This window comes from Actinoplanes auranticolor (assembly GCF_018332655.1).
GTDB classification, from domain to species: domain Bacteria; phylum Actinomycetota; class Actinomycetes; order Mycobacteriales; family Micromonosporaceae; genus Actinoplanes; species Actinoplanes auranticolor.
Genome location: NZ_BOQL01000005.1, coordinates 1 through 55,940, shown reverse-complemented (window position 1 = coordinate 55,940; position 55,940 = coordinate 1). Strand labels below are relative to the sequence as shown.

Sequence of the window (55,940 nt, the reverse complement as noted above, 5' to 3'; positions counted from 1 at the left end):
GGTCATCTCGGGTGACGAGGAGGCCCGGCTGTCGTTTGCCGGGGCGGTCACCGGGCTGACGGCCGAGCAGCCGTACCTGGTGGTCGACATCGGCGGCGGCTCGACCGAGTTCGTGGTGGGCGACGACGAGGTCCGGCACGCGATCTCGATGGACATCGGCTGCGTCCGGATGACCGAGCGGCACCTGCGCAGCGACCCGCCGACCCCGGCGGAGGTCGCGGCGGCGGAGCAGGACATCACCAAGGCCGTCGACACCGCCCTGCGGACGGTGTCCGGCCACGGCACGGCGACGCTGGTCGGGCTGGCCGGTTCGGTCACCACGGTGACGGCCCTCGCCCTGCACCTGCCCCGGTACGAGGCGGAGCGGATCCATCACACCCGGGTCCCGTACGACGACGTGGCGAAGGTGACGCAGGACCTGCTCGGCTCGACGGTGGCCGACCGCCGGGACCTGCCGGTGATGCACCCGGGCCGTGCCGACGTGATCGGTGCCGGCGCGCTGATCCTGCGCATCATCATGGAACGCGCCGGGAAGACCTCGGTGGTCGCCAGCGAGCACGACATCCTCGACGGCATCGCGTTCTCCCTGGTGGATCCGGCGGCCGAGGAGGACGCGAAGCCGGCTGCCCACCCGGCGGCCCGGCACGCCGACCAGCCCGCCCTCAAGAAGTTCTTCTCCACCCTGCGCGCCGCGGCCCATCGCGACTGAGCCCGCCCGCCGGGCTTGACCGGCGGTGCGATCGTGGTGCGGCAGGGCGGCAACAACGGTCGATCCTTCAGCGCCGGTATCTTGCCTTTGACACTACTTCGCATCGCGAAGTAGTGTGCATCGCGTGGATACCACCCAGCTCCTCAAGGGCGTGCTGGATCTCGCCTGTCTCGCCGCGTTGCGCGACGAGGACGGCTATGGCTACGACATCCTGCGCCGTCTGCGGACGGCCGGGCTGACCGAGGTCGGCGACGCCTCCGTCTACGGCACCCTGCGCCGGCTCTTCAACGCCGGCCTGCTCACCACCTACGTCGTGCCCAGCGACGAAGGTCCGCACCGCAAGTACTACGCGCTCAACCCCGCCGGCCGGGCCGAGTTGCAGCGTTCCGGCAAGGTCTGGCACGGTTTCGCATCCACGATGGACGATCTGCTTCGCGAGCGGGAGACGGCGTGATCACCACAGCTCAGGACGAGATCAATCTCTACGTGTTCGCGGTCCGGGCGGCCCTCGGTGACCTGCCCGAGTCGCTGCGCGACGAGCTGCTCGAGGACCTGCCCGAGCATCTCGCCGAGGTGGCGGCCGACGGTGAGGGTTCGCTGACCGACCGCCTGGGCAGCCCGGAGGCGTACGCCGCGGATCTGCGCATGAGCGCCGGCTTCGTCGGCGGCTTCCCCGACCCGCCCGGGCGCACCGACCAGTTCAAGGAGATGCGCGACGTGGCCCTGGCCCGGCTGCGCGTCGCCGACGTGCGGCTCGGCCCGCTCTTCGGGGCCGAACGGGCCAGCGAGTTCCTGGTGCAGCTGCGCCCGGCGTGGTGGGTGCTGCGCGGCTATCTGGCCGCCATGGTGCTCGCCTGGATGCTCGACGACAGCGGCCAGCCGATCGGTCTGCTGCCCCGCATCGGCGGCAGCGAGGCCGTCGCCCTGCTGCTGCTCGCGGCCGGGGTCCTCGGCTCGATCTGGCTCGGCCGCCGCTCGGTGCGACTTGCCCACTGGCCGCAGATGGCGCTCTACGCGGGCTCGGTGGTGCTGGTGCTGGTCGCGCTCGGCGGCTTCCTCAGCGCCGACAGCAGCAGCCGCGGCGCCCCCTACGCGGACGTCAACTACGACAACAGCAACCCCTACGGCAACGTCGAGGACCTCTTCGTGTACGACGAACAGGGCCGGCTGGTGAACAACGCACGCATCTTCGACCAGAACGGCTCGCCGCTGCGGCTGGGCAACTCCTACTGCTACGACGAGTCGGGCAACTACACCGAGGTCGAGACGCTCACGTATCCGTACTGCGCCGAGCGGGATCCGTTCCGGGTCCCGGGCGCTTCGGCCGGCACCGAGGCGGGGGAGCGGTCCGGTGCACCGGGAACGAACGGGCCCGGACCGGTGCCGCCGCTGACCGACAGGTCCGGGGTCAGCCCGTCGGTCAGCCCTTCGGCCAGTGCCTCGCCCAGCCCTTCGGCCACTTCGCCGAGCGTCTCGCCGTCGACGAGGTAAAGGGCTGGTAACGGGGTCGCGGCGGCGCTACCCGGGTCGCTACCTTGTGCTCCGACCGGCCGACCCCCTCGGCTGGAGCCCGAGAGGAATCATCGTGAGCAACCCGGTCACGCCGCCGCCTTCTGCCGGTGACGGCTTCCCGCCGCCGGCCAACCAGGGCTTCGGCAGTGCCCCGGCGCCGGGCCAGCCCTACGGCGCGCCGCCCGCTCAGGGTCAGCCCTACGGTGCCCCGCCCGCCGGTCAGCCCGGCCAGCCCTACCCCGGCCAGCCGGGCCAGCCGGGCCAGCCCGGTCAGCCGTACGGTGACCCCGCGCAGCAGGGCTTCGGCGGCCCGGCGGCCTTCCCGCCGGAGCCCAAGAAGAAGAGCGCGGCGGGCCGGATCCTGCTGCGGGTCCTCGGCGCCGTCGTCGTCTTCGTCATCATCTTCGTGGTCCGCGACGCCTTCTTCGGCGACAAGGCCAAGGACGCCGCCGTCGGTGACTGCGTCGCCAGCTCCGAGGACGTGAAGGTCGACGAGGAGACCGAGGCCGACGCCAAGGTCGTCGACTGCGGCGCGGCCGACGCCGCGTTCACCGTGGTCGGCCGGGTCGACGGCGAGAGCAACACCAGCAGCAAGTCCTGCGAGAAGTTCTTCAAGGAGAACGAGGAGTACTTCGTCTACGGCAGCACCGCCGGCAAGGGCTACCTGCTCTGCCTGCGCCCGAAGGCCTGATCACCCCGGTACGGCGGGAGCACCCACCCCGGCTGCTCCCGCCGTCGGTCGCAGTGCTGTGCTGGAGCCGTGCCCAGCCGTACCCCTGAAGACGTCGCCCAGCACGCGGCCGCCGCGCCCGGCCTGCCGGTCCTCGACGCCGGCGTCGCCGATTGTTTCGCCTGCCCCCGCCTGGTCGCCTGGCGCGAGGAGGCCGCCCGGGTCAAGCGGGCCTCGTTCCGCGACCAGACCTACTGGGCCCGCCCGATCCCGGGTTTCGGGCCCGGTGACGCGAGCATCGCCGTCCTCGGTCTCGCCCCGGCCGCCCACGGTGGCAACCGCACCGGCCGCATCTTCACCGGTGACCGCTCCGGCGACGTCCTCTTCGCCGCCCTGCACCGCGCCGGCCTGGCCAATCAGCCGACCAGCGTCGCCGCCGACGACGGCCTGGCGGTCCGGCACACCCGGATCTTCGCCGCCGTCCGCTGCGCCCCGCCGGACAACAAGCCGCTGCCGGTCGAGCGGGACACCTGCGCGCCCTGGCTGCACCGTGAGCTGAGCCTGATCCGGCCCACCCTGCGCGTCGTGATCGCGCTCGGCGCCTTCGCCTGGGCGGCGTGGTGGCCCGCGATGACCGCCGTCTATGGCGTCCGGCCGCCCGTCCCGCGCCCCGCCTTCGGCCACGGTGCCCAGGTCAGCCAGCCCGGCGTGCCGGAGTTGCTGGGCTGTTACCACGTTTCGCAGCAGAACACGTTCACCGGCCGGCTCACCCCGGCGATGCTCGACGACGTCCTCGGCCGTGCCAAAGACCTGGCGGGCCTGGCATGATGCGGGCTCTGCCGATTTTCCGCCGTGCACGGACGACCTAAGGCCGGGAGTGTTGGATCTCGCCGCACTGCGTCGCTGGTGGCCGCTGGCCGCCGTCGTCGCGCTGCTCTTTCTCGCCTCGCTGGCGGCCACCCGTTCGGCCCCGCAGCTGGACCGGTTCGAGCCCGACGCCGAGCCCAGCATCGAGGCCGCGCCGCTGCTCCCGCCCTCGCTCGAAGCACGCGTCGAGCCGTCGCAGGAGCCGTCGAAGGCCGGCGGTGACCTGCCCGACTGGACCGGCACCGTGGCCCTGGTGGTCCTCGGCGTCGTCAGCGCCGTCGTGATCGGCCTGGTCGTCTGGGCGTTGCTGCGCCAGACGCTGAGCCGCCGCGGCAGCCGCAAGGGCCGGCGGGACCCGCGCCGGCCGGAGGTGCGCACGGCCGAGGACCTGGTCGCCGCCCTGGACGCCGGTCTGCAGGAGCTCTCCGACACCGACCGGGACCCGCGCCGGGCGGTGATCGCCTGCTGGGTCCGCCTGGAGCAGGCCGCCGCCGCGGCCGGCACCCCCCGGCACGCCGGTGACAGCCCGACCGACCTGGTCGCCCGCCTGCTCGCCGAGCAGCGCCTCGACGCCGGCGTGCTGACCCCGTTCGCCGCGGTCTACCGCCAGGCCCGGTACGCGACCCACACCGTCGACGACCAGATGCGCCAGCAGGCCCGCACCGCCCTCGAGCGGCTGCGGGTCGACCTCGGCGCCGGGGTCGGCTCATGAGCCGCGAGCAGGACGGCGGGCTCGAGGACCTCTTCGGCAGCCGGCCGGCCGAGGTCATGCTCCCGGACGCGCCGGAGGACGACGCCGAGAAACCACGGTCCCGGATCGGCTGGGCGGTGCGCAACGTGCTGCTCGTCGCGGTGGCCACCGTCGTCACGGTCGCGGCGCTGCGGTCCCGCGGCATCAACGTCTCCGTCCTGCTGATCGTGGCCGCGTTCGTCGCGCTGCGGCTGCTGATGCTGGCCGTGTCCGAAGTGGCGCCGCCACCGTTGCCCCGGCCGGCGGCCCGGCGCGGCGAGGACGAGGGTGACTACCGATGGGCCGGCACCGATACCCTGCGGGCGGCGGTACGGCGCTGGGAGCAACGGCTGGAGTGGTCGCAGCAGGACTTCGAGAGGTTCTCGCGTAACGTCCTGCCCGTGTTCGCCGAGCTCGCCGACGAACGCCTGCGGCTCAAGCACGGGTTCACCCGCGCATCGGACCCGCGGCGGGCCCGGGAGCTGCTCGGCGAGCCGTTGTGGGAGTTCCTGGACGAGCCGGGCCGGCGCTCGCCGAAGCCCCGCGACCTGTCCACGTACGTCGAGGCACTAGAGAAGATCTGAGAAGGGTGGTTCGGTGACGGACGCGAGCGTGGAGGCCCTGCCGCCGTACGAGGTCGGCAGGCTGGCCGGCGCTGTCCTGGACTCGGTCGGCAGCGTGGTGGTCGGCAAGCGCGAGTCCCTCGAGCTGGTGCTGGCCGGCATTCTGGCCGGCGGTCACGTGCTGCTGGAGGACCTGCCCGGGCTGGGCAAGACGCTGACCGCCCGCTGCTTCGCCCAGTCGCTCGGGCTGGACTTCCGCCGCCTGCAGTTCACCCCCGACCTACTGCCCGCGGACGTCACCGGCTCTTTCCTCTACGACCAGCGCAAGGGCGACTTCGCGTTCCGGGCCGGGCCGGTCTTCACCAACATGCTGCTGGCCGACGAGATCAACCGGACGCCGCCGAAGACCCAGGCCGCCCTGCTGGAGGCCATGCAGGAGAAGCAGGTCTCGGTCGAGGGCGTCACCTACCGGCTGGACCCGCCGTTCCACGTGCTGGCCACGGCCAACCCGATCGAGTACGAGGGCACGTACCCGCTGCCCGAGGCCCAGCTCGACCGGTTCATGCTGCGCGTCTCGTTCGGCTACCCCACCGAGGACGAGGAGTGGGAGGTGCTGCGCCGCCGCATGTCCCGCCGCCAGGAGGAGTCGCAGCTGACGCCGGTGGTCGACGCGCGCCGGCTGATGGCCATGCAGGCCGCGCTGGAGCAGGTCGTGGTCGAGGACTCGATCGGCCGTTACATCGTCGCGCTCACCTCGGCCACCCGCGAGCACGCCTCCGTGCTGGTCGGCTCGTCGCCGCGCGGGTCGCTGGCGCTGCTGCTGCTGGCCCGGGCGCGGGCGGTCATGGCCGGCCGCGACTTCGTGGTGCCGGAGGACGTCAAGGACGTGGCGGTGCCCGCCCTGGCCCACCGGATCACCCTGCGGCCGGAGATGTGGCTGCGCCGGGTCGACCCGGCGTTCGTGGTCCAGGAGGTGCTGCAGGCGGTGCCGGCGCCGGCCAGCGGTGCCCTGCCGACGTACGCGGGCGGGTACACCGGCCAGTGACAGCCTTGGAGCCGCCGTCGTTGCGGACCGCCGTACCGCTTCAGGCGCCGGCGGCCGACGAGGGGTGGGCGGCGCCCGCCTGGGTGCCCACCCGGGCACTGGGCCGCACGGTCCTGCTCACCGGTCTGCTGCTGGTCCTCGGCGTGGCACTGGGCCGCGTCGACCTGGTCCTGCTGGCGGCGCCGTTCGCCATCGGCGCGGCGATCGGGCTGCGCCGGATGCCGCGTTCCGCGCCCGAGCTGACCGTGGACGCGGCGGAGGAGCACATCGTCGAGGGCGGCAGCGTCGGCGCCGGGCTCACCGTGGCCAACCCCGACGTCATCTCCTACGACCTGGTGGTCGTGCGGACCCGGACCTCGCCGTGGCTGGAGCTGCGCGACGCCGACCGGCCGTTCGCGATCACCGTCGCGACCGACGGCTGGACCGCTGTCGAGCTGCCCGGCCAGGCCACCCGCTGGGGCCGGCACGACGTCGGCCCGGCCGCGGCCCGCGTCGCCGCCTGCGGTGGGCTGCTGGCCTGCCGCCCGGTCGTCACGCCGGCCCGGCAGGTGCGGGTCTACCCGGAGACCGAGCCGTTCGCGGCCACCGAGGCGATGCCCGCGGCGGCCGGCCTGGTCGGCAACCACCGGTCGCGGCGCCCGGGCGAGGGCGGCGAGCTGGCCGGGGTACGGCCGTTCGCCCCCGGTGACCGGTTGCGCCGCATCGACTGGCGCGTCTCCCTGCGCACCCGCGACCTGCACGTGGCCTCCACCCTGTCCGACCGGGACGCCGAGGTGCTGCTGCTGCTCGACGTCCTCGGCGAGGCCGGCGCGTCCGGCGGCGTCAAGGGCCGGGCGTCGGTGCTCGACACGACGGTCCGCGCGGCCGCCGCCATCGCCGAGCACTACCTGCAGCGCGGCGACCGGGTCTCGCTCATGGAGTACGGCTCCTCGGCCCGCCGGCTGCGCGCGGCCACCGGACGCCGGCAGTACCTGACCGTTCTCGAGTGGCTGCTGGACGTCCGGGCCGACACCGGTGACCAGGGCCCGCACGAGCACGTGTTCGGCGCCCACCACGTCTCGTCGGACGCGCTGGTCATGGTGCTGACCCCGCTGGTCGACCCCCGCTCGGCCGACATGCTGGCCGGCCTCAGCCAGTCCGGCCGCTTCACCGTCGCGGTCGACACGTTGCCCGCCGGGGTCACGCCGCCCAACCGCAGTCCGTGGACACCGATCGCCACCAAGCTGTGGCGGATGGAGCGCGAGAACGTCCTCGGCCGGCTGCGTGAGCACGGCGTGCCGGTGGTGACCTGGGCCGGGGCCGGCAGCCTGGACCTGGTGCTGCGCGACGTGTCCCGGCTCGCGTCCGCACCGCGGGGGCGCTGACATGCTCGACGGCATCACCCGGCGGATCGAACGCACCCGGACGACGGTGGCCCGGGCGACGGTGCTGCCGCTGCTGGTCCGCGGCGGCATCGCGCTGGCCTTCGTGCTCGCGCTGATGGTGGCCTGGCCCACGGCGCTGACCGCGAGCCGCTACGTCGTCCTGCTCGGCCTGGCCGGCGTGTATCCGGCGATCGCCCCGCGCGGACGTGGCGTCACCGCGGCCGTGCTGGTGGTGGTGGGCGGCTGGATCCTCGACACCACCTGGTTCGACGCCCGGGTCGCGCTGTGGCGGGTGCTGAGCATCGCGGCGCTGTTGTATCTCGGGCACACGCTGGCCGCGCTGGCGGCTATGCTGCCGTACGACGCGATCGTCAACGTGGACGTGGTCGGCGGCTGGCTGGCCCGGGCTCTGCTGGTCGTGCTGATCTCGGCCGTGCTCACCGTGATCACCCTGGGCCTGACCGCCGAGCTGGCCGGGGGCGCGTTCGTGATCGCGACGCTGGTCGGACTGGCTGCGGCGGTCGGCATCACCATGCTGCTGGGCCGGCTGCTACGCCGCCCGTAGCGGTGAGCACACACTGAGTTTCCAGCGAAATGGAACCGAAACGTGTGCGTTACGGCACTTGACTTACGGGGTTGTGCTTGGTCACAGAAGCGCGCACGGCGGCCCCCGGATCCGGATGATGGAAGGGTGAAACCGCAGCGGATCGTTGTCGTAGGGGCAGGTCACGTCGGGCTGTACGCCGCTCTGCGCCTGTCCAGGAAGCTCAACTCGGTGCAGGCTGAGGTGATCGTCATCGATCCGCAGCCGCACATGACGTACCAGCCGTTCCTGCCGGAGGCCGCGGCCGGGAACATCTCGCCGCGCCACTCGGTCGTGCCGCTGCGCCGCGAGCTCAAGCGGTGCCACATCGTCTCGGGTGAGGTCACCAAGGTCGAGCACGCCCGCAAGACGGTCACCGTGCGGCCCATCGACGGCCCGGCCAAGGAGATCGGCTACGACCACATCATCGTGGCTCCCGGCTCCGTCTCGCGCACCCTGCCGATCCCCGGCCTGCGTGAGCGCGGCATCGGCTTCAAGACCATCGGCGAGGCCATCTACCTGCGCAACCACATCCTGGACCGGCTGGACATCGCGGCTACCACCCCGGACCCGGAAATGCGCAAGGCGTCGCTCACCTTCGTCTTCGTCGGCGGCGGCTACGCCGGCGTCGAGGCGCTGGCCGAGATGGAGGACGTCGTCCGCGACGGCCTCAAGTACTACCCCGAGCTCCAGCAGGACGAGGTCCGCTTCGTCCTGGTCGAGGCGTCGAACCGGATCCTGCCCGAGGTCGGCCCGGAGATGGGCGCCTACGCGGCCCGCCAGCTGCAGAAGCGCGGCATCGACATCCGGCTCGAGACCCGGATGGAGTCGTGCGTCGACGGCGCGGTGCGGCTCTCCGACGGTGAGACCTTCCGGGCCGAGACCATCGTCTGGACGGCGGGCGTCAAGCCGTCGCCCATGCTCGACCACACCGACCTGCCCCGCGGCCCGCGCGGTCACCTCACCTGCAACACGATGCTGCAGGTGGTCGACGGCGACAAGGTGCTCGACGGCGCCTGGTCGGCCGGCGACTGCGCCCAGGTGCCCGACCTGACCAACCCGGGCGCCTGGTGCTCGCCGAGCGCCCAGCACGCGGTCCGGCAGGCCTCCCGGCTGGCCGACAACATCCGCGCGGTGATCATCGGCGCCCAGCCCAAGGACTACCAGCACAAGTACGCGGGCAGCGTCGCCAGCCTCGGCCTGTACAAGGGTGTGGCCAAGATCTACGGCGTCAAGCTGAAGGGCTTCCCCGCCTGGATGATGCACCGCACGTACCACATGAGCCGCATCCCGTCGTTCAACCGCAAGGTCCGCGTGCTGGCGGACTGGACGCTGGCGTTCGTGCTCAAGCGCGAGGTCGTCTCGCTGGGCCAGCTGCACGCCCCGCGCGAGGAGTTCACGCACGTGACGCCGCCGCTGGGCGACGACCGCAGCCCCGAGCCGGTGGGCGCCGGGTCCCGCTGAGCGTGGTTTGTGCCCGTCCCGGCGTTCTGCCGGGCGGGCTGGACCAGCTACGGTGAGCAGCAACACATCGGCCCGGGTGGTGGAACGGCAGACACGGCCGCCTTAAAAGCGGCTGCCCAAAAGGCGTGCGGGTTCGAGACCCGCCCCGGGCACGTTTTCAGCCTGCTCACAGCTTGGCCGGGCGACATCCAGCTGATATTGCGCTTACCCTTGAACAGCACGCCCCTACGTGCCTCAACCTCAAAGGGAGGCTGGACACAGTGAAGACTTCCAACCCGGTGCTCTCGCGCCTCGGCCGTGCGGCCGAGCGGGAGCGGACCGCCGGGTATAACCCGGCCGGACCGTACGGCCCGGCCGCCGGTCAGCCGGGTTACGGTCAGCCGTACCCCAGCGCACCGGGATATCCGGCCTCGCCGCCGGCTGTACAACCCATGACGATCGACGACGTCGTCGTCAAGACCGTCACGCTGCTCGGCATCACCGGTGTCTCCGCCGTCGCGGCGTGGAACCTGATCCCGGACTCGCTGCTCGGCCCGAGCCTGATCGGCGCCGCGGTGGTCGGACTGGTGATCGGCCTGGTCGTCTCGTTCTCTCGGATGGCCAACCCCGCGCTGGTCGTGGCGTACGCGGTCATCGAGGGTGCGTTCGTCGGCCTGGTCAGCAAGTTCTATCAGGAGATCGCCGGCTTCCAGGGCATCGTCCTGCAGGCGGTGGTGGCCACTTTCGGCGTCTTCTTCCTGATGGCCTTCCTGTACAGGGCGAAGGTCATCCGGGCGACACCGAAGTTCCAGCGCGGCATGATCGCGGTCATGGCGGGCCTGTTCGCCGTCATCCTGATCAACTTCGTGCTCTCGCTGTTCGGCTTCAGCACCGGCCTCCGGGACAACGGTGCCCTCGGCATCGGCTTCAGCCTGATCTGCATCGTCGTCGCGTCGCTGAGCTTCATCCTCAGCTTCAACGAGGTCGAGGAAGGCGTGCGGATGGGTCTGCCGCAGCGCTACTCGTGGACGGCGGCGTTCGGCATCCTGGTCAGCCTCATCTGGCTGTACCTGGAGATCCTGCGCCTGCTGAGCTTCCTGCAAGGCGACGATTAGCCGCCCGTACGGCAACGCGTCATCCCGGCAGCGCCCGGTCCGCCTCCCCGCGGACCGGGCGCTGCCCCGTTTGCCGATAGGGTCGCCGGGTGGGCGCAGCAGACTTCGAGACCGCGGTGCAACGGCTCATCACGCAGGTCGGTCACTGGGAGGCCGCCCGCTGGAACGCCCCGGCGGCCGGCGGCGCCAGCACCCGGGCCGAGGCCGTCCGCACGCTGGTCCAGCACCTGGCCGACCAGAGCGCCGACGCCGAGCAGCGCCGGCACCGTCCGGTCCCGCGCCTGGCCGAGACTGTCCTGCCCGATCAGCTCCGCGTCATGGCCGACGACCTGCTCGCCGCCAACCCGCCCGAGGACGTCCTCAGTCGCGCGACCGCAGCCGTGACGGACGCACGCGACGCCCTCTGAAAGGGTTCATCCCGTGCACGGACCTGGCAGGGTGAGGGTGGCCGCTCATGAGCCGCCAAGCGAATGGTTACCCTCGCCCGGTCTCGGCGTGAGCGACGGTCGGTGCCATGCAACCAGGCACGACATGGCCTTGATCTTAATTTGATCTTCGTCTCGGAAACTGAACCGCCGAGCCCGACCGCCCCCTACGGCAGCCGGACCCGGCGGAAAATCGGGAAACGCGCTCAGCTGAGGCGCTCGAGCACCATCGCCATGCCCTGACCGCCGCCGACGCACATCGTCTCCAGGCCGATGCTCTTGTCGTGCCAGTCCAGGGAGTTCAGCAACGTGCCGGTGATCCGGGCGCCGGTCATGCCGAACGGGTGGCCCACCGCGATCGCGCCGCCGTTGACGTTGAGCTTCTCCAGCGGGATGCCCAGCTCGCGGTACGAGGGGATGACCTGGGCCGCGAAGGCCTCGTTGATCTCCACCAGGTCGACGTCGTCGATGGTCATCCCGGCCCGCTGGAGCGCCTGCCGGGACGCCTCGACCGGGCCCAGGCCCATGATCTCCGGCGACAGGGCCGTGACGCCGGTCGACACGATCCGGGCCAGCGGGGTGATGCCCAGCTCGCGCGCCTTGGTGTCGCTCATGATCACTACGGCGGCCGCGCCGTCGTTGAGCGGGCAGCAGTTGCCGGCGGTGATCCGGCCGTCGGGGCGGAACACCGGCTTGAGGGCGGAGACGGCCTCCATGGTGACGCCGGGGCGGGGACCGTCGTCGGTCGAGACCACCTTGCCGTCGGGGGTCGTCACCGGAGTGATCTCGCGCTGCCAGAAGCCGTTCGCGATCGCCTTCTCGGCCAGGTTCTGGCTGCGGACCCCGAACTCGTCCATGTCCTGGCGGCTCACGTCGTACGCCTGGGCCAGGTTTTCCGCGGTGTAGCCCATGCCCAGGTAGATGTCGGGCAGGTTGCCGTCCTCGCGCGGGTCGTGCCAGACGCCGCCGTTCCTGGCGGCCTCGGTGGTGCGCACCCGGGCCTCGGCGAACTTCGGGTTCTCCCAGCCGCCGCCGACCAGCGCCTGGGCCTCGGGCGGCAGGCCGTCGGAGTTGCCCCGGCCGAAGCGGGACACCGTCTCCACGCCGGCCGAGAGGAAGATGTCGCCCTCGCCGGCCTTGATGGCGTGGAAGGCCATCCGGGTCGTCTGGAGCGAGGAGGAGCAGTACCGGGTCACGGTGGCGCCCGGCAGGCCGTCCAGGCCCAGCAGGGTGGCGACCACGCGGGCCATGTTGAAGCCCTGCTCACCGCCGGGCAGGCCGCAGCCCAGGTAGAGGTCCTCGATGAGAGTGCGGTCGAGCTGGGGCACCTTGCTCAGGGCGGCGTCGATGATGGTCGCGGCGAGGTCGTCGGGGCGCAGGTCCTTCAGCGAGCCCTTGACCGCGCGGCCGATGGGGGAGCGGGCGGTGGCGACGATGACAGCTTCCGGCATGCAGCCCACGTTAACGCGCCGGTAACTTGACGCGGAAGCATCACTTCGTCACACCATTTTGTCGGTTATTCCTGAATCGAGCGGCGCCCGGCGGCCTGCGCCGCGTCGAGCACCGCCGGGTAGAGCGCGTGCGCCCACACCCGGTAACCGTCCGCCGAGGGGTGGAAGCCGTCGTAGCAGAGCGTGCCCGCGTCGGCCCGGAACACCGCGCCCGTCTCCTCGGCCAGGTCGACCACGACACCGCCGGCCCCGGTCACCGCGGCGGCCTGGGCCCGCGCCACCCGGCGGCCCACCCAGCCGGTGAGCTGCCGCAACGGCGGGGCGATCGAGCGGACGGCGCCCAGATCGGGGCAGGTGCCGACGACGACCTGGACGCCGGCCCCGCGCAGCCGCCGGACGGCGTCCCCGAGGTGCGCGGCCGACTCCTCCGCGCTGCGCAGACCGGTCGCGTCCTGCGCGCCGATCAGCACCACCGCCACGTCCGGACGGTCACCGAGCAGGGCCCGGGCCACCTGGGTGGCCAGGTCGGTCGACCGGGAGCCGGCCACGCCGACGCTGGACAGCAGCACGTGCCGCTGGCCGGTCTCCGGGGTGCCCTCGGCGAGCAGGCGGGCGAGCTGGCCGCCGACCGTCTCGGAGAGCCACTCCACGCCGACCCCGATGGCCGCCGAGTCACCGAGCAGGACCAGCCGCAGCGCGGGAGCCGCGGACGGGCCCATCGAGGTGCGCAGGGCCAGGCCCATCGTGGGCTTGGCGTACCGCCGGGTGCGGGCCGCGAGCGCCTCGCCCGCGAGCAGCGCGACACTGCCGACGGCCCCGGCGAACAAGGTGGTCGCCGTCGCTTTGCTGATCCGTCCCGCCAGGCCCGTCATGTCGCCTCCCTGCCGCAGTGCAACTCCGTCAGTCGACGGCTGATTGATGATCCGCTGGGGTCCAGCCTACGGCTCCGGCGGCCGACCGGCCGGACACGCCGGGAACGGGGCTCTCCCCGAACGGCGCCGCCGCGCGGTGACCGAACCACAGCCGGGGCTCGCCGAACCACGGGTGCCGGCGCAGCTGGGCCCAGCGACCGGCCGGTCCGCGCTCGTGACCGTCGACCTTGGCCGGGCCGACCTCGGTGCCGGCCGAACGGGCCGCCTCCTGGGCCGCCTCCGGCAGGCTGCGCACGCCGTCGGTGCCGGTGGCCGGGGCCCGGTCGTCCTCACCGAGCATCGCCATGAGCGTGGGCATCATGACCGCCGCGGCGCGGGCGTAACCCTCGGCCGACGGGTGGAAACGGTCCGAACTGAACATCCGTACCGGGTCGGCCGCGAAAGCCGGGCCGAGCAGGTCGCCCATGGACACCGTCCGCCCGCCGGCCTCGACCACGGCCACGGTCTGCGCGGCGGCCAGCTGCCGGCTCCACTTGCGGGCCAGCCAGCGCAACGGCGGCTTGATCGGCTGGATCGCGCCGATGTCCGGGCAGGTGCCGACGACGACCTTGCAGCCGACCGAGCGCAGCCGGCGGACCGAGTCGGCGAGGTGGCGCACGGCGGCGGTCCGGGCCGAGGCGTGCGTGACGTCGTTGGCGCCGACCAGGATGACGGCCACCTCGGGCTCGTACTCCAGCGCGGCGTCCACCTGATACTGCAGGCCGGAGGACATCGAGCCGACCACGGCGAGCCGGTGCAGCCGGACGGGCCGGCGCAGGCGCCGCGAGACGCCGGTGGCGAGCAGGGCGCCGGGGGTCTCCCGGGGGCGGTGCACGCCGTACCCGGCCGCGGAGGAGTCGCCGAGGATGACCATGCTCAGCGGCTTGCCGGGGAACTTGGGGCCGTACACACCGTCACCGCGGGGCGGGGGCGCCTCGGCCATCGGGATGATCCGGCGGGCATCGGCGGCCTGGCGGAGCAGCACGCCCGCCGAGAGGGCGGTCAGGCCGGCCGCAGCGCCGGTCACACCGCCGGCGATCTGGCCCGCGAGCCGGAGCCGCTGCCAATCCGCCGCTGTCAAACTGCGCACCTGTCGCACGCTCTCCCTCGCTCTCGCTCGGTGGGAACCTGCCCGTCAGTCAGGGGGTGGAGACCCGGCTGCCGGCGATGTGGGGACTTCGAGGCTAACTCGCCTGTGCGACAAGTGTCTGAACCCCGCGCCGAGCGGGCACATCTAGCGCGTTGCCGTCATGCTGAGGACAGCGAAAGGGGACGACATGGCCAGAACTCTGCACCGGACCGCCGCGTTCACGGCGCTCGCGAAGGCACTGATGGCAGGAGCCCGTGGCGGCCCGTCGATCGGCAAGCGGGTGGCCGCGCTGCCCAGGATGATCAAGGCGACCGCGAAGGGCGAGTACGACGGCGGCATGCGGGTGGCCCTGATGACCGCCGCGACGCTGTACGTGGTCTCCCCGATCGACGCGGTCCCCGAGGCAGCGCTGCTCGTCTTCGGGCTGGCCGACGACGCCCTCATGATCACCTGGCTGGCGGGTTCCGTACTGAGCGAGACCGAGCGCTTCCTGGAGTGGGAGAAAGCGCGCGCCGCGGTCCTGCCCGGTTCCGTGGTGAGCTGAGCCGTAGGCTGACCAGGTACAGGTCAGCACCCCCAGAAGGGCACAGCGACGTGCGGTACTACGACAATGTCGTCGACATCATCGGGGACACCCCCCTGGTACGGCTGCGCAGCGTCACCGACGGCATAGCGGCGACCGTCCTGGCCAAGGTCGAATACTTCAACCCCGGCGGCTCCGTGAAGGACCGCATCGCCCTGCGCATGGTGGAGGACGCCGAGAAGGCCGGCCTGCTCCGCTCCGGCGGCACCATCGTCGAGCCGACCAGCGGCAACACCGGCGTGGGCCTGGCCCTGGTGGCCCAGCTCCGGGGCTACCGGTGTGTCTTCGTCTGCCCCGACAAGGTCAGCGAGGACAAGCAGAACGTGCTGCGGGCGTACGGGGCCGAGGTCGTGGTCTGCCCGACCGCGGTGGCGCCCGAGGACCCGCGCTCCTACTACAACGTCTCCGACCGGCTGGCCCGCGAGATCCCCGGCGCCTGGAAGCCCGACCAGTACAGCAACCCGGCCAACCCCCGCTCGCACTACGAGGAGACGGGCCCCGAGCTGTGGAAGCAGACCGAGGGCCGGATCACCCACTTCGTGGCGGGTGTCGGCACCGGCGGCACGATCACCGGCGTCGGCCGGTACCTCAAGGAACAGGGGCCGGTGCGCATCATCGGCGCCGACCCGGAAGGCTCGGTCTACTCCGGCGGCAGCGGCCGACCGTACCTGGTCGAGGGCGTCGGTGAGGACTTCTGGCCGGAGACGTACGACCGGGGCATCTGCGACGAGATCATCGAGGTCTCCGACTCGGACTCGTTCGAGATGACCCGGCGGCTGGCCCGCGAGGAGGGCCTGCTGGTCGGCGGCAGCTGCGGCATGGCGGTGGTGGCGGCCCTGGCGGTGGCCCGCAAGGCCGCCCCGGAGGACGTCATCGTGGTGCTGCTCCCGGACGGCGGCCGCGGCTACCTCTCGAAGATCTTCAACGACACCTGGATGGCCCGCTACGGCTTCCTGGCCACCGGCGGCGACGAGGCCACGGTGGCGGCGGCCCTGGGCTCCAAGAGCGGCGAGATGCCCCCGCTGATCCACGTGCACCCGACCGAGACGGTCCGCGACGCGATCGACTACATGCGCGAGTACGGCGTCAGCCAGCTCCCGGTCCTCAAGGCCGAACCGCCGGTCGTGACCGGCGAGGTGGCCGGGTCGATCGCGGAGAAGGCGCTGCTGGACGCGCTGTTCACCGGCCAGGCCCACCTGCACGACACCATCGAGCGGCACATGACCGACCCCCTGCCGATGATCGGCGGCGGCCAGCCGGTCAGCGAGGCGGTGACCCTGCTGGAGCACTCGGACGCGGCGATGGTCCTGGTCGACGGCAAGCCCGCGGGAGTGCTGACGCGCCAGGACCTGTTGGCGCATCTGTCCTGAGGTTCCTACAGCGCAAGATCAAGGTCTGGATCAAGGTCAGGTCGTGCCTGGTTGCATGGCACTGGACGTCGCTCCCGCCGAGACCGGGCGAGGGCGGCCAATCGCCTGGCGGCTCATGAACGGCCACCCTCACCCTGCCAGCTGATTGCAGGGAAAGAACCGACATCGGGCCCGCTCGCCTCGGCGAGCGGGCCTTGTCGTAGGAGGCAGAGCGCTTCCCGGAACTCCGCGGACCGGTACCACCAGGAGCGCGCCGTCCGGCCCGAGTTGCCAGATCCGGCCGGATCGCCGGGCCCGCGTCGATCCGCACGCTCATGCCGGCTCGGCTGACCGGCGGGAGATGAGGCCGTGGCGCCTGTCCTCAAAGGCTGGTCAGCTGCTCGGTGGTCAGGTCGTCGAGTCCCAGAGAACTCATCGTGCGGGCTCCTTCCGCACGCAGGTCGCGCGCGAGGACGACAGAGGTGATCTCGATGATCGCGTCCATCGTCGGGGTGGGCACTCCGAGTCGGCGTGCCAGGTCGGTGAAGAAGACCAGGCTGTAGCCGACGTCTTCGGTGAGGTACCGCGAGTCGATGGCAGTCGGGGCCTTGATGCCGCGGAAGCCGGGCGCGCGGGAGTACCCGGTCGTGTAGTTGCTCTCGGTCATGTAGCCCTGCTCCACACCGATCTCCGGCTCGGACAGGATCGTCACGCCGAGCGCCGTCGCGATGGCGAGACGCTCGGTGTCGACAACCTCCATCAGACGGCTCGCAGCTGGGGTGACACCCTCCTCGTAGAAGAGGAAGTCGCCACCGGTCCGCTCCAGCAGGGCGGCGTTCATGAGCGTCACCGCGGGGTGGATGACGGGGTTGCCGTTCTGCAGAGACGTCTGGAGGACCGTGGCCGCCTCGGTGGTCGAGGGATAGACCTGCCTGAGGATCTCCAGCAGCTTGCCGTTGCCCGACCGAGGAACGGCCGCGGCGAAGAGGCCCGTGTCGAACCTGTGGAATACGTGGACGTTGCCCTGGCCGTCGGCCCGGCACGCGTACGGAAGGGTGCTGGTCTCCCCGACGATGATGTTGTCGTCGTGCACCGCCAAACCTGCGGCTCGCTTGAAGGCGAGGGCACCGCCGCAGGATCCGGGACAGATCACCACGGTCATCCCGGTACGCAGGTGAGGTGCGAGGTCGTGACCGAAGGGCTCGGTGGCGAACGCGGGCCCGACCACGAAGACGAGCTCGGCACCCTCCATGGCGGCTTCGATGTCGGTACCGGCGTACGCAACCGGGGCGAAGCCCTCCAGCCGTCCCTGGCTCGTGATGCCTCCCTTTACCCCGACTGCCTCGATGTTCTCGTGAGCGTGCGCGGCTCGGGAGTACAGCGAGACCCGGTGGCCTTGCTGAGCACAGTCGAAGGCGACAGCCATGCCTCCGTTGCCGGAACCGATAACGGTGACGTTCATGGTCGCTCCCCAATCCTCCGGCGTCATGGCAGACGCCGGCAGATTCAATCGGTGGAAGTGTTTTCCTCGACAGATTCGGCGAAATCTCCGAGGTTCTCCCCATCGAAGACCTTACGCGGTCGATCGTTCGATTTCGGCGGCGACCATCGCGAGACAGGCTGTTCCGAGGCGATCGGGACGCATTTCGGGAGAACTCGCGGACGATCCGGTTCAAGTTCTCGTTGCTTCGCGCTTCCCGGGTGAATGCGGTGGGCCACTGTCAGCGGGTCACGGCCGGCCAGCGGGACCTCTCGCACGCTCTGACCTTGGTGAACGCGGCTGGGCGCCGCTCTGGCGCCCGCCACGTGTCACGATGAACGAGGAGGAGGTGACCTGTCATGCGCCGATATGCCGAGCCGGTCGTCGTCGCGGACGATCTCACGCTGCTCCACGGGCGGACCGCCGGTGTCGTCACCCTGCCGCGTCACCTCGACTGGTCCGGTGCGGCCGACTACGACCTCGACAGTCCCGGCCGGATCGTCGACCTCTACCGCACGGTCCTGCTCGAGGCGACCAAGCCCGACGACCTGCACGCAGTCCTTGATCGGGCGCTCCTCACCCGGCGCCGGCCATCCCTCTGGTTCCCGCCGGCCGAGCGGTGACGTCGATCTGTTCCCCGCCGCCGCGGATCTCGTCATCGAGGCTTTGACCGACAGCGGTTTCGTGGTCCACGTCGACGCGCGAGCGGACACCTTCGCCGGGCTGCTGGTGTCCCGACCCGACGAGATATCGATGCTGTCCTCGCCGGCGGCCACCAGCAGTACCTTTCAAGTGAGTTTGTGGGCGATGGCGAGCCGGGTCCGGTATTGCTTGGTGATTGCTCCGTTGTAGACGTCGTCGATCAGGTGGGAGATGCACGCGAACAGGCCGCTGCGTGCCCGCGGTGCCATGGCTCGATTGCCGGAGTAGGTCATGAGCAGGTTCAGATACTCGGGCGACGTATAGGTCTGTTGCCACTCGTAGCGCCGGAATTCGACTGGCCCGAATCGTGCCGATCGATCGAACTCTGCCGCCTCCTCGGGGGTTTCGTCGTCGGTCGTCAGACGCATGCCGGGCGGGGTCAAGCCAGTGGAACGCGGTCGCGGAGAGGATCGCGTCGAAGGTTCCGTTCGAAGGTTGCCAGTCCTCGAAGGCCGCCGCGACGACGGTGACATTTGGGAACTGCGCGAGGTTGCGTCGGGCGATGGCGGCCATGTCGGGGCTGAGGTCCATCGCGACGACGTCGCATCCCCGTTGTGCCAGGGGCAGGGTCGCTTGGCCGGTTCCGCATCCGATCTCCAGCACCCGGGAGCGGGGACCGAGACCTGCCGGGGTGGCGAGGTCGGTGAACAGCTGGGGCGGGTAGGCCGGACGGCATTGGTCGTAGAGTTCGGCGTCCTGGCCGAATGTGGTGCGCAGGGTTGCCCGGTTGGTGTCGGTCACCGGCAGGGCCTTGGCGGGGCCATCGCTAGCCCGACGGAGGTCGGGGTGGCTGATGACGTTGGTGTAGCGGGTGCCTGCTTGGATGCTGAGGCCGAACAGGTCGGCCAAGCGGCGGACGAGACGCCGCGTACGTCGTCCTCGACAGGTCACACAACTCAAGCCCGGTCCCGAACGGGATGACCTGCCCGATCGGTGTGGCTCGCACCAACTAACGCTCTATACGTCTGGCTCGCGCTCGCTTCGGCGGGTGCGGGCTCAGCTCGTTTCTGCCTGCCGGCCTGTCGGCCGTCGACCCACCCTCCGGGGAGCGGGCGGACGCTGGTCTCCGCGGAAATGATGATCCGGCCCCCGTGGTCGAGGTGAAAGGCCGGCGAGCGGGTCTTGTCGTACCCGGCCCTTAGGGTTCCCGGCATGGCGATTCCCGATCGCGTGCCGATCGCGTACGAACCCGATTACCGCACGAGCACCATCGGCCGCTTCGACGGCGGGCAGTTCTTCGGTTCCGTCACGGCCACCCTCGAGGCCGGCAGCGGGGCGGAGCCCGACTGGTTCCGTGGCAAGCGGTGGTATGCCGTGCTGCACCGCTTCGATGCCGCCGGCGGGCACACCGGATCGGAGATCTGGTTCGCCGGCACCAGCGAGGAGGAGCGCGCCTCGATCGACAGAGCCGAGGCGCACCTGACGGGGCTGCTCGACGCTTTGCCCGGGCGCGCTTACGGCGACATCGCCGTCAAGCTGTTCCAGGTGGAGGCCGACGGGCACGTCTTCGGGCTCGTCGACGAGTCCGAGGAGTACGACGGGGAGGACCATGCGGAGTTCCTCCCCGACGACCTGGGCTTCAACCCGCCCTGGGACGGCTGCTACGACACCTGAGCGGCGTCAGGAGAGTTCGGCGGGGATCGTGACCACGTCCACGAAGGCGTTCTTGCGCAGCACCGTGATCGGCAGGTTCTTGCCGATCGCCGGGCCCAGCATCAGGCGTTGCAGGGCCTGGACCGTCTGCATCGGCTCCCCGCCCGCCGTGACCAGGATGTCGCCGAGGTAGATGCCCGCCGTGCCGGCCGGGCTGCCCGGCACCACCTCGACCACGCGCAGGCCGAGCTTCTGGCCCAGGCGTTCGGCGATCGGCGGCGGCAGCGGCACCGGTACGCCCGCGACGCCGAGCCAGGCGCGGCGGACCCGGCCCGTGGTCACCAGTTCCCCGATGATCTGGCGGGTGGTCTTGTTGATCGGGACGGCCAGGCCCAGGCCGTAGCCCGCGACGGCCGTGTTGACGCCGACCACCGTGCCGGTGGAGTCGGCCAGGGCTCCGCCGGAGTTGCCCGGGTTGAGGGCCGCGTCGGTCTGGATGACGTTGTCGATGATGCGGACGCGGCGGCCGTCGCGGGCGGGCAGCGACCGTCCCAGTCCGGACACCACGCCGGCGGTGACCGAGCCGGCCAGGCCCATCGGGTTGCCGACCGCCACGACGAGCTGGCCGATCCGCAGCCGGTCGGCGTCGCCGAGCGGGGCCGCCGGGGCGCCCGGGTTGTGCACGCGGACCACGGCCAGGTCGGACAGGGCGTCGGCGCCGACCACGTCGAACCTGGACTCGCTGCCGTCGGCGAAGGCGGCTGTGCCGCCGCTCGCGCCGGCGACCACGTGGGCGTTGGTGAGCAGGAATCCGTCGTCGGTGAAGGTGACCGCCGAGCCGGCGCCGGCCCCGCGCGGGGTACGGACGGACAGCGCCGCGACGGACGGCAGCAGCTGGGCGGCGACGCCGGTCACGACACGGCTGTAGGCATCGAGCGCGCCCGTTTCGACCCCCGTGTGTTCGGTATCCATGAAGTCCGGAACGCCGGGCCGGGAGCCATCGATGCCGGTGTCACGTCCGCCCACGGCGAACAAGTCAGTCACGGATAGTCGCGAAGGTCGCACAGAAAGTCCGACCGGATGGTGGTTGCCGGGGGTTGTATGAGTGACGAAGGAGCTGAACGAGCCGGACGGAGGGTGGGGATGGTCATCGTCGACGAGGCTGTACCGGCCGACATCGTGGACCGCCTGCTCTGGCAGGACGCCCAGCAGATGCTGCGGAGGCACGCCGAGGCCGGCCATGACGGCAACTGTGTCTGGTGCGGCTGGCGCTGGCCCTGTGCCCCCCGCAGGCTCGGTGAACGCGCCGACATCGCCTCCCGCCGGCCGTGGCGGGAAGCCTGGACGCTGCGGCACGACCTCAACAGCGTGCGCGCGATGCCCGGCGTCCGGACCGGGCTGGACGGCAACATGGTCCGGCGTGAGACGCCGAAATTCGACGAACTGAACAGAGGCTATTTCGACTGAACGACCCCCCGCCGGACACTCGACGTCATCCGGGGACCTTGACCGTCCCCCGGCAAGAACCGACCTGCATCGGCCCGGACGACGTCGCACCGCGGTGACACCCTCGTGCCCCGCCAGCACGCCGGTGTCCCGCACCCGGACCCGCCCAACCGCTCAGACCGGCACGCCTCCGCCGGTCGGCGCCTCCGGCCAGGCGTCAACGGCGGTTCGGGCGGGCGCGGTTGGCGGGAGTGCGTGACCACAGGTTCCCCCGCATTCACTCGGTCACGCGCTCCCGCCCGCCCTCCACTGGCCGCCCGTAGCGCACCTGGGCCACCGGCTCCCCGCCGATCGCCTCGGTGCGCGTCGTGCCGTCCGGGACCCAGCCGCCGCGCTCGTAGAAGCGCCGGGCCTGCTTGTTCGCCTCCAGCACCCAGAGCACGGCCCGGCTTCCCAGCCGGCCCAGCGCGGGCAGTGCGTCGGCCATCAGCGCCCGCCCCACCCCGGTGCCCACGTATGCCGGTTCGGCGTGGATCGCGTACAGCTCCGCGACGCCGTCCTGTTCGCTCGGTCCCAGGTAGCTGAAGCCCGCGAGGGTCCCGCCGGCGACGGCGACCGTCAGCCGGTGCGTGTCGCGTTCCCACTTCCAGCGCTCCGCCCACCACTCGCCCAGCGCCTCCGGCGAGCCGTAGGCCAGCGCTTCCGGGGAGAGGATCTCCGCGTAGGCGGTGGCCCGGGAGTGGAAGTGCAGGGCGCCGACCGCCCGGAGGTCGTCGTCAGCGACGGGACGCAGATGCACGCTCATCGGACGAACCTAGCCGGGGCGGCACCGGGACCCGCAGCAGATCCTCGGCGAGCACGATATCGCCGTTGAACTCCACGCGGGCCTCGTCCAGGAACCGGGTGCTGTCCGCGTACCGCTGGGAGAAGTGGGTGAGCACCAGCGTGCGTACCCCCGACTGCCGGGCCACCGACGCGGCCTGGCCCGCGGTCAGGTGGCCGACCTGCGCGGCCATCGCGGCATCCTCGGCCAGGAAGGTCGACTCGATGACCAGCAGGTCCGCGCCCTCGGCGAGGTGGAAGACGTTGTCGCACAGGCCGGTGTCCATCACGAAGGCGAAGCGCTGCCCGGGCCGGGGCGCGCTGACCTGCTCGAGCGTCACCCGGCCGAGGCGGCCGGTGCGCTGCAGCTCGCCGATCGCCGGCCCGGCGATGCCGTGCGCGGCCAGCAGCGACGGCACCATCCGGTGGCTGTCGGGCTCGGCCAGGCGGTAGCCGTAGGTCTCGATCGAGTGCCGCAACGGCAGCGCGGTGAGTGCGCCGGCCGAGGTCTCCACCCGGAAACCGTCCGACACGGGTACGGGCTGGAGGTCGGCGACGTCGTAGAAGCTGGTGGCGTGCCGGAGCCGGTCGAAGAACTCCTGGCCGCCGGCCGGGTAGTGCACCTCGACCGGGTGCGGAACCTTGTCGAGCGAGATGCGCTGGATGATCCCGGGCAGGCCGAGCGCGTGGTCGCCGTGGAAGTGGGTGACGCAGATCCGGCGCAGCGGGGTGACGGCGAGCCCGGCCAGGAGCATCTGGCGCTGGGTGCCCTCGCCCGGGTCGAAGAGCATGACCTCGTCGTCCCAGCGCAGCAGGTAGCCGTTGTGATTGCGGTGCCGGGTGGGCACCTGGCTCGCGGTGCCGAGCACGGTCAGCTGGCGCATGGTCACCTTCGGACACGGGCCGGGCGGACGGATCCGCACATGAAGCGACCCCCGGGGACTTCCGCGCCGAAGCGTGGTCCGGTCGGACTGGGCCGGATCCCCGGGGGTCGGGTGGCTGCCTGGTATTCGCCGCACCGCTGCCACACGGTCTCGACGTTCAAACGAAGCTGTCAAGGACAGCGGCTAGCGGACAGCCACCTCACGAGTCCCGTTGCTATACAACTTCGGACCACCTCCTCTCACGTGTACGGCCACGTTAACCATCCCGCGGCCCCGTCGACAACGCTTTTAAGGTCACTAGAGTCGCGGGAATACCTGCGGCGACTCCTCGGTGCCCTCGACGAACTGGGAGGCGGGACCGACGATCTGCCGGTCCGGGGTGCCGACGATGGTGGTGTCCTTGTTGTCGTAGTCGAAGCGGTTCAGCACGAAGCGGATGGCCTCCAGCCGCGCCCGCTTCTTGTCGTTGCTCTTGACCACGGTCCACGGGGCGTCGGCGGTGTCCGTGTAGAAGAACATCGCCTCCTTGGCCTCGGTGTACTCGCCCCACTTGTCCAGCGACTCGAGGTCCATCTTCGAGAGCTTCCACTGGCGTACCGGGTCCACCTGCCGGATCGCGAACCGGGTGCGCTGCTCACCCTGCGACACCGAGAACCAGAACTTGATCAGGTTGATCTGCGAGCGGACCAGCATCCGTTCCAGGTCCGGGGCCTGCCGCATGAACTCGAGATACTCGGCGCGGGTGCAGAAGCCCATGACCCGCTCGACCCCGGCCCGGTTGTACCAGGAACGGTCGAAGAGCACGATCTCCCCGGCCGCGGGCAGGTGCTTGATGTAGCGCTGGAAGTACCACTGGTTGCTCTCGCGCTCGTTCGGCTTCTCCAGCGCGACCACCGAGGCGCCCCGCGGGTTCAGGTGCTCCATGAAGCGCTTGATCGTGCCGCCCTTGCCGGCGGCGTCGCGGCCCTCGAAGAGGATGACCATCCGCTCGCCGGTCCGCTTGCACCAGTTCTGCAGCTTGAGCAGCTCGATCTGCAGCAGGCGTTTGTCATGGTCGTATTCGGCCCGCGCCATCCGGGTGTCGTACGGGTAGTCCTCGCGCCAGGTGTCCACGGGGCTGCCGTCGGCGTTGAGGAGCACCGGGTCGTCGTCATCGTCGTCGGCGACCCGGTAACCGCCCAGCTCGGTGATCGGACCCGTGTACGGGTCGGTGGTGAGCTCGTCGTCGAACTGGCGATCCTCGTGGCCGCCGTTGTCGCCCTGCTCCTGCTCGTGGTCCTGATCCGCCTGCATGACAGGGTTCTTACCCACCGGGGCCGACCTGACAACTGGCGGACCGTAACGGGAAGGTGGACGGCAGGTTAACGCTCAGCCGAGCCAGCTCCGCAACCGCTTCACCCGGGACGCCTCGACGACCGGTGGCAACTCGTCCCGGGTCTGCACACCGACCTGCTCCTGACGCGCCCACAGCACGCCGTAGCCGAACGCGTCCGGCGCGGTCCGGGCCACCTCACGCAGCACTTCCTGCGCGACCACCGAATCCTGGTGCGCGCCGAGCACGTCCTGCAGCTCGGTCAGGGTCTTCACCAAGCGTTTACCCGGCTTGCCGGCGCTGGGGGCGAAGACCTCCACCGCGTACCGGGCGCGCTTGTAGGCCTTGCGGGCCTCGTGCAACTCGGCGTCCACGCCGTCGGCCATCGCCTGGTCCAGCAGCTGGTCGGCCTTGAGCAGCGCTTTGCGGGCCCGGCGCAGCGCGCCCGCGTCGTCCGGCTCCGGGTCGTCGACGAGCGCGTCCATCGCGTCGAGCATGGCCAGGTAGCGGTCGCTGTCCAGCGCCTCGGTCAGCGCCACGCGGCCCCGCTCGACCTGGGCGTCGAGATGAGCGCGGATGCCCTCGGACACCTCCGGAAACCCGGACGTGTCGGCGAGCAGTTTGCCCTCGAGGACCTGACCGTCCCGTACGTCGCCGAGGCGGTCGGCCAGCCACTTGAGGTCGCCGTTGAGCCCGGCGGCCGGCTGCGGGTCGAACGAGGCCTTGAACGTCTTCAGGGTGCTGCGCAGGCGCCGGGTCGCCACCCGCATCTTGTGCACGGCTTCGGCGTCGCCGGCGCGTACCCCCTGGTCCTGCTCCTCGACGGCCTCGCGCTGCTCCCGGGCGTACCGGATCACGGGGTTGACCTTGCGGCGCCGGCGCCGCGGCGCGGCGAGCCGGTCACCGAGCGCCCGGGCCAGCTTCGACGGCCCGGCGGCGGGGGTGGCGCCGGCCGCCCGCAGCAGGCCCTCGACGGCGTCGAGCACCTCGGGGCCGCCGTCGACCAGCTCGACCTCGAGCTCCTGCCAGTGCTGCTCGGTGCCGCCGGTCTCGGCGGCGACCCGGTCCTGGGCGACCAGCGCGAGGGTACGGCCCTGCTCGTCGCGCAGCGGCGTCTCCACCCGGTGCGTGCGCAGTCGCGCCACCGGGCGCAGCGGCCGGGTCCGGACGATGGTGCGGACCTCCGCGACCAGCTCGCCGGGCACGTCGTCGCCGTCAGTCAGCGGCAGCCGGTGCTCGGTCCGGCTCGACGCGCCGGCCGGCGTCTTGAGATGCCACCCCGCGTCCCCGCCACCGGTCCGCCGGCGCAGGGTCCGCTTGTTCCGCGCGAGCCGCAGATCCTCGGTGTCGAAGTACGTCGCGTCCAGCTCGTGGGTCTCGGGCTCCCCGAGCTCGCGCACGCCGCCCGCACCGATGAGCGGCGGCAACGAGAAACCGGCGGGGACGTCGTACTTGCGTTCGTTCTCGGTGGCCGTCTCCATGCCACCAATATGCCCGCCGGGAGGCGGCTCAGCTATCTCACAGCCGAACACGGCAGCATGGGAGGCCGGTCTTTCCCTTGGAGGTGCCGTGAACGAGCCGGAACGACGCAAGGTCTCCCTGGCCGGACTCGGGCTGATCGGCGCGGGCGCGGTGCTCGGGCTCGCGCTCGCCGGTCCGGGAACGAGCCAGGACGAAGCCGCCGCGCAGGGGCCGGGCGCCAGTGCCCCGGCGGAGCCGCCGAAGCCGCCGCCGGCCGACGACTGACTCCCAGCTCATTTGGCGGTGCGGCACAGCGGTTTCCCAGAAACCCGCCGCACACTCGACTCAGGCCCCTGGCGGACCCGGCGCTCGTCCCCCGTGCGAGCGCCGGGTCCCTCAGGCCTGCGAGAGCGCCGCTCCGACCGCCGCCCCGGTCGGGGCGGCGCTTTTCTCATCCGTGGGCCTCGCCCTGACTGCTCTCATACGTGGGCCTCGCCGTGGCTGCGGAGATACTGGGCCCGGGAGTAGTACGCCGCGGCGGCACCGAAGTACATCGTCGCGAGCGAGACGTGGAAACTGTTGTCGGTCAGCGCATTCTTGGCGTTGGCCGTCTCGGACCAGCGGATCTCGGCGTCGGAGGCACTGATCCCGCGACGCGCACAGCGGATGCGGTTGAGCTCCTTACCGATCCGCCAGGTCTCGAGCGCCGCCTCGGCCTGCCGCATCATCGTCCGAGCCTTGTCGGCCAGCGACTCGGCCAGCGTCCAGGCGACCCGCTCCTCCTCGTTGTGAAACCTGGGCATGGTGTACCTCCCGAGGTCTACCTCCTGAATTGTCTTCTTGTTCAGTGTGTGAGCGGGGGTAGGCGGCTGTCGATCTTTTACACCCGTAGGGAGGACGGCATCAGTGCAGCGTGGGGCGGTAGATGAGCTCCTGGACGCGGCCGTCGAGCGTACGGCTCTCCAGCACCTCGAGGTCGAAGTCCTCGGCCCCGGAGAAGATCGGGCTGATGCCGGTCCGGCCGGTGATGACCGGGAAGAGCGTCACGTGCACCCGGTCGACGAGGCCGGCGGCCATCAGCGCCCGGTTCAGCGAGAGGCTGCCGTGCGACCGCAACGGGACCTGGGACTGCTCCTTGAGGCGGGTGACGACGTCGACGGCGTCACCCGCCTCGACGGTCGCGTCGGGCCAGTCGAGGGGCGCCTCCAGGGTGGTCGACACGACGGTGGCCGGGAGGTTCCGCATGCGGGTGACCCAGGGGTCGCGCACGGTCTCCTCGGTGTTGCCGGCCAGCAGGCTCGTGAAGATCCGGTACGTGTTGGCCCCGAAAACCATCCGCTGCCTCTCCTCGTACAGGGCGAGACGGCGGTCGAGCAGATCGGGACCCTGCTTACCCCAGTAGCCGGTCCAGTCGCCACCGGCGGCGCCGAAGCCGTCGAGGCTGGAGAAGACGTCGAAGGTGTAGGTGGCAGTCATGGCGTTCTCCTCGGTGAGGTCGGTTGTCGCCCTCTCACTTCCGCTACGAACGCCGCTGTCTCGAATCGACAAGCTCTCCGGAACTTCTCTCAGCGCAGCTCGGCAATCGCCTTCAGCTCGTCCGCGCTGAGCGGCCCCCGCGCCTCGGCCTCGACACACTCGGCCAGCTCGGCACGGTTCTTCACGCCGAGGACCACGGTGGCCACGCCCGGGACGGACAGCGCGTACCGGTGCGCCAGAGCGGCCGGGGTCTCACCCATCACGGCCGCGAGCTTGCGGAACGGCTCGGCCCGGGCGAAGTCGACGGCCGCTGGATGATCCGGCTCGACGGCCCGGTCCAGCGCGTTCGTCAGCGAGCCGGCGGCCACCGCCCGGATACCGACGACCGACACCCCGTTCTCGTCAGCGAGCCGGTGGATCTCCCCGTTCGCCGGCTCGAGGTCGGGACCGAACGCCCACATGTCGCCGGTGAGATCGAGGGCGTTGACCACGACCTGGGCGGCGTCCGGCCGCGGGGTCCCGGCCAGCGCCTCGACCACACCGCGCGGATGCCCGATGCCGGTGATGCCCCAGGCCCGGATCGTGCCCTGCTCCCGCAGCCGCTCGAACTCCGGCACCACTTCGTCCCGGTAGCCCGCCCAGCTCAAGGCTCCCGGGGCAGGCGATCCGTCGGCCGGACGGAGGTAGGTGTGCAGCAGGAACAGGTCCAGGTGCTCGCGGCCCAGCCGTTCGAGGCTGTCCCGCAGGCTCTCCCGGATCCGCCGGACGAGGTCACGTTCCTCGTCGTCGGGGAGCTGGACCTTCGTTGTCACCAGCACGTCGGGGGCGGGCCGCGAGCGCAGGGCCACACCCACCGCCCGTTCCGCCTCTGCGTCGACGCCGTAGCTGGGCGCCACGTCCAGCATCGTGATGCCCGCGTCGAGGGCAGCGTGGACGGTGGCGACCGCCTCATCCCGGTCGGTTCCGCCCCAAACGCCGGCGATGCCGCCGCCGCCCAGGGTGAGCGCGCTGACCCGGCCCAGCCGACCGAAATCCCTGGTCTCCATGTGATCCTCCCCGTGGTCGGTACTGCTTTCGACCCGACCGTAGGACCTGGAGCGCGCTCCAGATCAAGGCTCGCGGACGTCCTTTCCGTGCTCGGCGAACGCCTTGAAGTCCTGCATGTGCTGGAGCGACTGCTTGCGGAAGGTGCCGGGCATCAAGAGCCCCACCAGCCGCATGAGCAGGCCGCTGAACCGGTATTCGTTCTCGCTCGCCCAGAGCGTGGTGTCAGGGCCGGTCTCGGTCAGGCGGTCGCGCGCGGCGCTCCACATACCCTTGCCGACGATCTCGCGTTCGAAACGGACGACGTCCTCGCTCCGGATTCCGTGCAGGTCCAGTGGTTCCCGGCGCGTGATGGTCTCGGTGCACTCCATCTGCTGCTGCCCCATCTGGAACACGACTCGGGATCTGGTGCCGAGGTGGCCGTGTATTCCGCTCAGCGGTTCGTGCAGGACCAGGCCGCGCAGCCACTTCGGGAGGTGCGCCGGGTCGGCGAGGAGCTGGGCCACTCGCTCCCGCGGAAGGGCGATCTCCATCGAGACGGTGTACTTCATGGTGAGGCGCTCCAGTTCATCGTCGCGCTGGCCGACGAAGCCGCTGCATGAGCACGACGGTACAGCCTGGTTCGAGAGGTCTGATCCGGCGAACTGCGTCTCGCCACCGACAAGGAAACGGATGCGCCGACCAGCACGGCTTCTGTGCAGGTGCGCAGTGCCTTGAAGGTTCTCTGCCGTCCTGTCCTCTCAATCGGAATGCTGATCCTGTGGAGGACGCCGAGGTCCTTCGTGGTTTACGGAATGGGACCCGTCAGCGTGAGTTCGATGTCAGGACTGCCGCGCCCCGAGCGTAGGAGGTGGACGTGGAGGGCTACCTCGATAACGACGTCGGCGCCTACTCGGGCACGCTCTGCCCGGCACGGCAGGGGTGTTCGTCGGCCGTTGAGGGCGAAGGGAGTGGTGCAGGGCGTTCGCTGGTAGCCGCCGCTGCCGGGATACCGATTACGGCGGGCCTCGCGGCCGATCGTGCCCCGTGAGCGTCGTAGCTCAGCCGCGACAGCCGCCTGCGGGGCACCCGCCGAGCACAACGCCGAGGGCCAGAGACTCGTTCGCTCTGGTGCCGCCCGGCCCGGCCTGGCTTGCCCTGCCGTACCGCCGGCGGTGACCCGCACGCTTCGCGGGCCGCTTGCGCCGCCCAGCAGGACCGGGCCGGAGGCCCGCCGCTCGGGGACCCGCGCCCGGCCGCTTGGCTGGACGCTCCCGGCGGTTTCCAGCCCGGCGGCAGGCGCTACACACAAAGAAGCCCCGGGCCGCCGAAGTAGCCGGCAGTTCCGGGGCTTTCAGATTCGTGGTGGCGGGACGCGTCCGCGGGGGATCTCGGACCTCTGGGATGAGTTGAGCCATCCCGCCGTCCGTCGCCCAGGCGAAGCCGAGCAGACCGTCGCCGGGCCGCCAACCTTCGTGTCTACCCCACGCCGAGCGAGCCGTGGCGGCCCCAGCGTCGGCCCGCTCCCCGGTGGATGGGTCGACGGCCGACGGGATGCAGGCAGATGAACCGAGGTGCCCTCAAGAAAGGCGAGGACACCTCGATGCGAACAACTAAGCGGTCTTGGCCACACCGATCGGGCAGGTCATCCCGTTCGGGTCGTGGTTGCACGCATCGGCGCCATCCTCGGCGTGGACCTGACGCAGCCGCGGACCAGCGCGGAGGGTGAGAGGCCAACAGATGAGCGCGATGGTCCGGCCGTGGGCAGGGCCGCATGAGCGGGCTGGAAGATCTCCCCGAGGACATCCGGGCGATGGTGGCCCGCATGGCGATGCCCGACTTCGCGGGGTGGCAGAAGCAGGTCCGGTCAACGGGCGCGTGCGCGAATCCAACACGGATGCGTGGGCATCGCACTGTCATCGACGCCGCACGGGGTGAGGTGTTGGATCACTACAGCACCGATGATGAGCCGACGGGATACCGGCTGATCCGCTGCGGGAACCGGCGGGCAGCCGTGTGCCCGTCATGCTCGCAACTCCACCGTGATGACACCTTCCAGGTCGCCAGCGCTGGTCTGGATGGCGGCAAGGGCATCCCGGAGACGGTTGCCGAGCATCCGGCCATCTTCGCCACCCTTACCGCGCCGTCCTTCGGAGCTGTTCATGCGAGGCACAGGAACGCGGGCCGGGACGGCAAGCCGCTGCGATGCCGGGTCCGTCGCAACGCTGAAGCGTGCCCGCATGGCGTCGTCATGTCGTGCAGAGAACGCCACGGCGAGGGTGATCCCGAGCTGGCGGCGCCCTCTGCCCGGAGTGTTACGACTACGCCGGTGCGGTGCTGTTCAACGCGTACGCCGGTGACCTGTGGAAGCGGTTGACGATCTACCTGCGGCGCGAGGTCGCAGCCACGGTTGGGCTGAGCCGGAGTGCCTTGAGCAAGGTGGCCAAGGTGTCGTTCTTCAAGGTTGCCGAGTACCAGGCGCGAGGAGTCATCCATTTCCGTAGCGTGATTCGGATGCGCTTTGGTACCCAGGTCGATACACAGGCGATCGCGGACGTCGGTGGAGGTATCACTAGCCGCAACGTCGCCCGCTACATCGCTAAGTACGTGACCAAGGGTGGTGAGATCACCGGCCTACCACCGCGAGGGATCAAGAGCTTGGGCACCTTGGACCATCTGCACCTGCCTGCCCACACGGAACGCATGGTGCGGGCTTGCTTCGTTCTGGATGATGTGAACGCCGGCACACTGCGGTGAAGCGCGAGGCCGCAACCGTCGTTACCGCGGAATGTTGGACAGGTCCATGACTTTGTCATTCGTCAATCCGCACTGTGCGGCAGACTGGTCTAAGTCAACGATTGACTTACCTTTCGGGCCCGGCGAGGTTAGCAGCTTCGCTTCCGATGGCCGACCTTGGACGAGATCCTTGTAATTCTTTACAACTACCGAGCAGTAGCCGGGCTCGGGTACGGGCGCGTCGTCTGTGCGCAACAAACCAAACAGTGCGACAGCGGCAGCTAGGACCGTCGCTGTCGCCGTTATCAATACACCTTGAATGCCGCTGCCCACCGTCGACGCTTCTCGTACGCCAGCAAGCACGCGGTCTACGTGAGGCACTACTGGATTTGTGTCGAATTGCTCGAGGTTATCGAACCCTGAGCGGTTACTGCTTGAGGGAGATTGCCGCTTCAAATGCGCAATCTCTTGCCGCGCGTCCCGCAATCCCTGCTCAAGAGAATCGACGTAGTTCTTGTACAGCTCTTCCTGTTCCCGCTTCAATACCTCAGCAGGCGGCTTTCGAGGTTTCGGTGTAGCTGGCATCAACGCTCGGCGCCCTTTAGTGCCCCTTGAACTCGTTCGGCAGCCGATGTCTCGCCCGCAACAATCAATGCGTTGCGCACGAGGACCACGTCACGAACGAGGCGCTCGTCGGTACGCCCCATTAACGCAACTTGCTCAAGCGCCATCGCAAGCACCAGGCCGGTCTTAATGACGTGCTGACGACGTGAGATCACTCGAAGTAGCTGAAGGACCGAACTAATGAGGAAAAAACAACTAATCGCGAAATATACTCGCACGTCGGTTAGCGGGCTTCGTAGCGGGGCCATTAATTCATCGCTTGTGAAAAGCACGGCAGCGACAGTCACAACTAGCAGGGAGGCTATGCCGGTGGCCACCGACGCGGCTGCTAGCTGCCCTCTAGTCGGGACCGCATGTCCGGTGACAGAAACAAGATCGGCGGGTAGCCTCACACCGCTCCAATCCGAAGATCACTTTAACGCCACGCCTTACCGACTGAACCGTATGCAGGGCCGAGCCACATCACTGTACCTTCCACAGTGGGCGCCGGGTGACATCCGTTCGGGTATGGCACTGGCCGAGCTCGGCCGCATCCGTACGCAGGTAAGTACGGCGACGAACCAAGCCCGCAACAGCCGGAGCTGAGCCGTGTCCGGATGCTGACCTGCAAATCGGTCTGCATCCAGCCGTGCCGCCGCTGGTCCATGGTTTCAAGATCGGCCCAGCGTTGAGTCCAGATGCGGGTCGAGCATGGAGTTATCAAGGTACGAAGGTCAAGACGCGGGCCACCCTGGCAGTCGTGCCCGCTACGTGCCCGATGCGGCGGCCACCGGGCAGGGATGACGGTCAAACGACGGTCAATCCCGAGTGCCGTCGAGCTGGGAAGACGGCAGGCGAGGGACCCGCGACCGGCGGACAATCGAGGATTCCTAAACCGTGTGCCCGCCCGCCGGCCACCGATGCCTTCGCAGGCCAGGCGCGCAGCAGCGAAGTACAGCAACCAATGCCACGACAGTGGACCGACTAAACCGCGACCAACCCGTCTGACCTCGTATGGAACCGTCAGCGACTGCTCTACGTGAACTTGACACGGGAGAGTTCAGCCCAGAGCGAAGTCCTTGATCCCGGTAGCGATGGCCGAGACGGTCCCGATGGCGCCCGACACAGTTGCCAAGATCGCGGTCGGTGATGCCCACATGCCTCGGGTGAACTGGGCCCAGCGCTTCGAGTAGAACAGCATCTTGAACTTCTGCCAACGGTGCTGGCGGAGGTGGCATCCCAGTAGCAGGCCGCGAGAGTTGTTGATGCAGAACTTCCCGTTCCGGGTCGCCGCGCCGCACCAGGCTGGCGCCCAGAACGGCGACCAGACCACTACGACGCCGGACAGGAATAGCAGCGGCGCAGAGCCCGTCTCAGCCGTCCACCAGATCGTGAGCAGTAGGACGAGGGCGACGAGACCCCAGTACTGCCGAAGGAATCTCATGAACCACAGGTAGCCGAACGGGCACGCTTGGTGAAGCCACCTGTCGGATTCGGGCGGGCTGGTTGCGCGTGGTCTATGTGTGCAGGCCGAGATGGAACCGTGCTGCGGCGGTCAGCCGGTTGATTTCACGGTCAACCTTGGGCGCGCCTGGCTTGGTGAAATGGCCGGTGGATGGTTGACGGCCGGTCCTAGATCGACAATTCCTAGACTGCGTTTTTCGCATGTGCTGCAGGGTGGGTTGCAGCCCGCTCGGGTGGTGTGCGGCAGAGTGGACAGACGAAAGCCCGGAGCATCACGGTTGCTCCGGGCTTTCACCTCGACCACGGGCCGGATCATCACCTCCGACCTCGCTGTCAGCGTCTCCCAAGCGCCAACCGAGGAGACCTATCGCCAACCTCCCACAGCTAGCGTTGGGTAGTCAAGGGCTAGTCATTGGTGCTCTACTCGGAAGTGCCAACCGAGGAGATTACCTGTGCCACCGCGCTACCGATATGAAGAGATCGCTGACGACCTCCAGCATCGCATCAAAGCTGGCGAGTTCCCGCCCGGCTCACGCCTGCCCAGTCGCCGCGAGCTGATCGCCCACTACGAGGTGACCGAGCCCGTGATCGACCGCGCCATGCAGATCCTCCGCATCAAGGAGATCACCGAGACGCTGCCCGGCGTCGGTGTCTTCGTCCGCGACGACCCCGGCGCATAGCCCCTGGTCTGTTAAGCCGGTCGCGCCCGGCCTGCTGGCGGCGCAAGCGCCGGCATCGGCCGACGCGCCGGCATCGGGCATCAACGAGATCAGATGACAACCATTGGGCGCGGACCAAGATTGCCTCTGGCGGGGATCTCGGACCTCTGGGATGAGGTAAGCCATCCCGCCGTCCGTCGCCCCAGGCGAAGCCGAGGAGACCGCCGCCAGGGCCGCCATCCTTCGTCGCTACCTACCGCTGGGTGAGCCGTGGCGGCCCCAGCGCCGGCCCGCTCCCCGGTGGGTGGGTCGACGGCCGACGGGATGGCAGGCAGAGGAACCGAGGTGCCCTCAGGCGTACGAGGACACCTCCATGCGAACAACTAAGCGGTCTTGGCGACACCGATAGGGCAGGTCATCCCGTTCGGCCCGTGGTCGCAGTACCCGTTCGGGTTTTTGTCACTTGAAAGGTACTGCTGGTGGCTGCGGTGTCCGTCTGAGCATCGTGCATTCCCCGTGGCATCTAAAGGTGCAGGACGGTACGGAGCGCGTCGTCCACGGCTATGAGTTCGACCCTGGTGAGATGGCCGACCAACTCGCCGAGTCGTTCGGGGTCGACGGCGGCGGTCTGCTCGACCAGGACAAAGGTTGTCTTGCCCTGGATATCGATCTCTGGGCGGAAGCTGGTCGGTCGTGCGCTGGTGGACGTAGGCGCCACGAGCCATGTCGACAGCGGCAGGAGGTCCGACTGAACGACGACCCCGTAGCGGTTGCCGCGCTGTTCGTGACCGCGCGCATCACGCGGTGCTTTCAGCCGGTATACATCACCACGCACGGAGCGAATCCATGTCCGCCAGCACCGCGCGTGCTTCGGCGCGGTCCTCGGGGTCAGCGGCCACCGCTTCGGCCTCGGCCCGTATTTGCTCCGCACGCCGGGTGCGCCAGGCGGCAAGGATCGCCTCGCGGATGACCTGCGATCGATCACGATCTCCCGAGGTCAGGTCGGCCAGCGCCTGGTCGACAGCATCGTCCGCACGGAACGTAATCGTTGACATAAGACAAAGTGTATGACGCTGCGCGCACGTAGCCAAGCCGTCGCGAGGCCCGATCAGGCCGCCGAGCCGGAGCCCAGCGGCCTGCCGTTGTACGAGTCCATCGGTCAGGCGTCGCTCTTGGCGACGCCGATCGGGCAGGTCATCCCGTTCGGCCCGTGGTTGCAGTACCCGTTCGGGTTTTTGTCACTTGAAAGGTACTGCTGGTGGTAATCCTCGGCGTAGTAGTACGCCCCCAGCGGCGCGATCTCAGTAGTGATCTGCCCCCGCCCAGCCTTGCTCACCACCGGCTGGAACGCCTCCACCGAAGCCAGCGCCACCGCCGCCTGCTCCGCCGTAGTCGTATAAATCGCCGACCGGTACTGCGTCCCCACATCGTTTCCCTGCCGCATCCCCTGCGTAGGGTCGTGGTTCTCCCAGAACGCCTTCAGCAGCTGCTCATAGCTGATCTTCGCCGGGTCGTAGACCACCTGCACCACCTCAGCATGCCCGGTACGCCCCGAGCAGGTCTCCTCGTACGTCGGGTTCGGGGTCGTCCCGCCCGCGTAGCCCACCGAGGTCGAGTACACCCCGGGCAGCCGCCAGAAGATCCGCTCGGCTCCCCAGAAACAGCCCATGCCGAACACAGCCGTCTCGAATCCGGCCGGCCAGGGGCCCTTCAGTGGGGTTCCGAGCACCGTGTGCTTGTCCGCCACCGGCATCTCCACGCCGCGGCCGGATACAACCCCAGGCAGGTCGAGCTTCTTGTACCGCAGGAACACGGTCACTCCTCTCATCCGCCCTCTACAACGCCCCGTCCAGCGCGATCCTTACCCGGTCCGCGTACGACTGCGCCTCCTCGTCGGAGGCGTACTTCGTTCTCGGCCAGAAGAAGCCGCGGAGGCCGTCGCCTTTCGTCCGGGGGACCACGTGCGTGTGCAGATGTGGCACCGACTGTGACACCACGTTGTTGATCGCCACGAACGTGCCCTGGGAGCCGAGGGCCGACGGCACCGCGGCAGCCACTCGCTGCACCAGGGCGAAGTAGCCCGGCAGCAGCGCGGCCGGCAGGTCGGTCAGCTGGGAGACGTGCGGGCGTGGCACCACCAGGACGTGGCCTTTGAAGACCGGCCGGATGTCGAGGAAACCGACACCTTCCTCGGTGTCCACCACCCGGAACGCGGGAACCGTACCCGCCACGATCGAACAGAAGAGGCAGTCGGGCATCAGCGCAGACTAGCCTTGCCGTTCATGACGGGTAACACGTACGGCTTCGACACTCTGGCCATCCACGCCGGGCAGGACCCGGATCCGCGCACCGGGGCGGTGGTGCCGCCGATCTATCAGACGAGCACCTACGCCCAGGATGCCGTCGGCGCCCCGCGGCTGGGTTACGAGTACAGCCGCTCGGGCAACCCGACCCGCGACGCCCTGCAGGAGTGCCTGGCCGCGATCGAGGGCGGCCGGCGCGGCCTCGCCTTCGCCAGCGGCCTCGCCGCCGAGGACACCTTGCTGCGCGCGGTCTGCCGGCCCGGTGACCACGTGGTGATCCCCGACGACGCGTACGGCGGCACGTACCGCCTGTTCGCCAAGGTCGCCGAGAACTGGGGCCTGGCCTGGACCGCCGTGCCGCTCAACGACCTCGACGCGGTGCGGGCGGCGTTCCGTCCCGGGCACACCCGGCTGATCTGGGCCGAGACGCCGACGAACCCGCTGCTGAACGTCGCCGACATCACCGCCCTCGGCGCGCTGGCCCACGAGTACGACGCGATGCTCGCGGTGGACAACACGTTCGCCTCGCCGTACCTCCAGCAGCCGCTGGCGCTCGGTGCCGACGTGGTCATCCACTCGACGACGAAGTATCTCGGCGGGCACTCCGACGTCGTGGGTGGCGCTCTGGTCACCGCCGGTGACGAGCTCGGCGATCAGCTCGCTTTCCACCAGAACGCGATGGGCGCGGTGAACGGGCCGTTCGATGCCTGGCTGACGCTGCGCGGCATCAAGACCCTCGGCGTACGCATGGACCGGCACTGTGACAACGCCGAGCGGATCGTCTCCTACCTGCAGGACCACGAGGCCGTCGGTCAGGTGCTCTACCCCGGGTTGGAGTCGCATCCCGGACACGAGACCGCCGCCAAGCAGATGTCGCGCTTCGGCGGCATGGTGTCGTTCCGCGCGGCCGGTGGCCCTGAGCAGGCGATCAACATCTGCAACCGGACGAAACTGTTCGTGCTGGCCGAGTCGCTCGGTGGCGTCGAGTCGCTGATCGAGCACCCGGGACAGATGACACACCTGTCCGCCGCGGGCTCACCGCTTGAAGTCCCCGCCGATCTCGTGCGACTGTCTGTCGGCATCGAAACCGTTGACGATCTGCTCGCGGATCTGGAGCAGGCGCTCGGCTAGGTCCTAGACAGACGGAGACTGGCCATGGAGAACCTGGCGACCACGTGGGTGGGTGCCACGGCGAAGCAGATCTCGCGCGCGGTGCGGCGCGGCGACACGACGGCCACTCAGGTCGTGGCCGACCACCTGGAGCAGATCGCGATCTCCGACCCGGCGATCGCCGCGTTCCGCGTGGTGCGGGCCGGTGAGGCGATCGCCGAGGCCGAGAAGGTCGACGACCAGGAGGATCTCGCGAATCTGCCGCTGGCGGGCGTGCCGGTCGCGGTGAAGGAGAACACGCCCGTCGCCGGCCTGCCCACCTGGCACGGCTCGGCGGCGGCGCGTTCCGCCGTGGCCGAGGACGACCACGAGGTGGTCCGGCGGCTGCGCGGGGCCGGCGCGGTGGTGGTCGGGGTGACCCGGATGCCCGAGATGGGGCTGTGGGGCACGACCGACGGCGCCGAGGAGCCGACCCGTAACCCGTGGGCGCTGGAGCGTACCCCCGGTGGCTCGTCGGGCGGCTCGGCCGCGGCCGTCGCCGCCGGCCTGGTGCCGATCGCCCAGGGCAACGACGGCCTGGGCTCGGTGCGCATCCCGGCCGCCTGCTGCGGCCTGGTCGGGCTCAAGCCTGGCCGCGACGTCATCCCCTGCGACCTGGGCATCGACGGCTGGTTCGGGCTGACCGAGAACGGCGTCCTGGCGACCACGGTCGCCGACGCCACGCTGGGCTTCAGCGTCATGGCGGGCCGCTCCCCGGCGAAGCTGGTCCAGCCGGACAAGCTGCGGGTCGGCGTCTCGCTGCGCTCCCCGGTCGCGGGGGTACGCCCGGACGAGCCGAACCGCGAGGCGGTCGCGAAAGCGTCGAAGCTGCTCGTCGGCGTGGGCCACGACACAGTCACGGCCGACCCGCCGTACTCGACCGCGGTCGGCCTGGCCGGGCTGGCGACCTGGTTCGCCTGCGCGTACCGGGAGGCCGACGCCGCCGGGCTGGACGTCCGTGCCCTGCAGCCGCGCACCCGGCGGCACATCGCGCTGGGCAAACTCATGTGGCGGCGCGGCTGGGTCGGCAAGCGCCAGCGCGACGCGTGGCGGGAGAAGAGCATCCAGTTCTTCGCCGACAGCGGCATCGACGTGCTGCTCACGCCCGCTCTGGCGGCGGCGCCGCCGCCCGCCGAGGGGCACGCCGCGGGCAGCTGGCGGCGCAACATGCAGATCAACATGGCGTACGCGCCGTACGCCGCGCCGTGGAACATCGCCGGGCTGCCCGCGATCGTGGTGCCGGTCGGGCTGCGCCCGGACGGCCTGCCGATCGCCGTGCAACTCGTCGGTCCGCCGGACTCGGAGCTGCTGCTGCTGGCCATCGCCGGACAGCTCGAGGTGGCCAACCCCTGGCCTCGTCACGCCTTCGTCTGAAAACAACCGGCGGCGGACGACCCGGGAAACGTCAGGACGTGAGCCGGGTGGCACGATTCGACTCATGACCGATCTGCTGGAGCTCGCCGACATCGAGGCCGCCCGAGCCCTGCTCACCGGGGTCGTCAAGACCACCCCGCTGGAGCACTCGATGCCGCTCACCCGCACGCTGGGCGTGCCGACGTGGCTCAAGTGTGAGAACCAGCAGCGTGCGGGTTCGTACAAGGTGCGGGGGGCGTACACCCGGATCTCCCGGCTCTCCGACGCCGAGCGCGCCCGCGGCGTGGTCGCCGCGAGCGCGGGCAACCACGCCCAGGGCGTCGCCCTGGCGGCCAGCCTGCTGGGCGCCCGGTCCACGGTCTTCATGCCGGAGGGCGCGCCGCTGCCCAAGGTCTCGGCCACCAAGGGGTACGGCGCCACGATCGAGTACGCCGGCACGACGGTCGACGACGCGCTGGCGGCGGCCCGGGTCTTCGCCGACGCGACCGGGGCGATCCTGATCCACCCGTTCGACCACCGCGACATCATCGCCGGGCAGGGCACGGTCGGGCTGGAGATCCTCGAGCAGTGCCCGGACGTCGGCACCATCGTCACCGCGGTGGGCGGCGGCGGCCTCATCTCGGGTGTCGCGGTGGCCGCCAAGGCGCTGCGCCCGGACATCCGGATCGTCGGCGTGCAGGCCACCGGGGCCGCGGCGTATCCGCCCTCGCTGGCCGCGGGGGAGCCGCTGACCCTGGAGCGCTCGGCGACCATCGCCGACGGCATCGCGGTGATGCGCCCGGGCGTGCTGAACTTCGCCCACGTCAGCAAGCTGGTCGACGACGTGGTGACGGTGACCGACGAGGATCTCTCGGCCGCGCTGCTGGTGCTGCTGGAACGCCACAAGATGGTGGTGGAGCCGGCCGGCGGCGCCGCGGTCGCCGCCCTGCTGACCGGCAAGGTCGACCTGAAGCCGCCGGTGGTGGCCATCCTGTCCGGCGGCAACATCGACCCGATGCTGCTGCTGCGGGTGATCGAGCACGGCCTGGTCTCGGCGGGCCGCTTCCTGCGCCTGGCCGTGCGCACCGGGGACCAGCCGGGCGAACTGGCCCGGCTGCTGGCCGAGATCGCCGAACAGCGGGCCAACATCGTGGACGTGGCCCACTCGCGGCAGAACCCGCGGCTGAGCTTCGGTGAGGTCGAGGTGCAGCTCTCGGTGGAGACCCGGGGGCCGGACCACTCGGCGGCCCTGATCGGCCGGCTCCGCAGCCAGGGCTATCCGCTGACCCTGCTGTCCGGCACGCCCTGACAGCCAGACCGCCGGACCCCGTCGAGCGGGTCCGGCGGCTTCTCGCGTCTGGTGGCTGGAACTAGCCGCCGAAGGGAGCGAACTCCACCACGGTGACCTTGATGTCCGCGCCGCTGGGCGCGGTGTAGGTCACCGTGTCGCCCGGGCCCGCGCCGAGGATCGCCTTGCCGAGGGCCGACTCGGGGCTGTACACCGTGTAGTCGGTGGTCGCGGCGATCTCACGCGAGCCGAGCAGGAACGTCTCGGTGTCGCTCGTGTCGTCGTCGAAGTAGATCGTGACGACCGTGCCCGGAGCCACCTTGTCGGCGCTGGGCGCCTCGCCGACCTCCGCCTTGCGCAGGAACTCCTTCAAGTAGAGGATCCGGCCCTCCTGCTTGCCCTGCTCCTCACGCGCGGCGTGGTAGCCGCCGTTCTCGCGGAGGTCGCCCTCCTCGCGGCGGGCGTTGATCTCCGCGGCGACGGCCGGCCGGGCTGCGATCAACTCGTCGAGCTCGGCCTGCAGCCGGTCGTAAGCGTCCTGGGAGAGCCAGGTCTTCGACGCCTCTGAACTGGTCACAGACTCTTCTCCTTGAACGTACGGGTGGAACGAACAGGCGTACGGAGCGAATCACCAAGCTTACCAGCGGTGCGCACGGCACCCGGTGGGTCAGCCCGCGGCCGCGCACCGGACGACTTCGCCGACCGCTGCCTTTGCCGTGGTCGTGACGGCCTCGCTGGCGTCGATGATCGTGGCGGAGCCCGTCGCGGAGACGGTCACCGTGCGGCGGCCGACTTCCGCGCCACCGTAGTCGCGGGCCCGCAGGCCGCACGTCGCGGACCCCCCGGCCGGCACCCGGACCTTGAAGCGGATCGTCACCTGCTTGTCGGTGACGTCCGACCAGCCGACGATCTGCGCGTCGTAGTCGGGATCGCCGTACTGCCCGTACAGCCGGACCACCAGGAACACCGCCGCGGTCCCGACCAGGACGGCGAGCAGGGCGGGCATCAGCCACCGGCGGCGTCCGTCGCGGCGCCGCCCGTAGCGGCCCGGCGGGAATACCGGAGCTGTGGCGCGCGTCTCGCTCACCAGGGGGACCTCTCCTGCGAAATTTGTCGGTGCCATCGGCCAGAATGGCCCTGTCCATCTTCGCAGCCGGCACCGGGGTCCTGAAGACAAGGCCCGGTCGAGGGAGAAATCAGTGGCTGAGCAGTTGCGTCTCATGGCGGTGCACGCGCACCCCGACGACGAGTCCAGCAAGGGCGCGGCCACGATGGCCCGCTACGTCGCCGAGGGCGTCGAGGTGCTGGTCGCGACGTGTACGGGTGGCGAGCGCGGCAGCGTGCTCAATCCGAAGATGGACCGCCCGGAGGTGATCGCCGACATCGCGAACATCCGCCGCGCGGAGATGGAGAAGGCCCGGGCCATCCTCGGCGTCGACCAGGCCTGGCTCGGCTTCGTCGACTCCGGGCTGCCCGAGGGCGATCCGCTGCCGCCGCTGCCCGAGGGCTGTTTCGGGCTGGTCGACCCGGCCGAGGGCGCGATCCCGCTGATCAAGCTGATCCGCGAGTTCAAGCCGCACGTCATGACCACCTATGACGAGAACGGCGGCTACCCGCACCCCGACCACATCATGTGCCACAAGATCTCGGTGGTGGCCTTCGACGCGGCCGCCGACCCGGACCAGCACCCCGAGCTGGGCGAGCCGTGGCAGCCGCTGAAGCTCTACTACAACTCGGGCTGGACCCGGGCCCGGATGCTCGCCCTGCACGAGGGCATGCTGGCGGCGGGCCTGGAGTCGCCGTACAAGGAGTGGCTGGAGGGCAGCAAGGACCGGCCGGACCGCGGCGACAAGATCACCACCCGGATCGAGTGCGGCGAGTACTTCGAGGTCCGCGACGACGCGCTGCGTGCCCATGCCACCCAGGTCGACCCGGACGGCTTCTGGTTCCACGTGCCGATGGAGCTCCAGCAGAAGGTGTGGCCGACGGAGGACTTCGAGCTGGTCCGGTCGCTGGTCGACAGCCCGCTGCCGGAGTCGGACCTGTTCGCGGGCATCCGCGAGCGGGTCGAGGCCCGCTGAGGCGTACCGTGGGCGGTATGGACTTCGTGGTGGCGGTCAACAACTTCGGTGACACCCGATCGGGCGGCCTGGCCGGTCCGATGGGCCTGTTCATCATCGTGCTGATGGCTATAAGCACAGTCCTGCTGATCCGCAACATGAACAAGCGGTTGCGTCGGCTTCCCGACAGTTTTCCGGATCCGGCGGCCGCGGAGCGCGCCGCCGAGATCGCCCGGCTCGATGCGGACCTCGAGCGTTCCGGTGCCGCCCCGCGCGGCACCGGCGCTGCGGCGGAGTCCACCGAGGTGCCCGCCTCGGCAAAGGATGCCGAGGTCACAGGCGTGGACCGGGGCGAGACCCCGCCGACGGGCGAACGGCGCGGCGAAAACGCTCAGTAACGTCGGGCTGAAATCCACTTTGTCAAGAACCGCGGGCCACTCTCCGGTGTGTTCTGTCTCAGCCGGAACATCGACACCGCTCATCCGTCAACCCCTGTTGCGTTCTGCCGGATTGGCTTAGCCTTCCGCCGGGGGGCTTTGACGTCCCTCCACCCTGTGCGGAAAGGGGGCTGGCGATGACCATCTTCCAGCCCTCGCTTCCTCCACTGCAGATGCACGTGCATCCGCCTGTGCCGCTGGTCAGCAGGGGGTTGGCATGACATCGCAGCCCGTTCTCGTGACCGACGCCCGGCCCGGGCGACCCCTCGCCAAGGGCGCTCCGGTGTCGCGACCCAAAGCCGCTCGGGTCCTTACCGGAATCGTCGTCGTCACGGCCCTGGCCGTCGCCGTCCTGGGCATGCTTCTTCCGCTGCGCGGACCCGAGATCGTGTCGCTCTCGACGCCGGCCGCGATCGGCGCCGCCGTTCTGCTCGTGGCGGCGGCGCAACTCGCCCGGCTCCGGTTCCGGGTCGGCCGCGGCACGATCAGCATCTCCTGGGGCGAGACCGCGTTCATCATCGGCTTCGCGCTCGCGCCGCCGGGCTGGCTGCCCGCCGCCACGCTCCTCGGTGCCGTCGGCGCCTGGATCCTCATCACCTGGCTCAACGATCAGCGCGTGCTGGCCGACCTGGTGCACCTCGCCGCTTCCCTGAGCCTCGGTGCCGCGGCGGCGGCCACGATCACCTATGCCGTCGCCGGGCCGGCCGCGCCGCTGGGCAGCACCCGCACGCAGGTCGGCCTCATCGCGGGCGCGTTCACCTATCTGATCGTCACGATGGGTCTCGCCGTGCTGACCCTGTCGCTGCACCGTGACGCCCCGCCGGCGCAGATCGCCGTGCGCGCCCTGCACGCCAAGCTGCCCATGTTCGTCGGCAACGTGCTGGTCGGCTTGCTGTCCCTGTTCGCCCTGGTCAACGGCCCGATCTGGCTGCTCGCCGTCCCGCCGTCGCTGTGGTTGCTGCAGCGCACCTACCGGTACCACCTGCGCGCCGAGGAGGAACGCCGGATCTGGGAGGCGTTCGCCCGCGCGACCCGCACCCTGGGCGGCTCGTCCGAGCTCGCCGTCGCGGCGGCCGGCCTGCGCGGCGCCCTGGACGTGTTCGGCGCGCTCCGCGTCGAGATCGAGGTCCTGCAGCGCAACGGCAGCCCCCGGCGGTACGCGGCCGACGGCGCCTCGCACGATCCGACCCCGGGTGCCCTGCCGGGCCCCGTGATCACCCGGACCATGGCGGTCGCCGGCACCGAGGTCGGCGAGCTGACCGTGTGGTTGTCCGAGCCGACTCTGCCCGTCGCCCGCGACGAACTCGCCGTCTCCGCGTACGGGGATGCCCTGGCCGGCGCGTTGCACGACGCGGCGGCGCACGAGAGGCTGGCCCAGCTGGAAGAGAAGGCTGCCCACGACGGTGTGCACGACCCGTTGACCGGCCTGGCGAACAGATCCGCTCTCCTCGCCGACGGCGATGCGCTGCTGCACTCGTTCGACCGGGACCGGCAGGTCGCGCTGCTGCTGCTCGATCTGAACGACTTCCGCGAGGTCAACGGCACCCTCGGGCACCGGGCCGGCGACGCCATGCTGTGCGAGGTGGCCGAACGCCTCACCGACCTGACCCGCGAGCAGGAGCTGGTGGCCCGCCTGGGCGACGACGAGTTCGCCGTGCTGCTGCCCACCATCGCCACCCTCACCGACTCGGCCACGCCGTTGCACGACACGCCGAACCCGCTGCCCCGGGCCGTGCGCCGCGCCCGCGAGCTGGTCGACCAGCTCGGCCTGCCGATGGAGATCGGCGGCGTCCGGCTGGTCACCGAGATCGCGGTCGGGGTGGCCGTGTCCAGCGCCGGCTCCACCGACCTGGCCGAGCTGATCCGCCGGGCCGGCATCGCCCTCGACCAGGCCAAGGAGCTGCACGTCGCGGTGGCGGCGTACGACAGCGCGCACGACGCCAGCAGCACCGACCACCTGGCCCTGCCCGCCGAGCTGTACGACGCGCTGACCGCCGAGGACCAGCTGGTGCTCGTGCTTCAGCCCGAGGTCGACCTGCAGACCGGCGCGCCGACCGGCGTCGAGGCGCTGATCCGCTGGAAGCATCCCCGCCGCGGGACGCTCAACCCGAACGACTTCATCGACACCATCGAGCACGGCGAGCTGCTCGCCCCGTTCACCCGCTATGTCCTCGACCGCGCGCTGGCCGCGGCGGCGGACTGGGCCGGCCACGGCCTGGACCTGCCGGTCTCGGTCAACGTCTCGGCCCGCAGCCTGCTCGACGCGACCCTGCCCGCCCAGGTCGCCGACGCGCTGCGCCGGCACCGGCTGGGCGCGGGCCGGCTGGTCCTGGAGATCACCGAGTCGGTGGCGGTCAGCGACCAGGAGGTCGTGGACGAGGTCATCGCCGCCCTGCGCGAGATGGGCGTGCAGATCTCGGTGGACGACTTCGGCACCGGCTTCTCGTCGCTGTCGTTCGTCACCCGGGTCACGGTGGACGAGCTGAAGGTCGATCGGTCGTTCGTCACCGACATGACCGACTCCGCCGCGGCCGCCGCGGTGGTCCGGGGTGCGGTGGAGCTCGGCGCCCGGCTCGGGGCGCGGGTGGTGGCCGAGGGCGTGGAGACCGCCGATCAGCGTGCCGCGCTGCTGGCGCTGGGCTGCACTTCGGCGCAGGGCTACCACTTCAGCCGCCCGCTGCCGGCCGACAAGATCGTCGCGGCGCTGAACCAGCTCGCCCAGGCGGCGCCGCCGAAGGTCATTCCCCTGCGTGCGGACGGCGCCTCCTGAGGTTTACGGCGGCCTGTCCGGGCTAGGTTGAGGTCATGGCCAACCGTCTTGCCGGCGCGACCTCGCCCTACCTGCTGCAGCACCAGGACAACCCCGTCGACTGGTGGCCCTGGTCCGACGCGGCCTTCGCCGAGGCCCGCCGCCGCGACGTGCCGGTCCTGATCTCGGTCGGCTACGCGGCCTGCCACTGGTGCCACGTGATGGCCCACGAGTCCTTCGAGGACGAGCAGGTCGCCCGGCTGGTCAACGACGGCTTCGTGGCGATCAAGGTGGACCGCGAGGAACGGCCCGACGTCGACGCCGTCTACATGACCGCCACCCAGGCCATGACCGGGCAGGGCGGCTGGCCGATGACGGTCTTCGCGACCCCGGCCGGCGAGCCGTTCTTCTGCGGCACGTACTTCCCGAAGGCCAACTTCACCCGCCTGCTGGACTCGGTCACCACCGCCTGGCGCGACCAGCGGGACGCGGTGGTCACCCAGGGCTCCGCGGTGGTCGAGGCCATCGGCGGCGCCCAGCTGATCGGTGGCCCGACCGCGCCGATCTCGGCGGAACTGCTGGACACGGCGGCGGACCTGCTGGCCAAGGACCACGACGGCTCGTACGGCGGGTTCGGCGGCGCCCCGAAGTTCCCGCCGCACATGAACCTGCAGTTCCTGCTGCGCCACCACCAGCGCACGGGCTCGGCCGGTGACCTGGAGATCGTCCGGCACACGGCGGAGCAGATGGCCCGGGGTGGCATCTACGACCAGCTCGCCGGCGGCTTCGCCCGCTACGCGGTGGACAACACCTGGACCGTGCCGCACTTCGAGAAGATGCTGTACGACAACGCCCTGCTGCTGCGCGTCTACACCCAGCTGTGGCGGCTCACCGGCGACCACTTCGCGCGTCGCGTCGCCGACGAGACGGCCGCCTTCCTGCTGCGCGACCTGGGCACCCCGGCCGGCGGCCTGGCGTCGGCCCTGGACGCGGACACCGACGGGACCGAGGGCCTGACGTACGCGTGGACGCCGGCGCAGCTGATCGAAGCGCTGGGCGACGAGGACGGTTCCTGGGCGGCGGACCTGTTCCGGGTGACGACGAAGGGCACGTTCGAACACGGCAGCAGCGTGCTGGTGCTGGCCCGCGACATCGAGGCCGCGGTGCCTGAGCTCGTGGAGCGGTGGCACGACGTACGCTCCCGCCTGCTCACGGCCCGCAACCAGCGCCCGCAGCCGGCCCGCGACGACAAGGTCGTGGCCTCCTGGAACGGCCTGGCCGTGACCGCCCTGGCCGAGTACGCGCAGCTCACCGGCACGGACGGCACGGCGGCGGTGGAACTCGCCCGGGTGCTGGCGGACCGGCACATCGTGGACGGCCGGCTCCGCCGGGTGTCCCGCGACGGCGTGGTGGGCGACCCGGCCGGTGTCCTGGAGGACTACGGCTGCGTGGCCGAGGCGTTCTGCGCGATCCACCAGCTCACCGGCGACGGGGACTGGCTGACCCGGGCCGGCGCACTGCTGGACGTGGCACTCGAGCACTTCCCGACCGGCGAGGGCGCTTTCTACGACACCGCCGACGACGCGGAACGGCTGGTCACGCGGCCCGCGGACCCGACTGACAACGCGACACCGTCGGGACTGGCCGCGCTGTGTGCTGCGTTGGTGGCTTACGCGGCGCTGAGCGGTGAGACCCGGTACCGGGAGGCGGCGGACGCGGCGCTGGCGACGGTGGGGCCGCTGATCGGCGGGCACCCGCGGTTCGCCGGCTATTCGGCGACGGTGGCGGAGGCGGTGCTGGCCGGGCCGTACGAGATCGCGATCGCGACCACCGACCCGGCGGGGGACCCGCTGGTGGCGGCGGCCCACCGGCACGCCCCGCCGGGAACGGTCGTGGTGGCCGGCGAACCGGACCGCCCGGGAGTGCCGCTGCTGGCGGACCGCCCGCTGCTCGACGGCAAGCCGACGGCGTACGTCTGCCGGGGCTTCGTCTGCGACCGCCCGGTGACCGCGGTCGAAGACCTCGTCGCCCGCCTATCCTCCTGAGGGGTCGGCTCGGTTCGGGCTGGTCCGTGTGACTTGCCGCGCTCGGTGGCGCGGGCTGCGCGGGTCGGTTCGGGCCGCTTGGTGGGGGTGGGGCGGGGATCGTTAGGCTGGCGGCGAGATGGATACCCGAACCGGTCTGCCCGTAGTCGGCATGGTGGGCGGTGGCCAGCTGGCCCGGATGACCCACCAGGCCGCGATCGCCCTCGGCCAGTCGTTGCGCGTGCTCTCCGAGTCGCCCGACGACAGCGCCGCCCTTGTCGCCGCGGATGTGCGGATCGGCACGCATACCGACCTGGCCGCGCTGCGGGAGTTCGCCAAGGGATGTGACGCGGTCACGTTCGATCATGAACATGTGCCGACCGAGCACATCGCCACGCTCGCGGCCGAGGGCGTCAAGATCTACCCCGGCGCGGACGCGATCCTGTACGCGCAGGACAAGCAGCAGATGCGGGAGCGGCTGTCCGCCCTGGGTGCACCGGTGCCGCGATGGCGTCCGGTCACCTCGGTCGAGGACATCACCGCCTTCGCCGCCGAGCAGGAAGCCGCCGGCCAGGGCTGGCCGGTGGTGGCCAAGGCTGTGCGTGGCGGTTACGACGGGCGCGGCGTCTGGATGCTGGACGGGCCCGGGGCCGCCGCGGAGCTGGTCGCCACCGGGACTGCGCTGATCGTCGAGGAACGGGTGCCGCTGCGCCGGGAGCTGGCCGCGCTGGTTGCCCGGTCGCCGTTCGGGCAGGTCGCCGCGTACCCGGTTGTTGAGACCGTGCAGCAGAACGGCATCTGCGTCGAGGTGCTCGCGCCCGCGCCGGGTCTGTCCGAGGCGCTGGCCGTCGAGGCCCAGCAGCTCGCCATCGACCTGGCCAACGCCCTCGGGGTGGTCGGTCTGCTGGCCGTCGAGCTCTTCGAGACCGAGGCCGGCATCGTCGTCAACGAGCTGGCCATGCGGCCGCACAACTCGGGGCACTGGACCATCGAGGGCGCGCGGACCTCACAGTTCGAGCAGCACCTGCGGGCCGTGCTCGATTATCCGATGGGCGAGACCTCGCTGACCGCGCCGGCCGTCGTGATGGCCAATGTGCTCGGCGGCGAGCCGGGCGGGATGTCCATCGACGAGCGCCTGCACCACCTGTTCGCCGCCGACCCGGGCGCCCGCGTGCACCTCTACGGCAAGCAGGTCCGGCCGGGCCGCAAGATCGGGCACGTCACCGTGCTCGGCGACGACATGACCGCGGTGCGCGCCCGGGCCGTGCGCGCCGCCCGCTGGCTCCAGGAAGGCAAGGAATGACACCCGTCGTCGGCGTGATCATGGGCAGTGACTCGGACTGGTCGACGATGGAGGCGGCGGCGCTGGCCCTCGCCGAGTTCGAAGTGCCGTTCGAGGTCGGCGTCGTGTCGGCGCACCGTACGGTGCAGAAGATGGTCGACTACGCCACCTCAGCGGCCGACCGTGGCCTCAAGGTCATCATCACCGGCGCGGGCGGGGCGGCCCACCTGCCCGGCATGGTGGCGTCGATGACCCCGCTGCCGGTGATCGGCGTACCGGTGCCGTTGAAGTACCTGGACGGCATGGATTCGCTGCTGTCGATCGTGCAGATGCCGGCGGGCGTACCGGTGGCGACGGTCTCGATCGGCGGCGCGCGCAACGCGGGCCTGCTGGCGGTGCGCATCCTGGCCGCGTCGGACCCGGTGCTACTGAAGCGCATGCGGGCCTTCCAGGCCAACCTGGAGCAGGTCGTCGCCGAGAAGGACGAAGCACTTCGGGCTCGCCTGCTGGGCTGAGGGCCCGTCAGCCGCCGATGTTGTGGTCGGCCGGTGCCGTCTGGAGCAGCCCGGCAAGCGGCATTTTGGCGGCTACTTCGTAGATCTTGTCGGCGCCGAGCACGTGCAGAGTGGCCGTCTGTGCGGCGTTGCGGTCGATGACCCAGTACCGCGGGATACCGGCCTGTGCATATTCGTGGATCTTGATGGCCTGGTCCATCGCGGCGGACCCAGAAGACACGATCTCCACCACCAGCAACAGGTCGGTGACAGACAACCAGACGCTGCGCGGCTGCGGCGACGCCCAGATGGTCAAATCGGGAATTCGGCCGCCGGCCCCCTCCTGCCCCGGGATCTGGATACCGGCAGCTTGAAGAAGCTGCTCCGCAGGCCACCCCGCAAGGATGAGCCAGGCGAATATGCGACTGGCGATGGCGGCATGCTCAGAATCGGGCGGCGGCATGACCGACAACGCCCCCTCGGGACTGAGTTCGAACCGATGGCCGTGCTGGTCTGCGTTGTTCATAGCGGCCAGGTCATCGAGCGTGACGACGGCAGGCAGCCTGCCATATGCCTCGACGCTCATGCCGGCCATCTTATCGCTGCGTCAGCGCATGCGGACCAGGGCGCCGCGGAGGCGTTCCTGGGTACGGCGGCGGTTTTCGTTCGTGGCGCCCAGGAAGAGCAGGATCACGCCCACCGGGACCAGGACCAGCCAGGGGCCTACCAGCGTTGTCGCGAAGTGGATCGCCGCGATCGCCGTGGCGGCCGCGCCCACCACCACCGGGGCCTGCTGTTGCAGGCGGGAGCCCACGATCAGGGTGGCCACCGCGCCGAGCAACAGCAGCAGCTCGCGCAGGTCGCCCGCTTCCGTGGCGATCACGATGCCGATCGTCGGGACGAAGGCCGCCAGCAGGGCCGGGCCGTACGCCGCCCAGCTGCTCAGGTCCGGGCGCTGGCGGGCCTCCAGCACGCCCACCAGCAGCGCCAGCGCGGCGAACGGCATTGTGTACGCCTCCGGCAGCGCCACGTCCGCGATGGCGATGAACAGCCAGATGCCGACGATCTCGAAGCCGACCGCCAGCCAGAACAGGTTGCGGCGCTGGTTCGGGGTGCGGCCCGGGCGGGTCGCCGTCAGGCCCAGCACCGCGCCCCAGGCCGCCAGCAGGGCGGCCAGGTGAGCCGGTGAGTTGACGGCCAGGGCGCCCGCGAGCAGCGCCGACGCGTAGCCGCTCCACTCCACCGTGGTCGCCTCGCGGCGGTACTCGGGGAGGCCGAGGCGGGGCAGCAGGGCCTCCAGCACCAGCAGCACCGCGGCCACCGCCAGCACGCCGAACGCCGCCCACGGCGGGGTCAGCCCGGCCACCAGGGCCACGGTCAGCACGAACATCTGGCCCATCACCGCGGCGAACACCCAGCCCAGGATGCGGGCGTGCTGGCTGCGGCCACCGATCGCGCCGATCAGGCCGACGATGATGGCCATGCCCACGGTGAACAGCGTCATCTGCCGCTGGGCCAGGCTGCCGGCCAGGCCGGCACCGCCGGCCAGCAGGCCGATCACGAAGACGATGTTGCGCGTCGTGCGCAGCAGAGCGGCTCGCGTCGCGATCGGCGGCGGGGTCAGCGCCAGCCCCAGCATGGAGATGGTGAAGACGATCAGGGCGGCCGTCGTGGACGCGGGCCACCGCACGTCCAGGGCGATCGGGGCGATCAGCAGGGTGATGGCCAGGCCGGGCAGGATCACCGGGACGGCCTCGGCCGGCTTGCCGCCGAAGCCCAGGGCCGCGAGCGCGGCCGCGATGGTCAGCAGTACGGTGGCGAGCACGCTCGTGCCGTCGACATTGCCGGACGCCGGGTCGGACAGGGCCGCGACAGGACCGTCCCAGATGGCGCTGAGCTGCTGCAGCGGATCGACCAGGGAAGCGCGCAGCGCCGGGGCGATGGAGAACAGCGCCAGGATCGTCGGCAGCGCCGCCACCACCACCGCGCCGGTCGCCGGGTCGACGAGCCAGCGACCGGTCAGCCCGCTCGGCCGGATCGCCGTCCAGCGGGGGCGTACGTAGCCGCCCTCGCCCCAGTGGCGGTTCGGGGCGACGGTGAGGCCCGGCGCCGGGATGGCTCCGCGCAGCAGCTCCGCGACCACGCCCAGCAGGGCTGCCGCGGCTGCGTACAGGGCCGTGGGGTAGTCGCTGGGGACCGAGGCGAGCGCGGTGATCGTGGCCCCGCCGACCAGGCCGACCGTGGCCCAGGGCAGATACTGCGGGATCCAGCGGCCGGCCAGCGCCAGCAGAGCCAGGGCGAGGCTGGAGCCGGCCAGTGCGGCCGTCAGCACCACCTGGGCGGTGTTGCCGTTCTCCGCGGCCATCGCCGCGAGCACGCCGGGCGCGGCCAGCAGCGCGGCGGCGGTGGCGGCCCCGCCGATCTGGGCGCGGTGCCGGGGCATGCCGGTGTCGTCGAGAGCGAGGTTGATCACCTGGTCGCCGTCAGCTGTGCCGGCCCACTCGCGATAGGCGCGCGGCGTCACGTCGGCCCGGGACAACCAGGCGACGATGATGCCGGTCATCATGATCAGGCCCAGGGCGATCGCGGTGGACCAGGGCCGGACCAGGCCCGCCCCGGCCGCGTGCAGGGCCACCACGGCGGCGACGCCGGCCCGGTCGATCGCGGCGCGCGGGTCGGTCGCGGCGACGGCGGCGATCCCGTACGCCAGGGTGACCGCCCCGCCGATCAGCAGCGGGGACCACCACGGCAGCCCGAAGGCGGCCGGCGCGCCGATCGTGGCCAGCGCGACACAGACCGAGCTGACGTCGTACTTGGCCGGGCGCGGCAGTGCGGCGGACGCGGCGATCGCGGCGATCAGCAGCGCGACCGGTGCCTGCCAGGCGCCCTGCGGCGGGGTCGTCGAGTAGGCGGTGACGTCGGAGGCCCAGATCGGGCCCGGCGCCGCGATGATGCGCAGGCCGCTGGCCAGGGCCTGCCAGCCGGCGATCGCCACCACGGCCAGGCCGGCCACGGCGACGCCCCGGACCGGGCCGCGGCGCCAGTCCTCCGGCAGGGCGCGGACGCCGAACGCCACGATGAGCACCACGAAGGCGGCGACGACCAGGGGGGCCTGCGGGAACGCGAGCGCGGCGACCCGGGCGAGCGCGCCGCAGATGGCCACGGTGGCCGCGGCGGCGGCGATGTCCGGCCCGTCGATCATCCGGTCGGCGCGCCGGCCGTTGTCCAGCGACTTGGCGAAGAACAGCAGGAGCGCGGCGGCCAGCAGCAGCGCGCCGACCCAGATGTCAGGGGCGGTGGCACCGGGCGAGAGCAGGGCGGCCAGCGCCATGGCGACCGCACCTGCCCCGGCGCCGGCGGTCAGCGGCAGGCTGATCTCGCGGCGGGCGACCTGGAAGACAGCGGCGTAGGTCAGCGTGCCGGCCACGGCGAGGAAACCCAGGGCCAGCGCGGGCACGGTGACGCTCTCGGTGGCCGGGGGACCGCCACCGGGGTCGCGGGTGGCGAGCACGGCCGTCACCACCGCTCCCGGGATGGCCAGGGCAGCCGCCCCCGAGGCCCAGTCACCGACGAGCCACGCGTACAGGCGTACCGGAATCTGCCGGGCCGCGACCGCGACCATCACGCCCGCGCCGGCCAGCGCGGTCAGCACTGCGGCGGTGAGCCACGACGCGCTCAGGGCGGAGGCCGCGCCGAACAGGCCCACGATCCCGGCCGCCGCGATGTGCGCGATGGCGACCCGGCGGGTCGGCGCGAGCAGGCCGGCCCCGCCGAGGCCGATGGCCGCCAGCACCAGCGGCCAGGGCGCCTCCGACCAGGGCAGACCCAGCGAGGCGGGCACCGCGAGGGCGGTGAGCGCGACGCCGGCCACCGCGCCCTCGTGGCGGTACTCGGCCGGCAGGGCGAGGGCGGCGGCGATGGTCAGCAGCAGGGCGCTGAAGGCGAGCAGCCAGCCGGACTGGCCCGCCGCATCGGCCAGGCGGCCCGCGTAGGCGGCGGTGTCGGCGTTCCACACCGGGCGGGCGGCCTGCACCGGCGCGAAAGCCGCGCGCAGCGCGTCCACGGCGACGAACAGGCCGATGAGCGTGAGCGCGCCGGCCGAGGCGTACTGCGGGCCGCGCCGGACCTCGTCGGGCACCATCCGGACGACGGCGCCGGTGATCGCCACGGCGGCCGCGGCAGCGGCCAGCGTCCAGGCCGGTGAGGCCACGGCGGCGATGCGCGCGCAGGCCGCGATCACCGCGAGGGCGAGCACCCCGTCGGCGATGTTGCGGGCCAGGAGCTTGCCGACGAGCTGGGCAGCGGCCGACGCTGTCACGGCGGCCAGGATCAGGATGAGCCCGGAACGCACCGCGTCCGGCACGGCATCCGCGCTGAGCAGCGCGGCGCCGGCGTACAGCAGAGCGCCCGCGGCCGCGACGCAGAGCAGGCCGAAGGTCAGGCCGCGCAGCCAGCCCGCCGAGGGCGGGGTGGCCGGCGGGGCGAGCGGGACGGAGCCGGCGGGCGGGGCACCGGCCGGGCGCGGGCCGGGGAAGATCCGGGTCGGCAACCACTTCCAGCGGCGCCGCCCGGTGAGCCCGTCGATGATCAGGTCGGGCTCCTCCGGCAGCGACTCCGGGCGTGCTGGGGCGCCGGCCTCGTAGGAGGACGGATCCGCCGGTTCGGCGTCGCGGGCGGCGAAGTCCGCCGCGCCGATGTCCCGGGCGTCGGCCTCGGCCAGGCTCTCCCGGTCGGCGGCGACCGGACGGCCGATCGGCCAGCGCGGCAGCAGCCGGCCCTCGCGGATCACCGTGGTCAGCAGCAACAGGTCGACCAGCGCGATGGCGCTCAGCGCCAGCGCCCAGCCGGCCGGGCTCTCGACCACCGGATAGGCCAGCAGCGGCGGCACCGGCTGCACCGCCACCACGGTCGCGTAGCGCGGTGCGGCGAGACGGGTCATCCCGGCGTACCCGAAGGAGGCGACGGTGGTGATCAGCAGCGTCACCCCGAGGAAGACCGGGGCCGGCACCGAGGTGCCGCCGAGCGCACTGCTGCCGTGCAGCGCGAACAGGGTCATCGGCAGCAGCACCAGGCCGACGGCCGCCAGGGTCTCGGCGGTGGAGGTGAGGCCGCGGCGGGAGACACCGGGCGCGACGCCCAGCGCGATGACGGTGAAGATGGCCAGGATGATGGCGCGGCCCACCGCGTTGGTGGCCGCACCGGCGAAGACGATGGCGGCGATGCCGAGCACCAGCGCGCTCAGGGCGAGCAGGATGTTCTGCACCGACTGCGAGGACGTCTCGGGCGCGTGGCCGTGCGGCGGCTCCGGCTCGGGCGGCAGCGGGGCGACCCGGGGGCGGCGCGGTGGAGGCGCCGGCGTCTCGGTGGGCGGCGGATCGTCGACCAGCGTGGTCACGCCGTCGGTGGCCGCGCCGGGCGCGCCGGTGTACGGAGTGCCGGGCTCGGCCCACGACGGCGGCCCGTCGGTCGGCGGCCGGCGGCGCACCTTGCGGGCGGGCTTCGCCGCGCGCTTCTTCTGCTGGTTGGCGTGGGCCAGGATGTCGCGCTGGAACTGCGCCGCCTGGATCTTGCTGGCGATCTGCGTGCGTTCCTTGGCGGCGGCCATGTCACGGATCTTGAGATCCGCGATCGAGGCCTCGATGCGGGCGAGCTCCTCGTCGTAGCCGTCCGGCTCCTTAGCCTGCGCCACGGCACCTCCTCGACCCGTCTACCGAAGCAACCGACACCTCATTAGAACAGTCTCAGGCAGGTCGAGATCAATGGAAACGGCCGCGAACCCGACAGGTTCGCGGCCGTCGACCCCATTCGGTACGTGTCAGCAGCGTTTTTGCCTGGGTTTTCCGCCGCGGGTCGGCTCAGGGGGTCGGCGCGGGCCGTCCCATGCCCCGGTACGCCCAGCCCGCGCGGGCCCAGAGCGCCGCGTCCAGGCAGTTCCGGCCGTCGATGACCCGCTTGGCGGCGACCAGTTCGCCGAGCACGTGCGGGTCGGCGTTGCGGAACTCGGCCCACTCGGTGAGGACGCACACCAACTCGGCGCCGGAGACCGCGTCGGCCATCGAGCTCTCGTAGTTCAGGGCCGGCTGGGCGCTGCGGGCGTTCTCCATGCCCTGCGGGTCGTAGACGCGGACGTCGGCGCCCGCCTTGGCCAGCGCGGCCGCGACGGCCAGCGACGGCGCGTCGCGGACGTCGTCGGAATTGGGCTTGAAGGCGGCGCCGAGCACGGCGATCCGGGTGCCGGACAGGTCCGGGCCGGCCGGGCCGGACCGGCGGTCGAGCAGCTCGGCGGCGAGCTGCAGCACCTTGCTGCGGCGGCGCTGGTTGATCAGGTCGACCTCGTGCAGGAAGCGCAGGGCCTCGCCGGCGCCGAGTTCCTGGGCGCGGGCCTGGAAGGCGCGGATGTCCTTGGGCAGGCAGCCGCCGCCGAAGCCGACGCCGGCCTGCAGGAAGCGGTTGCCGATGCGGGGGTCGTAGCCGATGGCCCGGGCCAGCTGGGTGACGTCGCCGCCGGCGACCTCGCAGACCTCGGCCATGGCGTTGATGAAGCTGATCTTGGTGGCCAGGAACGCGTTCGCGGCCACCTTGACCAGCTCGGCGGTGGCGAAGTCGGTCACCACCAGCGGGACCTCGCGGTCCTCGGTGGCGGCCAGGTCGAAGACGCCCTTGTGCGCGGCGTACAGCATGCCGTTGGCCCACTCGGACTTGACGCCGACGACGATGCGGTTGGGGCGCA

The 55,940-nt window shown here is 71.0% G+C and carries 53 protein-coding genes, 1 tRNA gene and 4 pseudogenes (1 of these 58 running past the window's edge); 31 read left to right on the top strand and 27 right to left on the bottom strand.

Annotated elements, in window-relative coordinates:
* The 14 genes and pseudogenes from Aau02nite_RS02515 to Aau02nite_RS02450 all read left to right on the top strand — a co-directional run.
* A pseudogene (locus tag Aau02nite_RS02515) lies at window positions 1–589 on the top strand (Ppx/GppA phosphatase family protein) (its annotated part extends 311 nt beyond the left edge of the window); the annotation flags it as partial.
* Window positions 590–833: 244 nt separating this feature from the next.
* On the top strand, window positions 834–1,163 hold the full coding sequence (locus tag Aau02nite_RS02510) for a PadR family transcriptional regulator (protein WP_212986653.1): 330 nt from the start codon (window positions 834–836) through the stop codon (window positions 1,161–1,163).
* Window positions 1,160–2,200, top strand: a complete 1,041-nt coding sequence (locus tag Aau02nite_RS02505; protein WP_212986652.1) for an HAAS signaling domain-containing protein — start codon at window positions 1,160–1,162, stop codon at window positions 2,198–2,200. The genes Aau02nite_RS02510 and Aau02nite_RS02505 overlap by 4 nt, the downstream gene beginning before the upstream one ends.
* Before the next feature lie 94 nt (window positions 2,201–2,294).
* The gene (locus Aau02nite_RS02500; RefSeq protein WP_212986651.1) at window positions 2,295–2,912 is read left to right on the top strand and encodes an LppU/SCO3897 family protein; all 618 of its coding nucleotides are present in this window, start codon (window positions 2,295–2,297) and stop codon (window positions 2,910–2,912) included.
* Window positions 2,913–2,981: 69 nt separating this feature from the next.
* The gene (locus Aau02nite_RS02495) at window positions 2,982–3,719 is read left to right on the top strand and encodes a uracil-DNA glycosylase (RefSeq protein ID WP_212986650.1); all 738 of its coding nucleotides are present in this window, start codon (window positions 2,982–2,984) and stop codon (window positions 3,717–3,719) included.
* Between the two features lie 52 nt (window positions 3,720–3,771).
* The gene (locus Aau02nite_RS02490; protein WP_212986649.1) at window positions 3,772–4,470 is read left to right on the top strand and encodes a DUF4129 domain-containing protein; all 699 of its coding nucleotides are present in this window, start codon (window positions 3,772–3,774) and stop codon (window positions 4,468–4,470) included.
* Window positions 4,467–5,072, top strand: coding sequence for a hypothetical protein (locus Aau02nite_RS02485; RefSeq protein ID WP_212986648.1), 606 nt, complete (start codon window positions 4,467–4,469; stop codon window positions 5,070–5,072). The genes Aau02nite_RS02490 and Aau02nite_RS02485 overlap by 4 nt, the downstream gene beginning before the upstream one ends.
* Before the next feature lie 13 nt (window positions 5,073–5,085).
* Complete coding sequence (locus Aau02nite_RS02480; RefSeq protein WP_212986647.1) at window positions 5,086–6,096, top strand: AAA family ATPase; 1,011 nt, start codon at window positions 5,086–5,088, stop codon at window positions 6,094–6,096.
* A gap of 20 nt (window positions 6,097–6,116) precedes the next feature.
* On the top strand, window positions 6,117–7,460 hold the full coding sequence (locus tag Aau02nite_RS02475) for a DUF58 domain-containing protein (RefSeq protein WP_212986742.1): 1,344 nt from the start codon (window positions 6,117–6,119) through the stop codon (window positions 7,458–7,460).
* Window position 7,461: 1 nt separating this feature from the next.
* Window positions 7,462–8,025 carry a hypothetical protein gene (locus Aau02nite_RS02470; RefSeq protein WP_212986646.1) on the top strand — a complete coding sequence of 188 codons (564 nt, stop codon included), beginning with the start codon at window positions 7,462–7,464 and terminating at the stop codon, window positions 8,023–8,025.
* A gap of 126 nt (window positions 8,026–8,151) precedes the next feature.
* A complete protein-coding gene (locus tag Aau02nite_RS02465; RefSeq protein WP_212986645.1) occupies window positions 8,152–9,507 on the top strand; it encodes an NAD(P)/FAD-dependent oxidoreductase in 1,356 nt (451 codons plus the stop codon).
* A gap of 70 nt (window positions 9,508–9,577) precedes the next feature.
* Window positions 9,578–9,659: transfer RNA gene (locus tag Aau02nite_RS02460), tRNA-Leu, on the top strand.
* Between the two features lie 108 nt (window positions 9,660–9,767).
* Window positions 9,768–10,601: a Bax inhibitor-1/YccA family protein gene (locus tag Aau02nite_RS02455; protein WP_212986644.1), complete on the top strand. Its 834-nt coding sequence runs from the start codon at window positions 9,768–9,770 to the stop codon at window positions 10,599–10,601.
* 89 nt (window positions 10,602–10,690) lie between these two features.
* Window positions 10,691–11,008: a hypothetical protein gene (locus Aau02nite_RS02450; RefSeq protein WP_212986643.1), complete on the top strand. Its 318-nt coding sequence runs from the start codon at window positions 10,691–10,693 to the stop codon at window positions 11,006–11,008.
* A 224-nt stretch (window positions 11,009–11,232) separates the two neighbouring features.
* Here the strand turns inward: Aau02nite_RS02450 and Aau02nite_RS02445 are convergent, their stop codons facing one another.
* From Aau02nite_RS02445 to Aau02nite_RS02435, 3 genes are all read right to left on the bottom strand, one after another.
* Window positions 11,233–12,477, bottom strand: coding sequence for an acetyl-CoA C-acetyltransferase (locus Aau02nite_RS02445; protein ID WP_212986642.1), 1,245 nt, complete (start codon window positions 12,475–12,477; stop codon window positions 11,233–11,235).
* Window positions 12,478–12,542: 65 nt separating this feature from the next.
* Window positions 12,543–13,349, bottom strand: a complete 807-nt coding sequence (locus Aau02nite_RS02440; protein WP_212986641.1) for an SGNH/GDSL hydrolase family protein — start codon at window positions 13,347–13,349, stop codon at window positions 12,543–12,545.
* A gap of 28 nt (window positions 13,350–13,377) precedes the next feature.
* Window positions 13,378–14,478, bottom strand: a complete 1,101-nt coding sequence (locus tag Aau02nite_RS02435; RefSeq protein WP_246594840.1) for an SGNH/GDSL hydrolase family protein — start codon at window positions 14,476–14,478, stop codon at window positions 13,378–13,380.
* 187 nt (window positions 14,479–14,665) lie between these two features.
* Here Aau02nite_RS02435 and Aau02nite_RS02430 point away from each other — a divergent pair, with 187 nt between their 5' ends.
* Together Aau02nite_RS02430 and Aau02nite_RS02425 are read left to right on the top strand one after the other, a co-directional pair.
* A complete protein-coding gene (locus tag Aau02nite_RS02430; RefSeq protein ID WP_212986639.1) occupies window positions 14,666–15,022 on the top strand; it encodes a YkvA family protein in 357 nt (118 codons plus the stop codon).
* A 50-nt stretch (window positions 15,023–15,072) separates the two neighbouring features.
* Entirely contained in the window at window positions 15,073–16,431 is a 1,359-nt protein-coding gene (locus Aau02nite_RS02425; RefSeq protein ID WP_212986638.1) for a cystathionine beta-synthase, read from the top strand.
* A 361-nt stretch (window positions 16,432–16,792) separates the two neighbouring features.
* Here the strand turns inward: Aau02nite_RS02425 and Aau02nite_RS02420 are convergent, their stop codons facing one another.
* Entirely contained in the window at window positions 16,793–17,872 is a 1,080-nt protein-coding gene (locus Aau02nite_RS02420) for an NAD/NADP-dependent octopine/nopaline dehydrogenase family protein (protein WP_212986637.1), read from the bottom strand.
* A 377-nt stretch (window positions 17,873–18,249) separates the two neighbouring features.
* Between Aau02nite_RS02420 and Aau02nite_RS02415 the strand changes: the two genes are divergently transcribed.
* Window positions 18,250–18,513 (top strand): hypothetical protein, encoded by a 264-nt coding sequence (locus Aau02nite_RS02415; RefSeq protein WP_212986636.1) that lies wholly within the window; start codon window positions 18,250–18,252, stop codon window positions 18,511–18,513.
* A gap of 165 nt (window positions 18,514–18,678) precedes the next feature.
* Here the strand turns inward: Aau02nite_RS02415 and Aau02nite_RS46130 are convergent, their stop codons facing one another.
* Together Aau02nite_RS46130 and Aau02nite_RS47795 are read right to left on the bottom strand one after the other, a co-directional pair.
* Window positions 18,679–18,960: a hypothetical protein gene (locus Aau02nite_RS46130; protein WP_246594839.1), complete on the bottom strand. Its 282-nt coding sequence runs from the start codon at window positions 18,958–18,960 to the stop codon at window positions 18,679–18,681.
* A 43-nt stretch (window positions 18,961–19,003) separates the two neighbouring features.
* A pseudogene (locus Aau02nite_RS47795) lies at window positions 19,004–19,195 on the bottom strand (class I SAM-dependent methyltransferase); the annotation flags it as partial.
* A 549-nt stretch (window positions 19,196–19,744) separates the two neighbouring features.
* On the opposite strand from Aau02nite_RS47795, the gene Aau02nite_RS02405 reads away from it, so the two are divergent.
* Complete coding sequence (locus Aau02nite_RS02405) at window positions 19,745–20,206, top strand: hypothetical protein (protein WP_212986634.1); 462 nt, start codon at window positions 19,745–19,747, stop codon at window positions 20,204–20,206.
* Between the two features lie 6 nt (window positions 20,207–20,212).
* On the opposite strand, the gene Aau02nite_RS02400 is transcribed toward Aau02nite_RS02405, so the two are convergent.
* The gene (locus Aau02nite_RS02400) at window positions 20,213–21,100 is read right to left on the bottom strand and encodes a S1C family serine protease (protein WP_246594838.1); all 888 of its coding nucleotides are present in this window, start codon (window positions 21,098–21,100) and stop codon (window positions 20,213–20,215) included.
* Between the two features lie 228 nt (window positions 21,101–21,328).
* Between Aau02nite_RS02400 and Aau02nite_RS02395 the strand changes: the two genes are divergently transcribed.
* Window positions 21,329–21,652 (top strand): hypothetical protein, encoded by a 324-nt coding sequence (locus tag Aau02nite_RS02395; protein ID WP_212986632.1) that lies wholly within the window; start codon window positions 21,329–21,331, stop codon window positions 21,650–21,652.
* Window positions 21,653–21,908: 256 nt separating this feature from the next.
* On the opposite strand, the gene Aau02nite_RS02390 is transcribed toward Aau02nite_RS02395, so the two are convergent.
* From Aau02nite_RS02390 to Aau02nite_RS02375, 4 genes are all read right to left on the bottom strand, one after another.
* Window positions 21,909–22,436 carry a GNAT family N-acetyltransferase gene (locus tag Aau02nite_RS02390; protein ID WP_212986631.1) on the bottom strand — a complete coding sequence of 176 codons (528 nt, stop codon included), beginning with the start codon at window positions 22,434–22,436 and terminating at the stop codon, window positions 21,909–21,911.
* Window positions 22,408–23,343, bottom strand: a complete 936-nt coding sequence (locus tag Aau02nite_RS02385; protein WP_212986630.1) for a ribonuclease Z — start codon at window positions 23,341–23,343, stop codon at window positions 22,408–22,410. The genes Aau02nite_RS02390 and Aau02nite_RS02385 overlap by 29 nt, the downstream gene beginning before the upstream one ends.
* A 291-nt stretch (window positions 23,344–23,634) precedes the next feature.
* A complete protein-coding gene (ppk2, locus tag Aau02nite_RS02380; RefSeq protein ID WP_212986629.1) occupies window positions 23,635–24,630 on the bottom strand; it encodes a polyphosphate kinase 2 in 996 nt (331 codons plus the stop codon).
* 75 nt (window positions 24,631–24,705) lie between these two features.
* On the bottom strand, window positions 24,706–26,130 hold the full coding sequence (locus Aau02nite_RS02375; protein WP_212986628.1) for a CYTH and CHAD domain-containing protein: 1,425 nt from the start codon (window positions 26,128–26,130) through the stop codon (window positions 24,706–24,708).
* A gap of 88 nt (window positions 26,131–26,218) precedes the next feature.
* Here Aau02nite_RS02375 and Aau02nite_RS02370 point away from each other — a divergent pair, with 88 nt between their 5' ends.
* Window positions 26,219–26,395: a hypothetical protein gene (locus Aau02nite_RS02370; protein ID WP_212986627.1), complete on the top strand. Its 177-nt coding sequence runs from the start codon at window positions 26,219–26,221 to the stop codon at window positions 26,393–26,395.
* Window positions 26,396–26,589: 194 nt separating this feature from the next.
* Here Aau02nite_RS02370 and Aau02nite_RS02365 read toward each other — a convergent pair whose 3' ends face one another.
* The 4 genes from Aau02nite_RS02365 to Aau02nite_RS02350 all read right to left on the bottom strand — a co-directional run bounded on the left by Aau02nite_RS02365 (window position 26,590) and on the right by Aau02nite_RS02350 (window position 29,181).
* Window positions 26,590–26,913 (bottom strand): hypothetical protein, encoded by a 324-nt coding sequence (locus tag Aau02nite_RS02365; protein WP_212986626.1) that lies wholly within the window; start codon window positions 26,911–26,913, stop codon window positions 26,590–26,592.
* A gap of 100 nt (window positions 26,914–27,013) precedes the next feature.
* Window positions 27,014–27,586: a dihydrofolate reductase family protein gene (locus Aau02nite_RS02360; RefSeq protein ID WP_212986625.1), complete on the bottom strand. Its 573-nt coding sequence runs from the start codon at window positions 27,584–27,586 to the stop codon at window positions 27,014–27,016.
* A gap of 89 nt (window positions 27,587–27,675) precedes the next feature.
* On the bottom strand, window positions 27,676–28,632 hold the full coding sequence (locus Aau02nite_RS02355; protein ID WP_212986624.1) for an aldo/keto reductase: 957 nt from the start codon (window positions 28,630–28,632) through the stop codon (window positions 27,676–27,678).
* Between the two features lie 63 nt (window positions 28,633–28,695).
* The gene (locus tag Aau02nite_RS02350) at window positions 28,696–29,181 is read right to left on the bottom strand and encodes an SRPBCC family protein (RefSeq protein ID WP_212986623.1); all 486 of its coding nucleotides are present in this window, start codon (window positions 29,179–29,181) and stop codon (window positions 28,696–28,698) included.
* A gap of 1,202 nt (window positions 29,182–30,383) precedes the next feature.
* Between Aau02nite_RS02350 and Aau02nite_RS47790 the strand changes: the two are divergent.
* A pseudogene (locus Aau02nite_RS47790) lies at window positions 30,384–31,366 on the top strand (replication initiator).
* A gap of 563 nt (window positions 31,367–31,929) precedes the next feature.
* On the opposite strand, the gene Aau02nite_RS02335 reads toward Aau02nite_RS47790, so the two are convergent.
* Together Aau02nite_RS02335 and Aau02nite_RS02330 are read right to left on the bottom strand one after the other, a co-directional pair.
* Window positions 31,930–32,124: a hypothetical protein gene (locus Aau02nite_RS02335; RefSeq protein WP_212986620.1), complete on the bottom strand. Its 195-nt coding sequence runs from the start codon at window positions 32,122–32,124 to the stop codon at window positions 31,930–31,932.
* An 884-nt stretch (window positions 32,125–33,008) separates the two neighbouring features.
* On the bottom strand, window positions 33,009–33,392 hold the full coding sequence (locus Aau02nite_RS02330) for a hypothetical protein (protein WP_212986619.1): 384 nt from the start codon (window positions 33,390–33,392) through the stop codon (window positions 33,009–33,011).
* 472 nt (window positions 33,393–33,864) lie between these two features.
* On the opposite strand from Aau02nite_RS02330, the gene Aau02nite_RS02325 reads away from it, so the two are divergent.
* Window positions 33,865–34,092 carry a winged helix-turn-helix domain-containing protein gene (locus Aau02nite_RS02325; RefSeq protein WP_212986618.1) on the top strand — a complete coding sequence of 76 codons (228 nt, stop codon included), beginning with the start codon at window positions 33,865–33,867 and terminating at the stop codon, window positions 34,090–34,092.
* 362 nt (window positions 34,093–34,454) lie between these two features.
* Here Aau02nite_RS02325 and Aau02nite_RS46125 read toward each other — a convergent pair.
* The 5 genes and pseudogenes from Aau02nite_RS46125 to Aau02nite_RS02305 form a co-directional block, all read right to left on the bottom strand.
* Window positions 34,455–34,553, bottom strand: a pseudogene (locus Aau02nite_RS46125) (peptide-methionine (S)-S-oxide reductase MsrA); the annotation flags it as partial.
* Between the two features lie 41 nt (window positions 34,554–34,594).
* Complete coding sequence (locus Aau02nite_RS02320; RefSeq protein ID WP_212986617.1) at window positions 34,595–34,906, bottom strand: type II toxin-antitoxin system PemK/MazF family toxin; 312 nt, start codon at window positions 34,904–34,906, stop codon at window positions 34,595–34,597.
* Entirely contained in the window at window positions 34,896–35,126 is a 231-nt protein-coding gene (locus Aau02nite_RS02315) for a hypothetical protein (protein WP_212986616.1), read from the bottom strand. Before Aau02nite_RS02315 ends, Aau02nite_RS02320 begins: the two co-directional genes overlap by 11 nt.
* Before the next feature lie 104 nt (window positions 35,127–35,230).
* The gene (gene msrA / locus Aau02nite_RS02310) at window positions 35,231–35,884 is read right to left on the bottom strand and encodes a peptide-methionine (S)-S-oxide reductase MsrA (RefSeq protein WP_438841093.1); all 654 of its coding nucleotides are present in this window, start codon (window positions 35,882–35,884) and stop codon (window positions 35,231–35,233) included.
* Between the two features lie 22 nt (window positions 35,885–35,906).
* The gene (locus tag Aau02nite_RS02305) at window positions 35,907–36,329 is read right to left on the bottom strand and encodes an HIT family protein (RefSeq protein WP_212986614.1); all 423 of its coding nucleotides are present in this window, start codon (window positions 36,327–36,329) and stop codon (window positions 35,907–35,909) included.
* A 24-nt stretch (window positions 36,330–36,353) separates the two neighbouring features.
* On the opposite strand from Aau02nite_RS02305, the gene Aau02nite_RS02300 reads away from it, so the two are divergent.
* The 3 genes from Aau02nite_RS02300 (at window position 36,354) to ilvA (ending at window position 40,185) form a co-directional block, all read left to right on the top strand.
* Window positions 36,354–37,505: a cystathionine gamma-synthase gene (locus Aau02nite_RS02300; RefSeq protein ID WP_212986613.1), complete on the top strand. Its 1,152-nt coding sequence runs from the start codon at window positions 36,354–36,356 to the stop codon at window positions 37,503–37,505.
* A 24-nt stretch (window positions 37,506–37,529) separates the two neighbouring features.
* Complete coding sequence (locus Aau02nite_RS02295) at window positions 37,530–38,897, top strand: amidase (protein ID WP_438841091.1); 1,368 nt, start codon at window positions 37,530–37,532, stop codon at window positions 38,895–38,897.
* A gap of 64 nt (window positions 38,898–38,961) precedes the next feature.
* On the top strand, window positions 38,962–40,185 hold the full coding sequence (gene ilvA, locus Aau02nite_RS02290; RefSeq protein WP_212986612.1) for a threonine ammonia-lyase: 1,224 nt from the start codon (window positions 38,962–38,964) through the stop codon (window positions 40,183–40,185).
* A 61-nt stretch (window positions 40,186–40,246) separates the two neighbouring features.
* Here ilvA and greA read toward each other — a convergent pair whose 3' ends face one another.
* Together greA and Aau02nite_RS02280 are read right to left on the bottom strand one after the other, a co-directional pair.
* Window positions 40,247–40,741, bottom strand: coding sequence for a transcription elongation factor GreA (greA, locus tag Aau02nite_RS02285; protein ID WP_212986611.1), 495 nt, complete (start codon window positions 40,739–40,741; stop codon window positions 40,247–40,249).
* Window positions 40,742–40,831: 90 nt separating this feature from the next.
* Window positions 40,832–41,251, bottom strand: coding sequence for a DUF4307 domain-containing protein (locus tag Aau02nite_RS02280; RefSeq protein WP_212986610.1), 420 nt, complete (start codon window positions 41,249–41,251; stop codon window positions 40,832–40,834).
* 112 nt (window positions 41,252–41,363) lie between these two features.
* Here Aau02nite_RS02280 and mca point away from each other — a divergent pair, with 112 nt between their 5' ends.
* The 6 genes from mca (at window position 41,364) to purE (ending at window position 49,231) form a co-directional block, all read left to right on the top strand.
* Complete coding sequence (gene mca, locus Aau02nite_RS02275) at window positions 41,364–42,245, top strand: mycothiol conjugate amidase Mca (protein ID WP_212986609.1); 882 nt, start codon at window positions 41,364–41,366, stop codon at window positions 42,243–42,245.
* A gap of 17 nt (window positions 42,246–42,262) precedes the next feature.
* The gene (locus Aau02nite_RS02270) at window positions 42,263–42,622 is read left to right on the top strand and encodes a hypothetical protein (RefSeq protein WP_212986608.1); all 360 of its coding nucleotides are present in this window, start codon (window positions 42,263–42,265) and stop codon (window positions 42,620–42,622) included.
* A gap of 256 nt (window positions 42,623–42,878) precedes the next feature.
* Window positions 42,879–45,431: a putative bifunctional diguanylate cyclase/phosphodiesterase gene (locus Aau02nite_RS02265; RefSeq protein ID WP_212986607.1), complete on the top strand. Its 2,553-nt coding sequence runs from the start codon at window positions 42,879–42,881 to the stop codon at window positions 45,429–45,431.
* A gap of 35 nt (window positions 45,432–45,466) precedes the next feature.
* Window positions 45,467–47,455 (top strand): thioredoxin domain-containing protein, encoded by a 1,989-nt coding sequence (locus tag Aau02nite_RS02260; RefSeq protein ID WP_212986606.1) that lies wholly within the window; start codon window positions 45,467–45,469, stop codon window positions 47,453–47,455.
* Window positions 47,456–47,573: 118 nt separating this feature from the next.
* Window positions 47,574–48,737 (top strand): 5-(carboxyamino)imidazole ribonucleotide synthase, encoded by a 1,164-nt coding sequence (locus tag Aau02nite_RS02255; protein ID WP_212986605.1) that lies wholly within the window; start codon window positions 47,574–47,576, stop codon window positions 48,735–48,737.
* Window positions 48,734–49,231: a 5-(carboxyamino)imidazole ribonucleotide mutase gene (gene purE / locus Aau02nite_RS02250; protein WP_212986604.1), complete on the top strand. Its 498-nt coding sequence runs from the start codon at window positions 48,734–48,736 to the stop codon at window positions 49,229–49,231. Before Aau02nite_RS02255 ends, purE begins: the two co-directional genes overlap by 4 nt.
* A gap of 7 nt (window positions 49,232–49,238) precedes the next feature.
* Here purE and Aau02nite_RS02245 read toward each other — a convergent pair whose 3' ends face one another.
* From Aau02nite_RS02245 to Aau02nite_RS02235, 3 genes are all read right to left on the bottom strand, one after another.
* On the bottom strand, window positions 49,239–49,796 hold the full coding sequence (locus Aau02nite_RS02245; RefSeq protein WP_212986603.1) for a Uma2 family endonuclease: 558 nt from the start codon (window positions 49,794–49,796) through the stop codon (window positions 49,239–49,241).
* A gap of 21 nt (window positions 49,797–49,817) precedes the next feature.
* Entirely contained in the window at window positions 49,818–54,899 is a 5,082-nt protein-coding gene (locus tag Aau02nite_RS02240) for an SCO7613 C-terminal domain-containing membrane protein (protein ID WP_212986602.1), read from the bottom strand.
* Window positions 54,900–55,065: 166 nt separating this feature from the next.
* Window positions 55,066–55,940: nucleotide sugar dehydrogenase (locus Aau02nite_RS02235; RefSeq protein ID WP_212986601.1), on the bottom strand; the 875-nt coding region annotated here is incomplete at its 5' end.

What these genes read in the sequence shown, in the direction of transcription:
- Aau02nite_RS02485 (WP_212986648.1), top strand. Translation starts at nt 4,467, where the DNA reads ATGAGCCGCGAGCAGGACGGCGGGCTCGAGGACCTCTTCGGCAGCCGG.
- Aau02nite_RS02470 (WP_212986646.1), top strand. Translation starts at nt 7,462, where the DNA reads ATGCTCGACGGCATCACCCGGCGGATCGAACGCACCCGGACGACGGTG.
- Aau02nite_RS02445 (WP_212986642.1), bottom strand. Translation starts at nt 12,477, where the DNA reads ATGCCGGAAGCTGTCATCGTCGCCACCGCCCGCTCCCCCATCGGCCGC.
- Aau02nite_RS02440 (WP_212986641.1), bottom strand. Translation starts at nt 13,349, where the DNA reads ATGACGGGCCTGGCGGGACGGATCAGCAAAGCGACGGCGACCACCTTG.
- Aau02nite_RS02430 (WP_212986639.1), top strand. Translation starts at nt 14,666, where the DNA reads ATGGCCAGAACTCTGCACCGGACCGCCGCGTTCACGGCGCTCGCGAAG.
- Aau02nite_RS02420 (WP_212986637.1), bottom strand. Translation starts at nt 17,872, where the DNA reads ATGAACGTCACCGTTATCGGTTCCGGCAACGGAGGCATGGCTGTCGCC.
- Aau02nite_RS02415 (WP_212986636.1), top strand. Translation starts at nt 18,250, where the DNA reads ATGCGCCGATATGCCGAGCCGGTCGTCGTCGCGGACGATCTCACGCTG.
- Aau02nite_RS46130 (WP_246594839.1), bottom strand. Translation starts at nt 18,960, where the DNA reads ATGCGTCTGACGACCGACGACGAAACCCCCGAGGAGGCGGCAGAGTTC.
- Aau02nite_RS02405 (WP_212986634.1), top strand. Translation starts at nt 19,745, where the DNA reads ATGGCGATTCCCGATCGCGTGCCGATCGCGTACGAACCCGATTACCGC.
- Aau02nite_RS02395 (WP_212986632.1), top strand. Translation starts at nt 21,329, where the DNA reads ATGGTCATCGTCGACGAGGCTGTACCGGCCGACATCGTGGACCGCCTG.
- Aau02nite_RS02390 (WP_212986631.1), bottom strand. Translation starts at nt 22,436, where the DNA reads ATGAGCGTGCATCTGCGTCCCGTCGCTGACGACGACCTCCGGGCGGTC.
- ppk2 (WP_212986629.1), bottom strand. Translation starts at nt 24,630, where the DNA reads ATGCAGGCGGATCAGGACCACGAGCAGGAGCAGGGCGACAACGGCGGC.
- Aau02nite_RS02375 (WP_212986628.1), bottom strand. Translation starts at nt 26,130, where the DNA reads ATGGAGACGGCCACCGAGAACGAACGCAAGTACGACGTCCCCGCCGGT.
- Aau02nite_RS02365 (WP_212986626.1), bottom strand. Translation starts at nt 26,913, where the DNA reads ATGCCCAGGTTTCACAACGAGGAGGAGCGGGTCGCCTGGACGCTGGCC.
- Aau02nite_RS02360 (WP_212986625.1), bottom strand. Translation starts at nt 27,586, where the DNA reads ATGACTGCCACCTACACCTTCGACGTCTTCTCCAGCCTCGACGGCTTC.
- Aau02nite_RS02355 (WP_212986624.1), bottom strand. Translation starts at nt 28,632, where the DNA reads ATGGAGACCAGGGATTTCGGTCGGCTGGGCCGGGTCAGCGCGCTCACC.
- Aau02nite_RS02350 (WP_212986623.1), bottom strand. Translation starts at nt 29,181, where the DNA reads ATGAAGTACACCGTCTCGATGGAGATCGCCCTTCCGCGGGAGCGAGTG.
- Aau02nite_RS02330 (WP_212986619.1), bottom strand. Translation starts at nt 33,392, where the DNA reads ATGAGATTCCTTCGGCAGTACTGGGGTCTCGTCGCCCTCGTCCTACTG.
- Aau02nite_RS02315 (WP_212986616.1), bottom strand. Translation starts at nt 35,126, where the DNA reads ATGTCAACGATTACGTTCCGTGCGGACGATGCTGTCGACCAGGCGCTG.
- Aau02nite_RS02305 (WP_212986614.1), bottom strand. Translation starts at nt 36,329, where the DNA reads ATGCCCGACTGCCTCTTCTGTTCGATCGTGGCGGGTACGGTTCCCGCG.
- Aau02nite_RS02300 (WP_212986613.1), top strand. Translation starts at nt 36,354, where the DNA reads ATGACGGGTAACACGTACGGCTTCGACACTCTGGCCATCCACGCCGGG.
- Aau02nite_RS02295 (WP_438841091.1), top strand. Translation starts at nt 37,530, where the DNA reads ATGGAGAACCTGGCGACCACGTGGGTGGGTGCCACGGCGAAGCAGATC.
- ilvA (WP_212986612.1), top strand. Translation starts at nt 38,962, where the DNA reads ATGACCGATCTGCTGGAGCTCGCCGACATCGAGGCCGCCCGAGCCCTG.
- Aau02nite_RS02270 (WP_212986608.1), top strand. Translation starts at nt 42,263, where the DNA reads ATGGACTTCGTGGTGGCGGTCAACAACTTCGGTGACACCCGATCGGGC.
- Aau02nite_RS02265 (WP_212986607.1), top strand. Translation starts at nt 42,879, where the DNA reads ATGACATCGCAGCCCGTTCTCGTGACCGACGCCCGGCCCGGGCGACCC.
- Aau02nite_RS02260 (WP_212986606.1), top strand. Translation starts at nt 45,467, where the DNA reads ATGGCCAACCGTCTTGCCGGCGCGACCTCGCCCTACCTGCTGCAGCAC.
- Aau02nite_RS02255 (WP_212986605.1), top strand. Translation starts at nt 47,574, where the DNA reads ATGGATACCCGAACCGGTCTGCCCGTAGTCGGCATGGTGGGCGGTGGC.
- purE (WP_212986604.1), top strand. Translation starts at nt 48,734, where the DNA reads ATGACACCCGTCGTCGGCGTGATCATGGGCAGTGACTCGGACTGGTCG.
- Aau02nite_RS02245 (WP_212986603.1), bottom strand. Translation starts at nt 49,796, where the DNA reads ATGAGCGTCGAGGCATATGGCAGGCTGCCTGCCGTCGTCACGCTCGAT.